The 56696-nt window shown below is 62.4% G+C and carries 56 protein-coding genes and 1 pseudogene (2 of these 57 only partly in view); 25 read left to right on the top strand and 32 right to left on the bottom strand.

Annotation, left to right across the window (positions count from 1 at the left end; all coding sequences use genetic code 11):
* The 7 genes from GVL52_RS19275 to GVL52_RS19245 form a co-directional block, all read right to left on the bottom strand.
* Window positions 1-61, bottom strand: the 5' portion of a protein-coding gene (locus GVL52_RS19275; protein WP_160010086.1) for an AtpZ/AtpI family protein. It extends 284 nt beyond the left edge of the window; only the first 61 of its 345 coding nucleotides appear in the window; its start codon is at window positions 59-61; its stop codon lies off the left edge, out of view.
* A 281-nt stretch (window positions 62-342) separates the two neighbouring features.
* Window positions 343-1539, bottom strand: a complete 1197-nt coding sequence (locus GVL52_RS19270) for a cell wall hydrolase (RefSeq protein WP_200847858.1) — start codon at window positions 1537-1539, stop codon at window positions 343-345.
* A 165-nt stretch (window positions 1540-1704) separates the two neighbouring features.
* Complete coding sequence (locus GVL52_RS19265) at window positions 1705-3603, bottom strand: potassium transporter Kup (protein WP_160010084.1); 1899 nt, start codon at window positions 3601-3603, stop codon at window positions 1705-1707.
* A gap of 18 nt (window positions 3604-3621) precedes the next feature.
* Window positions 3622-4599 carry a magnesium/cobalt transporter CorA gene (corA, locus tag GVL52_RS19260; protein WP_160010082.1) on the bottom strand — a complete coding sequence of 326 codons (978 nt, stop codon included), beginning with the start codon at window positions 4597-4599 and terminating at the stop codon, window positions 3622-3624.
* 405 nt (window positions 4600-5004) lie between these two features.
* Window positions 5005-6159, bottom strand: a complete 1155-nt coding sequence (gene apbC, locus GVL52_RS19255; protein ID WP_160010080.1) for an iron-sulfur cluster carrier protein ApbC — start codon at window positions 6157-6159, stop codon at window positions 5005-5007.
* Between the two features lie 540 nt (window positions 6160-6699).
* The gene (locus GVL52_RS19250) at window positions 6700-7431 is read right to left on the bottom strand and encodes a LuxR family transcriptional regulator (protein WP_160010078.1); all 732 of its coding nucleotides are present in this window, start codon (window positions 7429-7431) and stop codon (window positions 6700-6702) included.
* Window positions 7432-7639: 208 nt separating this feature from the next.
* A complete protein-coding gene (locus GVL52_RS19245) occupies window positions 7640-8428 on the bottom strand; it encodes an IclR family transcriptional regulator (protein WP_160010076.1) in 789 nt (262 codons plus the stop codon).
* 122 nt (window positions 8429-8550) lie between these two features.
* Between GVL52_RS19245 and GVL52_RS19240 the strand changes: the two genes are divergently transcribed.
* The 5 genes from GVL52_RS19240 (at window position 8551) to GVL52_RS19220 (ending at window position 12939) form a co-directional block, all read left to right on the top strand.
* Window positions 8551-9321 carry an SDR family NAD(P)-dependent oxidoreductase gene (locus GVL52_RS19240; protein WP_160010074.1) on the top strand — a complete coding sequence of 257 codons (771 nt, stop codon included), beginning with the start codon at window positions 8551-8553 and terminating at the stop codon, window positions 9319-9321.
* Window positions 9321-10238 (top strand): 2-dehydro-3-deoxygalactonokinase, encoded by a 918-nt coding sequence (locus tag GVL52_RS19235; protein ID WP_160010072.1) that lies wholly within the window; start codon window positions 9321-9323, stop codon window positions 10236-10238. The genes GVL52_RS19240 and GVL52_RS19235 overlap by 1 nt, the downstream gene beginning before the upstream one ends.
* 13 nt (window positions 10239-10251) lie before the next feature.
* Entirely contained in the window at window positions 10252-10884 is a 633-nt protein-coding gene (locus GVL52_RS19230; protein WP_160010070.1) for a 2-dehydro-3-deoxy-6-phosphogalactonate aldolase, read from the top strand.
* Window positions 10885-10889: 5 nt separating this feature from the next.
* Window positions 10890-11777 carry an SMP-30/gluconolactonase/LRE family protein gene (locus tag GVL52_RS19225; protein ID WP_160010068.1) on the top strand — a complete coding sequence of 296 codons (888 nt, stop codon included), beginning with the start codon at window positions 10890-10892 and terminating at the stop codon, window positions 11775-11777.
* 559 nt (window positions 11778-12336) lie between these two features.
* A complete protein-coding gene (locus GVL52_RS19220) occupies window positions 12337-12939 on the top strand; it encodes a PRC-barrel domain-containing protein (protein ID WP_160010066.1) in 603 nt (200 codons plus the stop codon).
* An 89-nt stretch (window positions 12940-13028) separates the two neighbouring features.
* Here the strand turns inward: GVL52_RS19220 and GVL52_RS19215 are convergent, their stop codons facing one another.
* Window positions 13029-14387, bottom strand: a complete 1359-nt coding sequence (locus GVL52_RS19215) for a bifunctional diguanylate cyclase/phosphodiesterase (protein WP_160010064.1) — start codon at window positions 14385-14387, stop codon at window positions 13029-13031.
* 145 nt (window positions 14388-14532) lie between these two features.
* Window positions 14533-16251, bottom strand: a complete 1719-nt coding sequence (locus GVL52_RS19210) for a response regulator (protein ID WP_160010062.1) — start codon at window positions 16249-16251, stop codon at window positions 14533-14535.
* A gap of 179 nt (window positions 16252-16430) precedes the next feature.
* Between GVL52_RS19210 and mutL the strand changes: the two genes are divergently transcribed.
* The 3 genes from mutL to GVL52_RS19195 all read left to right on the top strand — a co-directional run bounded on the left by mutL (window position 16431) and on the right by GVL52_RS19195 (window position 18878).
* Window positions 16431-18275, top strand: a complete 1845-nt coding sequence (gene mutL / locus GVL52_RS19205) for a DNA mismatch repair endonuclease MutL (RefSeq protein ID WP_160010060.1) — start codon at window positions 16431-16433, stop codon at window positions 18273-18275.
* Between the two features lie 68 nt (window positions 18276-18343).
* Entirely contained in the window at window positions 18344-18574 is a 231-nt protein-coding gene (locus tag GVL52_RS19200) for a DUF2093 domain-containing protein (protein WP_160010058.1), read from the top strand.
* Window positions 18575-18677: 103 nt separating this feature from the next.
* On the top strand, window positions 18678-18878 hold the full coding sequence (locus GVL52_RS19195; RefSeq protein WP_160010056.1) for a hypothetical protein: 201 nt from the start codon (window positions 18678-18680) through the stop codon (window positions 18876-18878).
* A 97-nt stretch (window positions 18879-18975) separates the two neighbouring features.
* On the opposite strand, the gene GVL52_RS19190 is transcribed toward GVL52_RS19195, so the two are convergent.
* Window positions 18976-19623, bottom strand: a complete 648-nt coding sequence (locus GVL52_RS19190; protein WP_160010054.1) for an HXXEE domain-containing protein — start codon at window positions 19621-19623, stop codon at window positions 18976-18978.
* Between the two features lie 392 nt (window positions 19624-20015).
* On the opposite strand from GVL52_RS19190, the gene GVL52_RS19185 reads away from it, so the two are divergent.
* Window positions 20016-20813 (top strand): phosphodiester glycosidase family protein, encoded by a 798-nt coding sequence (locus GVL52_RS19185; RefSeq protein WP_160010052.1) that lies wholly within the window; start codon window positions 20016-20018, stop codon window positions 20811-20813.
* 36 nt (window positions 20814-20849) lie between these two features.
* Here the strand turns inward: GVL52_RS19185 and GVL52_RS19180 are convergent, their stop codons facing one another.
* From GVL52_RS19180 to GVL52_RS19150, 7 genes are all read right to left on the bottom strand, one after another.
* Window positions 20850-21191 (bottom strand): YciI family protein, encoded by a 342-nt coding sequence (locus GVL52_RS19180; RefSeq protein ID WP_160010050.1) that lies wholly within the window; start codon window positions 21189-21191, stop codon window positions 20850-20852.
* 270 nt (window positions 21192-21461) lie between these two features.
* The gene (gene lpxK, locus GVL52_RS19175) at window positions 21462-22502 is read right to left on the bottom strand and encodes a tetraacyldisaccharide 4'-kinase (RefSeq protein WP_160010048.1); all 1041 of its coding nucleotides are present in this window, start codon (window positions 22500-22502) and stop codon (window positions 21462-21464) included.
* A gap of 106 nt (window positions 22503-22608) precedes the next feature.
* Window positions 22609-23322: an HAD family hydrolase gene (locus tag GVL52_RS19170; protein WP_160010046.1), complete on the bottom strand. Its 714-nt coding sequence runs from the start codon at window positions 23320-23322 to the stop codon at window positions 22609-22611.
* A 13-nt stretch (window positions 23323-23335) separates the two neighbouring features.
* On the bottom strand, window positions 23336-24655 hold the full coding sequence (waaA, locus tag GVL52_RS19165; RefSeq protein WP_160010044.1) for a lipid IV(A) 3-deoxy-D-manno-octulosonic acid transferase: 1320 nt from the start codon (window positions 24653-24655) through the stop codon (window positions 23336-23338).
* Between the two features lie 158 nt (window positions 24656-24813).
* Window positions 24814-25059, bottom strand: a complete 246-nt coding sequence (locus tag GVL52_RS19160; protein WP_160010042.1) for a DUF4170 domain-containing protein — start codon at window positions 25057-25059, stop codon at window positions 24814-24816.
* Between the two features lie 68 nt (window positions 25060-25127).
* Window positions 25128-25928, bottom strand: coding sequence for a 3'(2'),5'-bisphosphate nucleotidase CysQ (locus GVL52_RS19155; protein WP_160010040.1), 801 nt, complete (start codon window positions 25926-25928; stop codon window positions 25128-25130).
* Window positions 25929-25962: 34 nt separating this feature from the next.
* On the bottom strand, window positions 25963-27309 hold the full coding sequence (locus GVL52_RS19150; protein WP_160010038.1) for a TldD/PmbA family protein: 1347 nt from the start codon (window positions 27307-27309) through the stop codon (window positions 25963-25965).
* Window positions 27310-27427: 118 nt separating this feature from the next.
* Between GVL52_RS19150 and GVL52_RS19145 the strand changes: the two genes are divergently transcribed.
* Window positions 27428-29236 (top strand): monovalent cation:proton antiporter-2 (CPA2) family protein, encoded by a 1809-nt coding sequence (locus tag GVL52_RS19145; RefSeq protein ID WP_160010036.1) that lies wholly within the window; start codon window positions 27428-27430, stop codon window positions 29234-29236.
* Between the two features lie 18 nt (window positions 29237-29254).
* On the opposite strand, the gene GVL52_RS19140 is transcribed toward GVL52_RS19145, so the two are convergent.
* From GVL52_RS19140 to GVL52_RS19125, 4 genes are all read right to left on the bottom strand, one after another.
* The gene (locus GVL52_RS19140; RefSeq protein ID WP_160010034.1) at window positions 29255-29530 is read right to left on the bottom strand and encodes a DUF1778 domain-containing protein; all 276 of its coding nucleotides are present in this window, start codon (window positions 29528-29530) and stop codon (window positions 29255-29257) included.
* Between the two features lie 220 nt (window positions 29531-29750).
* Window positions 29751-30650 carry a patatin-like phospholipase family protein gene (locus tag GVL52_RS19135; RefSeq protein WP_160010032.1) on the bottom strand — a complete coding sequence of 300 codons (900 nt, stop codon included), beginning with the start codon at window positions 30648-30650 and terminating at the stop codon, window positions 29751-29753.
* 22 nt (window positions 30651-30672) lie between these two features.
* Window positions 30673-31233: a 16S rRNA (guanine(966)-N(2))-methyltransferase RsmD gene (rsmD, locus tag GVL52_RS19130; protein WP_160010030.1), complete on the bottom strand. Its 561-nt coding sequence runs from the start codon at window positions 31231-31233 to the stop codon at window positions 30673-30675.
* Window positions 31214-33430, bottom strand: a complete 2217-nt coding sequence (locus tag GVL52_RS19125) for a pseudouridine synthase (protein WP_160010028.1) — start codon at window positions 33428-33430, stop codon at window positions 31214-31216. The genes rsmD and GVL52_RS19125 overlap by 20 nt, the downstream gene beginning before the upstream one ends.
* 89 nt (window positions 33431-33519) lie before the next feature.
* Between GVL52_RS19125 and GVL52_RS19120 the strand changes: the two genes are divergently transcribed.
* Window positions 33520-33951 carry a nucleoside deaminase gene (locus GVL52_RS19120; protein ID WP_160010144.1) on the top strand — a complete coding sequence of 144 codons (432 nt, stop codon included), beginning with the start codon at window positions 33520-33522 and terminating at the stop codon, window positions 33949-33951.
* A gap of 195 nt (window positions 33952-34146) precedes the next feature.
* On the opposite strand, the gene GVL52_RS19115 is transcribed toward GVL52_RS19120, so the two are convergent.
* Window positions 34147-34779: a hypothetical protein gene (locus GVL52_RS19115; protein WP_160010026.1), complete on the bottom strand. Its 633-nt coding sequence runs from the start codon at window positions 34777-34779 to the stop codon at window positions 34147-34149.
* Between the two features lie 143 nt (window positions 34780-34922).
* On the bottom strand, window positions 34923-37865 hold the full coding sequence (gene ileS, locus GVL52_RS19110) for an isoleucine--tRNA ligase (protein ID WP_160010024.1): 2943 nt from the start codon (window positions 37863-37865) through the stop codon (window positions 34923-34925).
* 300 nt (window positions 37866-38165) lie between these two features.
* Between ileS and GVL52_RS19105 the strand changes: the two genes are divergently transcribed.
* Window positions 38166-38420 carry a DUF1902 domain-containing protein gene (locus tag GVL52_RS19105; RefSeq protein WP_160010022.1) on the top strand — a complete coding sequence of 85 codons (255 nt, stop codon included), beginning with the start codon at window positions 38166-38168 and terminating at the stop codon, window positions 38418-38420.
* Window positions 38421-38618 carry a type II toxin-antitoxin system HicA family toxin gene (locus GVL52_RS19100; RefSeq protein ID WP_160010020.1) on the top strand — a complete coding sequence of 66 codons (198 nt, stop codon included), beginning with the start codon at window positions 38421-38423 and terminating at the stop codon, window positions 38616-38618.
* Window positions 38619-38634: 16 nt separating this feature from the next.
* Here the strand turns inward: GVL52_RS19100 and GVL52_RS19095 are convergent, their stop codons facing one another.
* The 3 genes from GVL52_RS19095 to chrA all read right to left on the bottom strand — a co-directional run bounded on the left by GVL52_RS19095 (window position 38635) and on the right by chrA (window position 42085).
* Window positions 38635-39621, bottom strand: coding sequence for a bifunctional riboflavin kinase/FAD synthetase (locus GVL52_RS19095; protein ID WP_160010018.1), 987 nt, complete (start codon window positions 39619-39621; stop codon window positions 38635-38637).
* Between the two features lie 82 nt (window positions 39622-39703).
* Window positions 39704-40552 (bottom strand): TIGR01459 family HAD-type hydrolase, encoded by an 849-nt coding sequence (locus GVL52_RS19090; RefSeq protein ID WP_160010016.1) that lies wholly within the window; start codon window positions 40550-40552, stop codon window positions 39704-39706.
* 117 nt (window positions 40553-40669) lie between these two features.
* Window positions 40670-42085 carry a chromate efflux transporter gene (chrA, locus tag GVL52_RS19085; RefSeq protein WP_160010014.1) on the bottom strand — a complete coding sequence of 472 codons (1416 nt, stop codon included), beginning with the start codon at window positions 42083-42085 and terminating at the stop codon, window positions 40670-40672.
* A 489-nt stretch (window positions 42086-42574) separates the two neighbouring features.
* Between chrA and groES the strand changes: the two genes are divergently transcribed.
* The 3 genes from groES (at window position 42575) to GVL52_RS19070 (ending at window position 45929) form a co-directional block, all read left to right on the top strand.
* Window positions 42575-42871, top strand: coding sequence for a co-chaperone GroES (groES, locus tag GVL52_RS19080; protein ID WP_160010012.1), 297 nt, complete (start codon window positions 42575-42577; stop codon window positions 42869-42871).
* A 71-nt stretch (window positions 42872-42942) separates the two neighbouring features.
* The gene (groL, locus tag GVL52_RS19075; RefSeq protein ID WP_160010010.1) at window positions 42943-44583 is read left to right on the top strand and encodes a chaperonin GroEL; all 1641 of its coding nucleotides are present in this window, start codon (window positions 42943-42945) and stop codon (window positions 44581-44583) included.
* An 899-nt stretch (window positions 44584-45482) separates the two neighbouring features.
* Entirely contained in the window at window positions 45483-45929 is a 447-nt protein-coding gene (locus tag GVL52_RS19070) for a hypothetical protein (protein ID WP_200847856.1), read from the top strand.
* 75 nt (window positions 45930-46004) lie between these two features.
* Here the strand turns inward: GVL52_RS19070 and GVL52_RS19065 are convergent.
* A pseudogene (locus tag GVL52_RS19065) lies at window positions 46005-46085 on the bottom strand (glutathione S-transferase); the annotation flags it as partial.
* Window positions 46086-46298: 213 nt separating this feature from the next.
* Here GVL52_RS19065 and GVL52_RS19060 point away from each other — a divergent pair.
* Together GVL52_RS19060 and GVL52_RS19055 are read left to right on the top strand one after the other, a co-directional pair.
* A complete protein-coding gene (locus GVL52_RS19060) occupies window positions 46299-46745 on the top strand; it encodes a DoxX family protein (RefSeq protein ID WP_160010006.1) in 447 nt (148 codons plus the stop codon).
* A 211-nt stretch (window positions 46746-46956) separates the two neighbouring features.
* Window positions 46957-47769 carry a class I SAM-dependent methyltransferase gene (locus GVL52_RS19055; RefSeq protein WP_160010004.1) on the top strand — a complete coding sequence of 271 codons (813 nt, stop codon included), beginning with the start codon at window positions 46957-46959 and terminating at the stop codon, window positions 47767-47769.
* Between the two features lie 42 nt (window positions 47770-47811).
* On the opposite strand, the gene GVL52_RS19050 is transcribed toward GVL52_RS19055, so the two are convergent.
* From GVL52_RS19050 to hisS, 4 genes are all read right to left on the bottom strand, one after another.
* The gene (locus GVL52_RS19050) at window positions 47812-48417 is read right to left on the bottom strand and encodes a class I SAM-dependent methyltransferase (RefSeq protein WP_160010002.1); all 606 of its coding nucleotides are present in this window, start codon (window positions 48415-48417) and stop codon (window positions 47812-47814) included.
* Between the two features lies 1 nt (window position 48418).
* Window positions 48419-49114 carry an ATP phosphoribosyltransferase gene (gene hisG, locus GVL52_RS19045; RefSeq protein ID WP_160010000.1) on the bottom strand — a complete coding sequence of 232 codons (696 nt, stop codon included), beginning with the start codon at window positions 49112-49114 and terminating at the stop codon, window positions 48419-48421.
* A complete protein-coding gene (locus GVL52_RS19040) occupies window positions 49114-50232 on the bottom strand; it encodes an ATP phosphoribosyltransferase regulatory subunit (RefSeq protein WP_160009998.1) in 1119 nt (372 codons plus the stop codon). The genes hisG and GVL52_RS19040 overlap by 1 nt, the downstream gene beginning before the upstream one ends.
* 180 nt (window positions 50233-50412) lie before the next feature.
* Window positions 50413-51981: a histidine--tRNA ligase gene (gene hisS, locus GVL52_RS19035; RefSeq protein WP_160009996.1), complete on the bottom strand. Its 1569-nt coding sequence runs from the start codon at window positions 51979-51981 to the stop codon at window positions 50413-50415.
* 127 nt (window positions 51982-52108) lie between these two features.
* On the opposite strand from hisS, the gene GVL52_RS19030 reads away from it, so the two are divergent.
* From GVL52_RS19030 to GVL52_RS19005, 6 genes are all read left to right on the top strand, one after another.
* Window positions 52109-52312: a hypothetical protein gene (locus GVL52_RS19030; RefSeq protein WP_160009994.1), complete on the top strand. Its 204-nt coding sequence runs from the start codon at window positions 52109-52111 to the stop codon at window positions 52310-52312.
* A 19-nt stretch (window positions 52313-52331) separates the two neighbouring features.
* Window positions 52332-53087, top strand: coding sequence for a hypothetical protein (locus GVL52_RS19025; protein WP_160009992.1), 756 nt, complete (start codon window positions 52332-52334; stop codon window positions 53085-53087).
* 65 nt (window positions 53088-53152) lie between these two features.
* Window positions 53153-53416 (top strand): BrnT family toxin, encoded by a 264-nt coding sequence (locus GVL52_RS19020; protein WP_160009990.1) that lies wholly within the window; start codon window positions 53153-53155, stop codon window positions 53414-53416.
* Entirely contained in the window at window positions 53397-53711 is a 315-nt protein-coding gene (locus GVL52_RS19015) for a BrnA antitoxin family protein (RefSeq protein ID WP_160009988.1), read from the top strand. The genes GVL52_RS19020 and GVL52_RS19015 overlap by 20 nt, the downstream gene beginning before the upstream one ends.
* A 138-nt stretch (window positions 53712-53849) precedes the next feature.
* Window positions 53850-54128 (top strand): hypothetical protein, encoded by a 279-nt coding sequence (locus tag GVL52_RS19010; RefSeq protein ID WP_306440365.1) that lies wholly within the window; start codon window positions 53850-53852, stop codon window positions 54126-54128.
* A gap of 70 nt (window positions 54129-54198) precedes the next feature.
* Window positions 54199-54582 (top strand): DUF305 domain-containing protein, encoded by a 384-nt coding sequence (locus GVL52_RS19005; RefSeq protein ID WP_160009984.1) that lies wholly within the window; start codon window positions 54199-54201, stop codon window positions 54580-54582.
* A gap of 78 nt (window positions 54583-54660) precedes the next feature.
* Here GVL52_RS19005 and GVL52_RS19000 read toward each other — a convergent pair whose 3' ends face one another.
* On the bottom strand, window positions 54661-55710 hold the full coding sequence (locus GVL52_RS19000) for an aldo/keto reductase (RefSeq protein ID WP_160009982.1): 1050 nt from the start codon (window positions 55708-55710) through the stop codon (window positions 54661-54663).
* A 343-nt stretch (window positions 55711-56053) separates the two neighbouring features.
* Here GVL52_RS19000 and GVL52_RS18995 point away from each other — a divergent pair, with 343 nt between their 5' ends.
* On the top strand, window positions 56054-56696 hold the 5' portion of the coding sequence (locus GVL52_RS18995) for an HAD family hydrolase (protein ID WP_160009980.1). Its footprint extends 62 nt past the window's final position; the window shows 643 of its 705 coding nt (coding positions 1-643); the start codon lies at window positions 56054-56056; its stop codon lies beyond the right edge, outside the window.

Genomic DNA, 56696 nt, shown 5'->3' with positions numbered 1-56696 from the left:
CTAATTCCGCTCCCAGTTGCGCACGGCGCTTTTCTAGACTCTCCTCGCGGTCATCCGCCATCATGCTCTCCTCCGCCTGCCGCCGTCCGTATGCCGCTACCCCGGTTTTCCGGACAACGACCCCAAGGCAAGAGAACCTTCCGGCCCGCTTTGAAGTCGCGCGCAACATAGTTTTAGCAAAAAGCATAGTCAAGGCGTAGCGGGCCGATGTCCAGCCTTAAAATAAGCGATCAAAAACATATGGTTAGATCGATATGGGCTGCCTGCGTCAAAATCGACCGGCAGAATCCGCCCTGAGGAGCCCCAATAGAGGCCAAAAACGGCGGAATATCGGCGTTTTCGTCAGCTCCAGCCGCCGCCATAGGTGCGGTAGAAGACATGCAGACCGATGCGGCCGACCTTTTCCATGGTTTTCGCCCATTTCGGACGGACATAGACGGCGTGGTAATGGGTCGCAGAGCCGACCTGGGGCAGCCAGATCTTGCCAGCCGTCACCGCCATCGCCACTTCGCGGGCGATTCTCCAGTGTTCCTGGGAATTGACCCGGTCCTTGATGTTGTCGCAGGCAAAGGAGAACTGGCAGCGATTGCGCCAGTCTTCGTTCTGGTAGACGACGCCGCAGATGGTCTTCGGATAGCTGGGGTTGCGGACGCGGTTGAGGATCACCTGGGCGACCGCCGCCTGGCCCTTGACGGTTTCGCCGCGGGCTTCGAAATAGATGCCGGAGGCGAGGCACTGCTGCTCGTCGGCGGAAAACACTGCGGGCGGCAGAACGCTGGCGGCCCAGGCATGATCCTTCGGGCCGATCTGCGGCACGAAGCGGCCGTCATCGGCCTTGTCGGTCAGGATCGTGTCGAACGGAGACTGGCGGGCATAATCCGGGGCTGCGGGTGCAAAGGCGGTGGCCAGCACGTCGGCCTTGTTGCTGGTGACGATGTCGGCCAGCATCGGCGAGACGTCCTCGACCGGTTTCGGCGGTTGCTTCCTATAGAAATTGGTGGCGATCTGGATTTCCTTGCCGCGGATCTTCGGCTTCACGAAGGCGGACTTGTCCTTCAGGTTGAAGGTCGGCTGGAACAGCAATTGGGTGCGTTGGAGAATCGAGCCGGCGGAGAAATCCTTCGGCGGCTGCATCTGCTCGACGGCCACCACCCTGCCCTTCTTGGCGCTGCGGTTGACGCGGTCTTCGTCGGGTGTGTCCTCGTGGCCCTTTTCCTTTGATGTGAAGGCGACCTTGCGGCCATCGGGCAGCACCATGCCAGCGCCGGATGCGATGGTGCCGGTAACGACCGGATCGGAGAAGGCGAGTTCGGCCTGATGGATCGAGCCGGCCGGGGAATTGGTCAGCACCATGCGCCAGTTGTCGCGGCCCTGATCGAGACCGGCCAGAAGTGCGGCGAGATCGGCATGCGATGCGATGGTCGGAAACATCAGCCAGCCGCAGAGACCGAAAACGACGGGTGAGCTCCAGCTTTGAAGCAACGGGCGTAGCTTGCCGAAAGGGCGCGGCTTGCCAGGGAAACGGCTATTTGAACGCAACACCAGACTCCGGCATGGAACGCATGAACATGCCGATAAAAATGTCTCATTAACCTTGATGCTTGGTTAATGCGCCGCTCCTAATTCATCCAGCTTTCGCCGAGCGCGCCGGAAACGCGAAAGCCCGGCACGATGACCGGGCTTTCGACACATGTTGCGATGCCGTCAGATGATGACGTGCGAGCCGAGTTCGACGACGCGGTTGGCCGGCAGGCGGAAGTAGTCCGACGGATTGGCGGCGGCGTTGGCCAGCGCGATGTAAAGACGGTCCTGCCAGTAGGGCATGCCGGATTTTGCATCCGGCACCAGCTTGCGGCGGCCGAGATAGAAGGAGGTCGACATGATGTCGAACTTCAGCCCGGTCTTGCGCAAGGTCGCCAGCGCCTGCGACACATTCTGCGATTCCATGAAGCCGAAGGCCAGTTCGACACGCGAGAAGCGCTCGGAGATCGGCTCGATCTTGTAGCGATCGGCGCTGGCGACGCGCGGCTTGTTGACGGTGCGGATCGTCAGGATCACGTTCTTGTCGTGCAGCACGTGATTGTGCTTCAGATTGTGCAGCAGGGCGGCCGGTGCGGATTCCGGATCGCTGGTGAGGAAGATCGCGGTGCCCGGAACATGGGCCGGCGAATGATCGCTCTTGCGCTCGATGGAACTGATGAACGAGGCCAGCGGAATATCGGTGTGGCGGGTCTTTTCCATCAGCAGCGCCGAGCCGCGACGCCATGTCCACATGACGATGGTGAAGGCGGCGGCGATCAGCACCGGAATGTAGCCGCCATCGTGGATCTTCAAGAGGTTTGCACCGAGGAAGATCAGTTCGAGCACCAGCAGCGGTGCCAGCACGATCGTCGCCACCGGGATCGACCAGTTCCAGCGGACGCGGACGAACTCGAAGGCCATGATCGAGGTCACCACCATCGCGCCGGTGACGGATATACCGTAGGCGGTTGCCAGCGAATCCGAGGTGCCGAAGCTGATCACCAGGAAGATAACGCCGAAGAACAGCAGCATGTTGACCGACGGCACGAAGATCTGCCCGGTGTTGGTTTCCGAGGTGAAGAGAATCTCCATGCGCGGCAGGAAGCCGAGGTTGACGCCCTGTCGCACCAGCGAGAAGGCGCCGGTGATGACCGCCTGGCTGGCGATGATGGTGGCAGCCGTTGCCAGGATAACCACCGGCAGCAGCGCCCATTTCGGGAACATCAGATAGAATGGATCCGACATCGTCTCCGGATTGCCGAGCACCAGGGCGCCCTGGCCGAGATAGTTCAGCGTCAGCGACGGGAAGACCAGCGCAAACCATGCCCACTGGATGGGGCGGCGGCCGAAGTGGCCAAGGTCGGCGTAAAGCGCTTCTGCGCCGGTGACGGTCAGGAACACGGCGCCAAGCACGACGACGCCGTAAAAGCCTTCATGCAGCAGGAAGCTGATCGCATAATAAGGATTGAAGGCGGCGAGGATGCCGTAGTCGTCGGAAATGTGCGAAATGCCGGCAACCGCCATGACGATGAACCACAGTGCCGTGATCGGCCCGAAGAACCGCGCCATGGCGCCGGTGCCGCGTGATTGCACGGCAAACAGCACGGCGAGAATACAGACCGATATCGGCACGATGTAGCGACTGAGCGACGGTGCCACCAGCTTCAGGCCTTCGACGGCCGACAGCACCGAGAGCGCCGGCGTGATCATCGCATCGCCGAGGAAAAGGGCGGCGCCAACGAGGCCGAGCAGCATCAGAACGGCGGTGTGGCCGTTGGCGGTCTTCAACAGAAGCGCCAACAGGGACAATGTCCCGCCCTCCCCTTCGTTGTCGGCGCGCAGCAGAAACAGCACGTATTTGATGGTGACGATGATGGTCAGCGCCCAGATCATCAGCGAGATCAGACTGATGACCTCGAAGCGCGTGAGGCCGTCAGCGGCGACCGGCTTCAGCGCTTCGCGAAATGCGTAAAGCGGGCTGGTGCCGATATCGCCGTAAACGACGCCAACGGAACCCAGCGCAAGATAGAAGAGCTTGCGCGGGCTCATTGTCTGTTCCTGTGAATGGCTGTCTGCGGACATGAAACAAAAACAGGCTCTTCAGAGCCAGCCTTTCCAACGGAAAAAGAAGAAGGGGATGATGGCGGAAATGACCATGAGTCCGAGCGAATAGGGATAGCCCTGGACCCAATGCAGTTCCGGCATGGCTTCGAAATTCATACCATAGATGGATGCGACAAGCGTCGGTGGCAAGAAGACCACCGATGCAATCGAGAAAATCTTGATGATCGAGTTCTGTTCGATGTTGATCAGACCGAGCGAGGCATCAAGCAGGAAGGTGATGTTGCCAGCGATATAGGAGGAATGCTCGCTGAGCGACTGGATATCGCGCGAAACGGTGCGGCACAGGTCCTTGGTATCGTGATCCTGCTGAACGGCAGGCACGTTGTAGAAGAATGTCATCAGCCGCGACAACGAGGCCAGGCTATCGCGCACCTTGCTGACGAGACGCTGATGGGCGGCGATGTCGCGCAGCTTTTCCTCGAGATAATTCGACGGTTTGCGGACTTTCCTGGCGCGCTCGCCGAACACATGCATGGAGAGGATATCGATGCGGGCGACAGAGATTTCGAGGATCTCGGCGGTGCGATCGATGATGGTTTCGAACAGCTTGGCCAGCAGCGAGGCGCCGTTGCGCCATTGTGCGGGAACGCGATGCAGCGCCGCGATGAACAACCCGAACGACTTCGGCTTGGCATAGCGGATGGTGACGAGGCGCTTGCCGGCGAGGATGAAGGCAACATCCGTCAGCACCGGTGTATCGGTCTCTGCCTTCCAGACCAGCGATGCGGTCATGAAGACGGCGTCGTCTTCGGTGTAGAGGCGGGCCGACGGCTCGATGTCCTTGAGGTCGTCGCGGGTCGGGACCTCGATACCGAGTGCCTTCTCGACAAAGGCTTCCTCCTCATGCGTCGGCTCGATCATGTCGATCCACACGACATCGTCGCGCAAGGCGCTCGCCTGCGTGAGGTCGCCAAGGTCGATCGCCTGACAATTGGAGCAGTAGGCCGTGATCACCGGGTACCTCTCCGGCAGTCAGGGCATGCGAGAGCCTCAGTCATTCTCATCAAATACCCTTCCGCATAGCGCCAGCAAAGCCGGCGCACGGGCTGCAAGTGATCGAGACTAGCGAAAGCGGCTTAAGAATGTTCATCCATTTCCAGCCATATCCTGCCGAAATCAGGATACGCACTCTGCTCGACCGCATCGCAGTTACCAATCCTTGGACCGACAAGAGAACTCCGAACGTGCCGTTGGCGCGGGCCCGTTGCGGGCCGGCCAACATCGAGCATACGCAAAGACGCCCTCATGGCGACGGCGCGCATATGACGGAAACCAGCGCAATAATCAAGACATCTTACGTGAACTGCGCGGATTGATCACACTTCCCCCGCAATTCGGTGTCTAGCCGCGGCGACCCGATCATTCGAAAACGATGGCCGGTGCCGCGCGCTGTGGCTTGTCTTCAAGCTGCGCCCAGACCTTGGCGGCGATATCGCGGTAGATGCCGGCGATAATACCGTTCGGCTCGCTGGCAACCAGCGGGGTGCCGGCGTCGGAGGTCTCGCGGATGTTGATGGTCAGCGGCACTTCGCCGAGGAAAGGCACGCCGATACGCTCGGCCTCGAGGCGGGCGCCGCCATGACCGAAGATGTCGTAGCGGGCACCGGTATCGGGGGCGATGAAATAGCTCATGTTCTCGACGATGCCGAGAACCGGTACTTCCACCTTCTTGAACATGTTCAGGCCCTTGCGGGCATCGATCAGGGCGAGGTCCTGCGGCGTCGAGACGATGACGGCGCCGGCGAGCGGAACCTGCTGGGCCATGGTCAGCTGCGCATCGCCGGTGCCGGGCGGCATGTCGACAACGAGAACGTCGAGTTCGCCCCAGGCGACTTCGCGCAGCATCTGCATCAGCGCCGACTGCACCATCGGGCCACGCCAGATCATCGCGGTTTCCTCATCGACGAGGAAGCCCATCGACATGACCTTGAGGCCGTAGTTTTCCATCGGATTGATGATGCGGCCATCGATCTGGGTGGGGCGGCCGGAGATCTTCAGCAGGCGCGGCATCGACGGGCCGTAGATATCGGCATCGAGAATGCCGACGCGCAAACCATTGGCCTGCAGGCCGAGCGCCAGATTGACGGCGGTGGTCGATTTGCCGACACCACCCTTGCCCGAGGCAACCGCGATGATGGCGCCGATGCCGGGCACGCCGATCTTGCCGGCGCGCTGCTGCGGCTGCGGGGCATGGGAGTGGCCCTGATGGCCATGGCCGGCCTGTGGCTGCGGACGGGAGGCGGGAGCCGCGGCGGATGCGCCCTTCTTGTCGGCGGTCAGCGCCACCAGCGCGCCCTTGACGCCCGGCATTTCCTTGATGACACGCTCGGCCGCGAGCCGCAGCGGCTCCAGCTCCTTGGCACGATCGGCCGGCACGGTGATGGAGAAATAGACCTTGCCGTCGGATATGAAGACATCGGAGACCATGCCGAGCTCGACGATATTATGGTCGAGATCGGGGCCCAGCACTGTCGCCAGCGTTGCCAGCACCTGTTCCTTGGTGACTTCAGTCATTTTGTCCTCACACCCTGCTTTGGCTCTGTAGATAGAGGAGCAAGACGCGGTCGCCAAACAAAATCGGCGCGAAACAACATCGGCCGGGACCAATCCGTGTCGGGAAATGCGGAGCGGGGACATGAAACGGAGCCCGTTGCGCCACCAAGTCCGCCGGGCTTTCGCCCTGGTGGCGCAACGGTCATCCAGTCGGATCTGGGTTTTCTAGGGCGCCGATCTGAAAAGACCAGTCAAAATTAGGGGAAAAACGCCACTTCACCTATCGATGGCAACCGAAGCGTGTCCCAAAAACAACAAACCGCCGCCCGATGTCCAGAGCGCAACGCGACCGGCATCGAACGGCGGAATGTAGGTCGCGCCATTGATACGGCGTCGTTACCAGGTCCCCTCTGGACCGCTGACAAATAGGAAGCAGAAAGCGTGCCAGTTGACAAAATGCCGCAGTTTCGGGGGGATTCGGACTTATTCGGCGTTGCCGCACGCATCTGATGGCGAAATTTTAGGCTGGCAGTGCGCTGGCGCCCGTAATTTGAGCAGGAATTACTTAATCAAACCAATGCGCAGCGCCTTGGCGACAGCCTGGGTGCGGTTGACGGTGTCGAGCTTCTTGGTTGCGCGGTTTAGATAGTGATTGACGGTGTGCTCCGACAGGCCAAGGATCTCGGCGATCTCGACGCTGGTCTTGCCGGCTGCCGTCCAGTTCAGGCAATCGATCTCGCGGTCGGTCAGGGCATCCACCACCCTGTTGTCAAGCGCCCGGATCTCGGCCAGCCTGTCGTAGATGTGGGTGGAGATATAGTGAAGTTCGAGCATCTCCTCGGCGGCGAACGGTTCCCTGTCGCCACAGAACAGGACGGCTCCACGCATTCCCGATGCATCATGGGTGGGGAAATAGGCGCATCGCATCATTCTGAACCGCTCGAAAAGCGCCGAAACGATGCCCGACTTGCCGTCAGACCGTTCAAATTTTCCTATGGACAGATCGTTGAAGAACGGGATCGTCGATGCGCGCAGCCGGCGAACGACCGGGCTGTTGGTCAACAGCGCCTCATGGTCGTAGGCCGACAGCAATTCTGCCGGCCAGTTGGTGATCACGGTATTGCTCTGCAGATCCCGCGCCGTGGCAGACGGAAGATTGAGCACCATGAACGCACGGGATCGATAGGCTTCCGTCAGCCTTTTCATGAAGCGGAAAATATCGAACTGGGTGTTCAGCCCAGCGACCTCATTGACGTAGACGTCCACGGAAGCTGTTTGCGGCAAAGGGGTCATTGATATCATCTGCTCAAAATTCAGGAATTTTCTAAGATGGCCTGCTCGTTCCGCACGCCGACGGTTTCATCACCGTCAATATGGCTTACGGCAGTACACCCCAGGAAGGGGGATTGACAACTGGCAATTGTGACGATTCTTCACAAAACCGCAATATCAACACTGCATTAGAATAATCATATTTTTGAGGAAAAGATGGCAGGGCGGCTTATCGGCGTGGACCGAGGCCGATGCGCATGCCGCTCATGATGTTTTCGGCCGCCTGCCGGACCGGGATGGCCCATTCTTCCAGCCGCTCGAGTGTCAGCCGGTAGGCGGGCCCGGTGACGGAAACGCCGCCGACGAAGGACAGATCCTCGGAATGGACGGGCGCGGCGACGCAGCGGATGCCGACTTCGTGCTCCTCCCGGTCGAAGGCATTGCCCGATTGTCGGATTTCGGCGATCTCGGAGAGCAGGGTCTGCAGCGTGTGGGTATTTTCGGTGAACCGCTGGAACGAGACGCCTGAAATCAGCGCCGCGACGCGCTCATCCGCCAGCACCGACAGCGCCGCCTTGCCGACGCCGGTGCAATAGACCGGCGACGCGTTGCCGATCTGCGAGTACATCCTCACCGGCTGGCGCCCCTCGACCTTGTCGAGATAGATGACGGCTGCGCCGCGCAGCACGCCGAGATGGACGGTTTCGCCGGTCAATTGCTGCAAGGCGACCAGATGCGGCTCGGCGATCAGGCGGAATTCATTGCGCGCCCAGCTGCGCGCGGCAAAATCGAGCAGACGCAGACCGGGCGCATAGCGACCATCGCCATCGAGTTCAAGCAGCCCCTCTTCCGTGAGGTGGCCAAGCTGGCGGTGCAGCGTGCCGCGCGGCTGGTTGGCAACGGCCAGAATATCGGTGAAGCGCATCGGAGCATCGGCATGGGTGACGATATCGAGAAGTACCATCAGCTTGCCCAGCGTGCCGGTCTCTTTCTTGTCCGCGATGTCCGATTTATCCATGATGTCGCCATCCCAAACTGTTCATGCTGGGCTTGATCCCTTGACAGAGACCCCACGCTAATCCGATAATTCCACATAGTCAAATTGAGTTCTGAATAATGGAACTATCGGGGAGGATAGTGGTGGCGGAGCTTGGAGCGCAATATCCCGAATTCAGGGATCGCAGCGTGCTGGTGACCGGCGGCGGCTCGGGCATCGGTGCTGCGATCGTCGAAGGGTTTGCCCGGCAGGGTGCGAAGGTGTCGTTCATCGACATCGCCGAGGCGGAGAGCCATGCGCTGGTCGACAGGATCTCGCGCGACAGCCTGCATCCGGTGCGTTTCCATCATGCCGATCTGCGCGACGTCGCGGCAATCCGCCGGACTGTGGAGGCGATCGTCGCCCATTCCGGCCCGATCGGCGTGCTCGTCAACAATGCGGCGCGCGACGACCGGCATGATCTCGACGACGTGACGCCGGATTACTGGGACAACAACCAGGCGACCAACCTGCGCCATGTGTTCTTCACCTCGCAGGCGGTGGCGCCGTCGATGCGGGCGGCGGGTGGCGGGGCGATCATCAACATGTCGTCGATCGCCTTCATGCTCAACATGCCTGATTTTCCCGCCTATTCGACGGCGAAGGCCGGGGTGATCGGGCTGACCAAGAGCCTGGCGGGCAAGCTCGGCGCCGACAACATCCGCGTCAACTGCATCCTGCCGGGGATGATCGCCACCGACCGGCAGATGAAACTGTGGCTGACCGAAGAGGGCATTGCCAGCACGGTCGCGCGGCAGTGCATCAAAAAGCTGTTGCATGCCGACGTCATTGTCGGCCCCTGCCTGTTTCTAGCATCCGACGGCGCGTCCGCAGTGACGGCGCAGTCGCTTATTGTCGATGGAGGCATTTTCTGATGACGACACCCCGTTATATCGCGGTCGACTGGGGCACCAGCAGCTTCCGGCTGTGGATGATCGGCAGCGATGGCAGCGTGCTCGGCGAAAGCCGCAGCGACGAAGGCATGACGACGGCAGCAAAGATCGGCTTTGCCGAGGTGCTGGCCAAGCACTTGGCAGAGGTCGGCGCGCCTGAGGCGACGCCGGTCATCGTCTGCGGTATGGCGGGCGCCAAGCAGGGCTGGGTGGAGGCGGGCTATATCGACGTGCCCACCTCGCTGTCGGCGATCCTCACCGGCGCCGTCTCGGTGCCCGGGCAGAGCCGCGACGTGCGCATCCTGCCGGGCCTTGCGCAGCGCAGCCAGGCAATGCCGGACGTGATGCGCGGCGAGGAAACCCAGCTGCTCGGCGCGCTCGGGGCCGGCAGTGCCGGATCGCAGGCGGTGTGCATGCCGGGAACGCATTCGAAGTGGGTGCATGTGACCGACGGCAATGTCACCGGCTTTTCCAGCTTCATGACCGGCGAGTTGTTCGATGCGGTCAGCAAGCACACGATCCTTGCCCATGCTGTCGCCGGTGCAGACCAGCAGCCGGCCGATACGGCTGCATTTCAGGCGGCGGTCAAGGCGGCCTTCGAGCGCCCCGAGATGGCGACCAACCTGTTCTTCACCGCCCGCTCCGGCCAGCTATTACACGGGCTGACGGCGGCGGGTGCGCAGGCGAAGATCTCCGGCACGCTGATCGGCATGGAGATCGCAGGCGGGCTTTCGGAAGCCGGTCGCGAGGTCAATATCAGCCTTGTTGCCTCCGGCCGCCTGCAGGGTCTTTATGGAACAGCCTTCCAGACACTATCTTTATCCTACACCACCATTGATGCCGACATTGCCGTGCGCCGCGGCCTTGCCGCCGCCGCCCAGGCCATCTGGCCGAACTGAGAGAGCAAAGACCATGAACCGTATCCCCTTCCCTGCCATGAAGCGTCCGCTGATCGCCATCCTGCGCGGTATCCGCCCTGAGGAAACCGAAGGCGTCGTCGCCGCGCTGATCGAAAACGGCCTGACGGCGATCGAGATCCCGCTGAACTCGCCGGATGCCTTCAAGTCGATCGAGATGGCCGCCAAGATGGCGCCCGCCGATTGCCTGATCGGCGCCGGCACGGTGCTGACCCCGGAAGCCGTCGACAGCCTGCACGATGCCGGCGGCAAGCTGCTGGTGACGCCGAACGTCGATCCCGAGGTGATCATCCGCGCCCGCGACTACGGCATGGTGACGATGCCCGGCGTGTTTACCCCGACCGAAGCGCTGGCTGCGGCGCGCGCCGGATCGACCGGCCTGAAGTTCTTCCCGGCCAGCGTGCTCGGCCCGTCCGGCATCAACGCCATCCGCGCCATCCTGCCGCCGGAGCTGACGATTGCAGCCGTCGGCGGCGTGTCGGACAAGAATTTTGCCGAATACACCGATGCCGGCATTCTGGCCTTTGGCCTAGGCACCAGCATCTACAAGCCGGGAATGACGGTTGCAGAGGTTGCCGAGCGCGCCAAGACGACCATTTACGCATACGACACAGCCGTAGGAGCTTGAGGCGTATGACTGAGATCCATGAGTTCGAAGGCCGGACCCTTTCCAGCACCAACTCGGTGCTGGGCGAAGGCCCGACCTACGATCCCGATACCAACACCATCTGGTGGTTCAACATTCTCGGCAAGGAATTGCACGAGCTGAACCTTTCCACCGATGAGAAAAAGCTTCACGCGCTGCCGATGATGGCAAGCGTGCTGGCCCGCATCGATGCGGAGCGACAGCTGCTGGCGACCGAGCAGGGTCTGTTCGTGCGCGACATCAAGAGCGGCGGCCTGACATTCTATGCGGCACTGGAAAACGACAGGCCGGAGAACCGCTCGAACGACGGGCGCATGCATCCGTCGGGCAGCCTGTGGATCAGCACGATGAGCAAGCGGGCAGAAACCCATGCCGGATCGATCTATCATGTCGCCCGCGGCAAGGTGACGAAGATCTTCAGCGGCCTGACCATTCCGAATTCGATCTGCTTTTCGCCGGACGGATCGACCGGCTATTTCACCGATACGCGGCTGAGCCGGCTGATGCGGGTGATGGTCGATCCGGCCACCGGCCTGCCATCCGGCGAACCGATCGTGCTGGTCGACAGCATGGAGGAAGAAGGCGGCATCGACGGCTCGGTGGTGGACGCCGACGGCTATATCTGGAACTCGCGCTGGGGTGCCGGCTCGGTCGATCGCTACAGCCCCGACGGCCTGCGCATCGCCCGCTACAAGGTTCCCGCCGCCCAGCCGTCCTGCCCCGCCTTCATCGGCCCCGACGCCGATCGGCTGGCGGTGACCACCGCCTGGGAAGGTCTCGACGACGCAGCCCGCGCCACGCAACCGGATGCCGGCGCGCTGCTGGAACTCGGCGTCAGCGTCCGCGGTGTGTTCGACGCGGCTTATATCATGTGAGGCTTCGGCTTTCGGTGTGTTGAAGGGGCGTTCCGGTGGGGCGCCCTTTTTGCGTCGTGCGGAGCGGCTTTTCTCCTCTGTATTCTATGGCGCTGCCTATTTCATCTGGCGCAAACTCCACCCCCGACCCTCATCCCGGCCTTGTGCCGGGATTCAGCCGACGCGCGTCGGCGCGGCGCGAAGGGTCTCTTGCGGTCACGAACGTGACCGCGCTGGATCCCCACCACAAGGGTGAGGATGAGGGGCGTTTGGGGTGGCCGATGTCTGATTTATCGACGCTCGAGTTCCCGGCAACATCATCATCGCATTTGCAAAACACTTCTAGAATGGCGGCGACCGCGTCCGCTTTCTGCTGCGCCGCCAGCACCCCAACCCGCGCTTTCCCGCAACCTCACCACGCAAAAAGTTCCATAAATTTGTGCAGTTTTTCCGGGTGTTTTTCTCGGAACCAATCGCCAAGCTGTTCATTAACCTACCGAACCAGCCGGACAGAGACGCCTCTCGAAGAAGGGAAATGTCGGGCTAGAGATCATCCAAGGATACTGAAAGTAGGTACGATATGACACGCAAACTCCTCACCACCGTTGCCGCTGGCGCCCTGTTTGCCACGGCCTTCGCACCAGCCGCTTTCTCGCAGACCGCCACCCAGCCGGCCTCGCCAAGTGCACCGGCAATGTCGGCACCGGCCGATCCGGCAGCACCGAAGCCCGATGCCATGGCGCCCGCAGGTGATGCCGCACAGGCACCTGCGGCTGCCGTGACCACCGACACGGCACAGGCTGGCGGCACCTATCTGACCGAGCAGGCAGCCGACCAGGTCAGCGCCAACACCTATCTCGGCCAGCCTGTCTATAACGGCCAGAACGAAAGCATCGGTGACGTCAACGACCTGATCATGAAGAAGGATGGCGGCCTTGTCGCAGCCGTGATCGGCGTCGGCGGCTTCCTCGGGATCGGCGAAAAGAACGTCGCCGTGCCGATGGACAAGGTGACCGTTTCCCAGAACACCCAGGACGGCACCGTCAAGCTGACCACGTCCGAGACAGCCGAAACGCTGAAGGCAGCGCCTGAATTCAAGACGCTGAAGATGCAGTCGGCCGAAAAGGCCCCGGCACCAGCCGCGCCCGACGCGACCTCGACCGGGTCGACAACAGCCAAGTAACACTGCATCGTTAGTCGCAGTGCATGCGTAACCGATGGCGTCCGAAAGGGCGCCATCGGCGTTTGTGCTGTGTGAGGGAATAGGCGCCGTTAGGCTGGAATGCGCTCGCTGGTGTCGAACTCGTTTTCGTGGAGGAACCTGAGCGTGGCGATGCTGTCGGCCGGTTTGCCGAAGTAGTAGCCCTGGCCCATGCCGCAGCCGAGCATGCGCAGCTTGGCGGCTTCCGAATAATCCTCGATGCCTTCGGCGACGACTTCGAGGTCGAGGCCTTCGCACATGGTCAGGATCGCCTTGATGATGTGTTCGGAGGCGCGGTCGGAGTTGATCCGGGAGACGAAGGCGCGGTCGATCTTGATCTTGTCGAACATGAAATCGCGCAGCCGCCCGAGGCTGGACTGGCCGGTGCCGAAATCGTCGAGCGAGATGCGAACACCTGCCTGGCGCAGATCGGCGATGATGCGGTTGGCGGTATCGGCCGAGCCCATCACGGCGGTTTCGGTGATTTCGAGCTCGAGCCGATGCGGATCGAAGCCGACGCGGCCGAGGATCGACAGCACGTTGGCGCTGGTGCCGGGGTCCATCAGCTGGGCCGACGAAAGATTGAACGACAGGAACAGTTCGCGCGGCCAGGAAAGGGCCGCTTCGGCCGCCTTGCGCAACAGTGCTTCCGACAGCGCATCGATGAAGCCGCGCTCTTCGGCAAGCGGCACGAAGACGCCGGGCGAAACGAAGCCGAGATCCGGATCGTTCCAGCGGGCGAGCGCCTCGAAGCCGAGCACCTGGCTGGTGGCCAGCGAGACGATCGGCTGGAAATGCACGTCGATGGCATCGGAGATGATGGCGTTTCGGAGCGCCTGTTCGAGCTGCGTGGCGCGCTTCATCTCCTGGGCGATTTCGCGGGAATAGACGGTGATCTGGCTGCGGCCGCGGCGCTTGGAGCGGTAGAGCGCGGTTTCGGCACTCTTCAGCAGCTCGTCATATTCCTCGCCGGCGAAGGGATAGATGGCAAAGCCGAAGGAGGCCGAAAGGCGGACGTTGCGGTCCCCGAGATCATAAGGGGCCGACAGCACCTCGCGGATCATCTGCCCGAACTTTTCCGCACTGGCGCGCTCGAACACCAGCGGCAGCACGAAGGCAAACTCGTCGCCATCGTGGCGGGTGACGACGGCGCCATCCGGAATGCAAGCCTTCAGGCGGTGAGCCACCTGGCAGAGGATTTCGTCGCCGGCGGCCGAGCCAAACAGGTCGTTGATCGGCTTGAAAGAGTCCAGATTGGCGATGCCGATGGTGAAGGGGGCCGGGTCATCGGCACGTTCTGCCGCGATCTGGGCAATGCGGTCGCGCATCCGATAGCGGTTTCCGAGCCCGGTCAGCGGGTCGGTATAGGCCATCGTTTGAAGCTCGTTCTGGCTTACCGGCGCCAAAGGCATATCCGCGAACATCATCATTCAATCCAGAGCTTCCCCAATGGCCTGAACAATGGCTGGCAAGTCTTAAAAAATCGATATCCCGCAACCCCTAGATGATATCGGGTTGGCTCCCAAGAATTGGGGAGTTGACCAAGCTCTGCGCTCTCGGCTTTCGGTTGTGGGCTTAGCGCCGGGCCTGCAGGGCGTCCGGCTGGATGTATTTCTGGAAGACCGTTTCCAGAATATCCGGGCTGACCGGCTTCATGATGACGTCGTCCATGCCGGCCTTGGCGCATTCGGCGCGGTCGCGCTCGAAGGCCTGGGTGAGCACGCCGATGATCGGCGTCCTCGGGCCATCGCCTTCCACCTGGCGGATCAGGCGGGCGGCCTCGAAGCCGTTGAAACCCGGCAATGAGATATCCATCAGCACGATCTTCGGCCGGTATTCCGTCCACATGCGCACCGCCTCGTCGCCGGTGGCGGCGATCCGGTAGCGATAGCCGAGGCCTTCGAGGATCTGGGAGAAAACGATCTGGTTGATGTCGTTGTCCTCGGCGACCAGCACGTCGAGCTCGACATTGTCTTCCGCGGTGGTGATCTCCCAATCGCCTTCGATCCGGTCTGCCATGTTGCCACGGTTGTTGCGGTTGAAATGGCGGGCGATCTGGAAGGTCAGCTCGGTGGATATCTGGAAGCCATCCATGACCAGCGAGGAGATGCCATACTGCTCCGACAGTTCCAGGCAGCGCATGCCCATCTGGTTGTCGATGATGACGAGATCGAGCGAGATGCCAGCGGAGGTGGCAATTTCCAGGAACTGCTCCTGCTCGTCCTCGTTGCGGACCGAGCAGGCCTCGAAGCCGTATTTGGCAAGGGTGCGCAGGGCGGCCGTTTCGGCGGCAATGTCGCCGGTGACGACGAGAATGCGGCGGCCGGAGAAATTCTCGGGCACGATTGCTTCCATGGCGGCCGGCTCGCGCCGCTCGTTGTTGCCGTTCATCGGCACATAGGCGCGGCGATAGGTGCTCTTGCTCGAGGTGGTGACGCTCGATGCCTTTTCGAACTCGTCGATATCCCCGCCTTCGCGCGGCAGGTCCTGCATGGTCGAGACGAGGAAGTAACGCCCCGGCTTGCCGATCCGGTGCTTGCGGGACATGATCTCGCGCTCGGAGCCGTCGCGGGCAATCTGGCGCTGGCGGACCACCGACATCTCGCCGGTTTCCAGAACGTGACGATCGCTCTCTTCGAAGCGGGCGGCGACCTCGGGCGAAAACAGCTCGGCGCTCTTGCGGCCCAGCACCTCGTCCGCCGTGGTCTGGTACTGCTCGCAGAAGGCGATGTTGACGGCGACGTAGGTGAGATTGCGGTCCTTGACGAACAGCGGAAAGGGAAGATTATCGAGAATGTCCTCGGTCAGCTGGACGCGCTCGAGATCCAGCCGCCACTGATCCTCGCGCTTCTTGACCTCGGAGATATCGGAGATGACGCAGACGCCATAGCCGCTGGCCAGGCGCCGCTTCTGGAAGTTGACCCAGCAATCATTGCCATAGCGCTCGACAGCCTCGTAGCGCTCGCGCCAATGGGTGGCGATCTTCTGCGACAGCCAGTCTTCGCGGCTGAGCGCGCCCTGCTTGCCCGCCGAGCGGCTGCGGATGCCGGTTTCGTAGACGGCGCCGAGGAAATCGCGAAGCCTTGTGCCAGGCTTCAGCAGATCCACACCGACCGGGAAAAAATTGAGCACCTGCCGGCTGCAGAAGACGATGTGATCGGTCTTGTCGTAGACGATGAAGGCGGAGGAGAGGCTATCGCAAACCGCGTCGAACAGCGCCGTCTCGAGACCGGCTGCAGTCGATCCTGTGCCATCCTCCGGGGCTGTGTCCGCTTGATCGCAACCGGCACTCATTCTTACGCGTCCTACTATCTGTCCGATTATTGCATTCTTGGCGGGTATTCTCCGCAAAATGCCAGTTTTGTCTTAAGGCGTGCTTAAGATTAAGCAGCGGAATTCTCCGGGCTGGACAAGCGCTGCCGCCGACGCTTTCGCCCTTCCCTAGCGGCTGCGAATCCGCGAAAATGGTGGACATGTCCATCAAGCAGCTTTCAGAAACGCTCATCAACCAGATCGCCGCCGGCGAGGTCATCGAACGACCGGCCAGCGCTGCCAAGGAACTGATCGAAAACGCCCTCGACGCCGGTGCAACGCGGATCGAGATCGCCACATCGGGCGGCGGCAAGAGCCTGCTCAGGGTCTCCGACAACGGCTCGGGGATGGACGAGCGGGATCTGGAACTGGCGGTGCGCCGGCACTGCACCTCGAAGATCTCGACGACGCTCGACGATATCCAGACGCTCGGCTTTCGCGGCGAGGCGCTGCCATCGATCGGCTCGGTGGCCCGCTTGAGCATTTCCAGCCGCCGAAGGGACAGCGATGGCGGCGCCGAAATTGCGGTGGCGGGCGGCAAGCTGCAGCATCTGAGGCCGGCGGCGCTCAATCCGGGCACCATTGTCGAGGTGCGCGACCTGTTCTTCGCGACGCCGGCGCGTCTGAAATTCCTGAAGACCGAGAAGGCGGAAGCGGCGGCGATCACCGAGATTGTCAAGCGGATGGCCATCGCCTTTCCGCAGGTGCGCTTCGTGCTGTCGGGCACCGACCGGACGACGCTGGAGTTTCCGGCGACCGGCGAGGATCATCTGGCGCGGATGGCGCAGATCCTCGGCAAGGATTTCCGCGACAACGCGATCGAGATCGATGCGGCGCGCGAGGATGTGTCGCTGACCGGCTTTGCCGGCGTGCCGACCTTCAACCGCGGCAACGCGCAGCATCAATATGCCTTCGTCAACGGACGGCCGGTGCAGGACAAGCTGGTGCTGTCGGCGATCCGCGGCGCCTATGCCGAGACCATTCCATCCGGGCGCTATGCGGTGGCGGTGCTCTCCATCCGGCTCGATCCGGCGCTCGTCGATGTCAACGTGCACCCGGCGAAATCCGACGTGCGCTTTCGCGATCCGCAACTGGTGCGCGGGCTGATCGTCGGCGCCATTCGCGAGGCGCTGGCGCGCGACGGCAGCCGGGCTGCGACCACGGGAGCGGACGGCATGCTGCGCTCGTTCCGGCCGGGGTTCCAGCCGAACGGCTATGCCTATCGGCCGCAGCAGCCACAACAGCAGCCGTGGACGGCCGAGACATCGCCGTCCCGACCTTACGTTGCTCCCGGCAATGGCGGCTTTGGCGAGCGGCCGCAGGCGTCGTTCGACGGGCTGGCGATGCCGACGGCGCGTGCCGAGACGCCGCAACCGTCTGCATGGACGGCCCCTTCGCCCGCTACCGAGGCCGAAGCGCCGGCGCGGTTTCCGCTGGGGGCGGCGCGCGCGCAGATCCACCAGAACTACATCGTGGCGCAGACCGAGGACGGGCTTGTGATCGTCGACCAGCATGCGGCGCATGAGCGGCTGGTGTTCGAGGCGATGCGCAAGGCGCTGCATTCGAAACGGTTGGCCTCGCAGGTGCTGCTGATCCCCGAGATCATCGACCTGCCGGAAGAAGATTGCGACCGGCTGATGCAGTTTTCGTCGGAGCTTGGCGAACTGGGGCTGGCGATCGAGCGGTTCGGCCCGGGCGCAATTGCGGTGCGCGAAACGCCGGCGATGCTCGGCGAGGTCGATGCATCGGGGCTGATCCGGCAGCTGGCCGACGAGATCGCCGAATGGGATACGGCGTCCGGCCTCTCGGCCAAGCTCGAATATGTCGCCGCCACCATGGCGTGTCACGGATCGGTGCGCTCCGGCCGGCGGCTGCGGCCGGAGGAGATGAACGCGCTGCTCCGGCAGATGGAGGTGACGCCGGGCTCCGGCCAGTGCAATCACGGCCGGCCGACCTATATCGAACTCAAGCTTTCCGATATCGAGCGGCTGTTCGGCCGCAGCTGAAAATGCTGGCAATGGCGGCGGCGGCAGGTTATGGCAGGGACATGACAGCCGGTTGAGGAATGGAGCGTATGAACTTGTTTGAAGGAAACGGAAACCGCGAAGCGCAGATACGCTATCTCGATGCGGATTTTCAGATCCTGTCGCCGGGTTCCTATGTCACCTGCGTCATCACAGGCAAGCAGATCCCGCTCGACGAGCTGCGCTACTGGAGCGTTGCCCGCCAGGAGCCCTATGCCGACGCCATCTCCTCATTCGAAGCCGACAAGCGTGCCGGCGTATTGCCCAACCAGAAGCGGTAGTTTCGGCTGAGATTGCCGATCGGGACGGCGAGACCCGCCGATCGGTGAAACGGCGCAAAACGGCTGGACGCATCAGCCATGGAGAAACACGATTATCAAGATCATGGTATTGCTGCACAGCGCCGTCGGCGCCGATTGGCAGTCTCCCCCGAAGGGCACGAGCCTGAGGACATTGAACGAAGCCGAAGAGCAGGGCTTCATCCTGATCCGCGGGGAATTCCAGAAACGACAATTCTGCTTGACGGAGCGCGGCGCCGAACATGTCGCCCGCGACAGGCGAAGGCTGGCCGCGCGCAAGCTTTGATGCCGGTGCGCTGAGCGCGATTGCGTGTTTCAGTGGGTGACGCTGGGGAGTGGTTCGTGCAGGCTCGCTCCAGCAGCGATGGCGCCAAGCGCGGACTTCAGCGACCTTTCATTCGGTCGATAACATCAAAGCGGCGCATCTCTTCTTCCGCAAAAGGATATGGAGAATTTCGGTCTGCCATCCACGAATATGTCGCCTTCGCTACACCAAAAAACATGAACGCGATCATATACACGATTGCGATGGCCCAATCCCAACGCGAGACCAGGTCATTGGCATGGACGTAATAGATATAGAAGCCGCCGATGGGAAAATGCAGAAGAAGTACCGCCGCCAGACCGGGATTATAGAAACTTCCCAGTTTGCGAGGCGTCTGAATGCCATGGACGATGAACTGTCCAAAGCCGGACAACACCGGCGCGAGACCGAGCCAGATCACGTTCGGCAAGAAGACGGGAAGTAGATAGAAGCCATAGGCCGCAAGGAGGTTGGTGACCATCGCTGCATTCTGGTTCAAGGGATACCGTGTCGGTTCATCGCTCCGTTGGAGGACGATATTCATGATCGCAGGTTCTCCACCGGGCCAACCATATTCTTCGAACTGATGGAGCAGCAGGGCTACGAAGTTCATCGCCAGAAGTTTTTGCGTCCATGGAATGTGGTGCCAACTCAATGCCAGCCAAACAATCGTCAAGGCTGCGGGAATAAGGCCTAAACTATACCAGTGCCTACGCAAAAACCTCATTGCGACCCCTTTTGAAAATCGTCCGGGTGAAGAGCGATATCTTATAGGGGTTGTGTTCGCCGACAAGCCTTGCGGCAGAGCATTTGGCCGCTTTGTGCGGGGGCTCGCTGGGCGAATGCCCTGCCAACCGCTGCCCTCATAAGGTCGATCGCTGACCATAATGTGACAATGGTTTCCACCCGGTTTCGCGCTGAATTCGCAACGCTTGCAACGCCGCCCATGGGTGATTTCGGCTCCTACCGGAGCCATGCCCTCGCTGGTGCGCAGTTGATGCGTTGCGCGGCCGGAATGCACCGGCAGCGTCCCCCGGTATCTGACGTCTCTTGCGATCGTCCTGTCGAATGGTCCATGCTGAGCGGCAATGCGACCGGGAACACAGGGGATTCGAACCATTGAGCTTTCTTCGATATGGCGTATTGGCGGCGGCCGCCATCGCGCTTTCGGCCGCCATTCTGCTTCCCGTAACGGAGGGCGCCGCGCAGCCGGCTGCTGGCGAAGCGTGCGCGCAGGAAAGTTTCGAAAACGCGGACTACGTGGTCTGCACCCTGGAGCCCGGAAAGGCCGATCTCAGGCTGTTCTGGAAAGGGGCCGACGGGGCGCCGTATCGGTATTTCTCAAGCATTGCGGCGGCCGTTCAGGGCGAGGGAAAAACACTTTCCTTCGCCGTCAATGCCGGCATGTATCTCACCGACTTTTCACCGATCGGCCTCTATGTCGAGAATGGCCGGGAGATGCGGCCTGCCAGTTTGGCAAAGCCGCCGGCTGCCAGCGGTCCGGTGCCGAATTTCTACAAGACGCCGAACGGGGTGTTCTTTCTCGATGAGACAGGCGCCGGAATATTGCCGACGGATGTGTATTTGCAGCGGCGACCGCAGGTGCGGCTGGCGACGCAGTCGGGCCCGATGCTTGTCATCAAGAACAAGATCAACCCGATCTTCATCGTCGGCTCGACAGACCGGACCCGCCGCAGCGGCGTCGGTGTCTGCGGCGATGGCGTGGTGCGCTTCGCGATCAGCGAGGGCGTGGTGAATTTCAACGATTTCGCGCGGCTGTTTCGCGATCACCTGAGATGCGCCGATGCGCTGTTTCTCGATGGCGGCCGCGGGGTGGGAATCTACGATCCGGCGATGGGCCGCAACGATCTCTCGTGGCACGGCGGCTTCGGGCCGGTATTCGGCTTGGTCGAGTAACACCTGACCGCGTCGACAGTCGCGTCACCGGCCGCGTCAGTGGAACGGGCGGACCTCGACCGGTGCGCGGCAGGCAATCGCTGCCTTGCGGCCCCAGGCCAGCGCCGCGTCGAGATCGGCGGCTTCCAGCACCCAGAAGCCACCCACATGCTCATTGGTCTTCAGGTACGGCCCGTCGGTGACGACCACCGCACCATCGGGCTGCGCCCGCAGCGACCTGGCATCTCGTGCCGGGCGCAGACCGCCAACGAAAATCCTGATCCCGGCCGCGACCATCTCGTCGTCGAGCACATCGATATCGCGGTGCATCGCCTCGTCTTCCAACGCGGCCGGGTCGTAGTCGTCGGGGTGGTGAATGGCGACGAGGTACTGGGTCATGACGTCTCCTCCAGGAATGTTCGGCCGGCCGTTTTGCCTGCCTTCATCATCTAGACGAACGGCGGGAGCGAAATCCGACATGTCGCACGGGTGGTGGTTTGCGGGCTGTCGGAAGAGGCCATCCTATCCCGTGCTGGAAGGGCCGCAAACGGTGCGATGTTTCGATCGGCAAAATGCGGAGTAAGCCCGCTCATCATCCCCGGCGCCACGCGTTGCGTCTGACCTGCCGGCATCTTCTCCTCGTAGGGAAAAGGAACTTGTGGCAGCCAGCTAAGCCGTCGTCTTCTCCCGCAATCGGCGCTCGCGGCAGACGGCGAGTGCGCGGTCGATGATCAGGCCGGGGGCGAGGTGGTCGGCGAAGGTCATTTCCACTTCGATGACCCGGCACTTTGCGGCCAGCGCCTCGGCCTTGCCCTGGTGGCCGGCGAGGCGGACGAAGTCCTTGGAGGTGGTGACGATCTGCAGGTCGTCGCGGGCGGCAGTTTCGAGGATGTCGTCGATCTCGTCGTCGGTCAGGTGCTCGTGATCGCCGAACGAACGACGCGCGACGATCTCGGCGCCGATGCCATCGACGGTGCGGAAGAATTTCGACGGGTCAGCAATGCCGGCGAAGGCCAGCACCCTGCAGCCCTTGAGATCGGCGCCGTCAGCGACGGTCACGGATGAGGTGAAATAGGGTTTTGCGGCGCGGGCGGCGATGCGGACGATCTGGTCGGCGGCGGTGCCGGCACCGACCTTGAGCAAGGCGGTGGCATAGCGGAGCTGAAGGCGGATGGGGGCGCGGACCGGGCCGCCGGGGACGATGTGTCCGTTGCCGAGGCCGCGGGTGGCGTCGATCACCAGGAGCGCATAATCGATGGCGAGACGGGCGCTCTGGAAGCCGTCATCCATGATGATCAGGTCGGCGCCTTCCTGGACGAGGCGCCTGGCACCTTCGACGCGGCGGCGGGAGATGACGGTCAGCGCCTCGCGGGCGAGCAACAGTGGCTCGTCTCCAACGGCGACTGCCCGGTGGTGGGCGAGATCGACGACGGTGGTCACATCGAGCGAGCCGCCATAGCCGCGGCTGAGGAAGCCGGGCGTCAGGCCTTTGGCCTTGGCGGCGCGGGCGATGGTGATGGCGGTGGGTGTCTTGCCGGCACCGCCGACGGTGAAATTGCCGACGCAGATGACCGGAACCGGCACGGAGGCGCGCTTGGCGTGGGCCATGCGGTAGCCGGATATCCGTCCGTAGAGAAACGAGATGGGGGAGAGCGTCCAGGCGCGCCAATCGGCTTTCGTCCACCAGAAAGGTGGCGCTTCGGATACCATGTTGACTGCCCTGCCCTTTTGACCGCCTGTGCTGCGCCTGCGACTGTCATCCCCGTCAGGGCGAAAAGAGAAGGCAATTTTCAAGAAAAAGCAAGCCTTTGGTCGATCAGGCGAACTGCAGATCGGGCAGCAGCCCTTCCAGCTCGGTGATATCGTTGAGGCAATGGTCGGAGGCGGCGGCAAGACTTTCGCGCGAGCCGGTGCCGGTCAGCACGGCGATGGTGACGCCTGCATTGGCGTTGCGGCCCATGTGCAGGTCGTGATTGTTGTCTCCGACGACGGCGACTTCCGACGGGTCGAGGCCGGTGGCGGCGCAGAAGCCGAGCACCATGCCGGCCTCCGGCTTGACGCCGAAGCCGCTGTCGTAGCCGGCGACGTAATCGACATACTCGGCAAAGCCGAAGCGCTTGGCGGTAAAGCGGATCGAGCGCTCGTTATCGCTGGAGGCAACGCCGAGCTTGAAGCCACGGGCATGCAGGCGCGCGAAGAAGCCGGCGAGATCGGTGACCGGCACGGAGAATTCGGCGGCGTTGGCGAAGAGCTCGTCGAGCCTGTGGGTGAGCTCATCGGCAGACAGAGGCGAGCCGGCGGCGACGAGGCCATCTGATATCTGGCGGGTGTTGCCGGCGGCGAGCAGGCTGTCGGGGACGATATGGCCGGTGAGCGGGTCCATGCCGCAGGCCAGCAGCAGGCGGCCGGCCAATGCTGCGTCGCCTTCAGCGGCGATGCGTGCCAACTCGCGGTTCACCGGCAGCCAGCTCTCGTCGTAATCGAGGAGCGTGCCGTCCTTGTCGAACAGGATGCCTTTGATGGTCTGCATTGAAGCCCTGCCCTCAGCGTTGCGCCGCCGTCTTCGGCAGCAGTCTGGCCTTGACCGTCAGCGGGTTGATGTAGGGTTCCAGCCCCTTCACCGTCGCTGTCAGCGCACCACGCATTTCTTGCACGGCGGTGGCGCCGGCCTCGATCATATTGCGGCGTGCCGGGTCGTTGGTCAGCAAATAATGCACGCCCTTGGCCAGCATCTCGGTATCGCGCACCATGCGGGCGCTGCCGCGGCGGGCGAGCTTCTGATAGGCCTCGCGGAAATTCTGGACATTGCTGCCGGACAGCACCGCGCAGCCGAGCATGGCCGGTTCCAGCGGGTTCTGTCCGCCTTCGCCAAACAGCGAGCGGCCAACGAAGGCCACTTCGGTCATGCGGAGATAAAGGCCCATTTCGCCGATCGTATCGCCGAGGAAGACATCGACATCGGGCGTCAGCACATCGTCGCGGGTGCGGCGCGCGACCTTGAGGCCCTGCTTGACGAGCTCGGCCTCGATGGCATCGGCGCGCTCTGGATGGCGGGGCACGATGATGGTCAGCTGGCCGTTACGCTCCTTCAAGGTGCGATGGACGATGCCGGCTGCCTTCTCCTCGCCCTCGAAGGTGGAGATCGCCGCCCAGGTCTTGCGGTCGCCGAGCTGCTGCTTGTAGCGGGCGAAGATGGCCGGGTCGTAGGCCGGCGCGTCGGTATCGACCTTGAGATTGCCGGACATCAGCACCTGGCGGGCGCCGAGATCGCGGAAGCGCTCGGCATCGACATCCGACTGGGCAATCACAAGCGCCAGGTTCTCGAACAGTGCTTCGGCCAGAGACTGCCGGCGCGTCCAGCGTTCGAAGGAGCGGTCGGACATGCGGGCATTGACGAGGATTTGCGGAATGCGGCGGCGGCCGAGTTCCAGCACGGTTGCCGGCCAGATCTCGGATTCGGCGATCAGCGCGCAATCGGGCTGCCAGTAGTCGAGGAAACGGCTGACGGCGGGCTTCAGGTCGAGCGGCACGTATTGGTGGATGACTTCGGTGCCGACACGGTCTGCGGCGAGCTTGGCCGAGGTGACGGTGCCCGTTGTCAGGATCACATGAATATCGCGGCGACGGATTTCGCGGATCAGCGGGATGACGGCGTTCATTTCGCCGACGCTTGCGGCATGGAACCAGACAAGAGGACCAGCCGGACGATCGGCACTCGCATAGCCGGAGCGCTCCAGCCGGCGGGTCCTGTCTTCCTTGCCCTTGGCGGCACGATAGGTCAGATAGCCGCCGACGAAGGGGGTGATCAACGTCCCTGCCGCCTGATAGACGCCCAGCGCAAGACGCGCCATGCGACCACTCATCTAACACTTCTCCGATCGACGATGATCGACATCAACCCATTCCCAAATATCGTTGCGGCCGAAATGACCGATCAGTTTGTTCAGAATGCGTCAACAACCGCCCCTGTGCCTGCAAAAGACAGGCGGCTGGCTAATACAGGCCGTGACCGGCAAAAATATTATTTTCCGGACTTGTCTTCCGGATCAAGCAAACGGTGCATATGGACAATGAAATAACGCATATGGGCATTGTCGACAGTCGACTGCGCCTTGGACTTCCAGGCCGTCAGGGCAGTGGCGTAATCGGGGAAGATGCCGACCACATCCAGATCCTTGAGATCGCGGAACTGAACGTCTGCAAGACTTTCCAGTTCGCCGCCGAACACGAGGTGCAACAGTTGTTTCTTATCACCGGAATTCGTCATCTCAGTCTCTTCCTTTGTCTGCCCCTCCGCCGCTTCATCTGAGGGATTTTGACGGAAACGTCAACTGCTCAGCGCGTCGCGATAGGGGATAGCAATTCATTCAACAATGGTTGCGAACCGGCGCAAAGCTCACCGTGGCGGACATCCGCCCGGTTATAGGTCAACGCCGTGCCGTCGAGGTTGACCAGGCGCCCGCCGGCTCGCTCCAGAATGAGGTCGGCGGCAGCCAGATCCCAGTCGTGCGAGTTGCGCTTGACGAAGGTGCCGTCGATGCTGCCATCGGCCACCATGGCAATGCGATAGGCGAGCGAGGGCACGTGCCTGATGCGCTCGATCCGGTTTTTCACGGCGGGCGGAAAGGCGTGCAGCACGTCTTCGGCGATGGCAAAGCGCATCGGCGTTTGCGGGTCTGGTTCTGAGACGCGGATCGGCACGCCGTTCTTCAACGCGATGCCGGTCTCGGTCGCTTGGTAGAATTCATCGAGCGCCGGGGCGAATAGTACGCCGGCCACCGGCCGCCCCTTGTGGACCACCGCGACGCTGACGCACCAGAGCTTCTGGCCGCCGAGGAAGCCGCGGGTGCCGTCGATCGGGTCAATGATGAACTGGGTTTCGCGCGACAGGCGATCGGCGCTGTCTTCGGTTTCTTCGGACAGCCAGCCGTAATCCGGCCGGGCCCTGCGCAGCAGTGTCTCAAGGATCTCGTTGGCGGCAAAATCGGCGGCGCTGACGGGGGATTTGCCCTCGTTCTTCCACCAGACCTCGGGCGACTGGTTGAAAAAGGAGAGAGCGACGGCGCCTGCCTGCCTTGCGGCGTCGGCGATCAACTCCAGATCGCTCTGCCAGCGGGCATCCTCGACGTCGCTCATACCATGTTCCAATCTGTCAGCGGCTTCCGATCCATCAGAGGCCGGCGAGCGTCATTCCCTCGATCGCGATGGTCGGCGCGGCGACGCCGTATTTGCGGTCGATGTCGTTGGCCGGCGTCACCCGCATGAACATCTCCTTGAGGTTCGATGCAATGGTCACTTCCGAGACGGCGAAGGTGAGTTCGCCGTTCTCGATCCAGAAACCGGTGGCGCCGCGGCTGTATTCGCCGGTGATCATGTTGACGCCCTGGCCGATCAGCTCGGTCACGTAGAAACCGTTGCCGACGCCGCGGATCAGATCCTGCGGCGAGATATCGCCGGGCTCCAGCGCCAGGTTGGTCGAACCCGGCGTCACCGAATTGCCACCGCGCACGCCGCGGCCGTTGGTGTCCATGCCGAGCTCGCGCGCTGTCGAGGTCGAGAGGAACCAGTGCTTCAGCACGCCGTCCTCGATCATCACCATCCGCTCGCCCGACACACCTTCGCCATCGAAGGGGCGCGAGGCCGGGCCGCGGACGATCATCGGATCGTCGGTGATCGACAGGCCTGATTTCAGCACCTGCTGGCCCATCTTGTCGCGCAGGAAGCTGCTCTTGCGGGCAACAGAGGCACCGTTGATGGCGCCGGCAATATGGCCGACGAAGCCGCGGGAGACGCGCGGATCAAAGACGACGGTGACGTTCTTGCCGGTTTCGACCTGGCGTGGCTTCAGGCGCCTGACGGCGCGCTCGCCGGCACGGCGGCCGATCTCTGCGGCGTCGTCGAGATCGGCGAAATAGATGCGGCTGTCGAAATCATAGTCGCGCTCCATGCCGGTGCCTTCGCCGGCGATGACGCTGACGGAGCGGCCGAAGCGGGAGCCCATGTAGCTGCCCTCGAAGCCGTTCGAGGTGACCAGCACCATGCCACCCATGCCAGCCGACGCACCGGCGCCGGATGAGTTGGCGACGCCCGGAACGGCAAGGCCGGCGGCTTCGGCAGCCAAGGCTGCATCGCGCAGCTGCTCGGAGGAGACTTCGGTGGTGTCGAGAAGCTGCAGGTCGGGATAGGATTTCGCCAGCTTGTCGGCATCCGCCAGGCACACGAATGGATCTTCCGGCGAGACCTTGGCCATGGCGACGGCGCGCTCGGCAAGGGTCGACAGGTCGAAGCCCGGATTGGCGGAGACGCTGGCGACACGTTTGCCGACAAAGACGCGCAGCGAGAAATCATCGCTCTCGGAGGATTCGGTTTCCTCCACCTTGCCGAGCCGGACGCTGACGGACTGCGAGCGGGAGCGAACCACCACCGCATCTGCGGCATCGGCTCCAGCTTTCCTGGCAAGGTCGATCAACTGGCTGGCACGGGAGAGAAGCGTCGAGGAATCAAATTCAGAGGACATGGTTTGGCCTTTCCTTCGCGTTCCATTTATTGTGCGCTACGGAAAGCATCAAGGCCGAAGATGCCGATTCTTTTCTGCGCTGCTTGCGCGACCGTCTCCATTGAAAGAAGCTTAGCGCATGTCCGAGCCGAATGCCCTCTTCACCGAAACGATCCTGCTGCTCGGCGGCACCGTCGTCTCGGCCCCGATTTTCAAGCGACTGGGCCTCGGCACCGTGCTCGGCTACCTCGCCGCCGGTGTGGTGATCGGCCCGATCTTCCACGGGCTGACGGATGGCGAGCAGATCCTCAACGTCGCCGAACTCGGCGTCGTCTTCCTGCTTTTCATCATCGGGCTGGAGCTGAAGCCGAGCCGCCTGTGGCAGATGCGGCGGGATATTTTCGGGCTCGGCACGGCGCAGGTATTGCTGACCGGGGTGGTGCTGACCCTCCTCACCCAGCTTTCAGGCGTTCTCGACTGGCGCGGCAGCGTCATTGCCGGCTTCGGGCTGGCGCTATCGTCCACCGCATTCGCGATGCAGATCCTCGACGATGACGGCGACGTCAACACCCGCTACGGCCAACGCTCGTTCTCGATGCTTTTGTTCCAGGACCTGGCGATCGTGCCGCTGCTGGCGCTGATCAATGTGCTCGACACCGGCAAGGGCCACGGCACGCCGATGCTCGATTTCGGCATTGCGATCGGCGCTGTCGGCGCGATGATCGTCATGGGGCGCTACCTGCTGACGCCGCTGTTCCAGATCATCGCCCGCACCGGCGCCCGCGAGGCGATGATTGCGGCGGCGCTGTTCGTCGTCATGGGATCGGCGACGCTGATGCAGATGGCGGGGCTGTCGATGGCGATGGGGGCGTTTTTATCCGGCGTGATGCTGGCCGAATCCTCCTACCGCCATGAGCTGGAGGCCGATATCGAGCCGTTCCGCGGGGTGCTGCTCGCCATCTTCTTCATCGCCGTCGGCCTGTCGCTGCAGTTGAACGTGGTGTGGGACAATGTGCTGTTCGTCATCGTTGCCGTGCCTGTCGTCATGGCGGCGAAGGCAATGATCATCTACGGGCTGTGCCGGATCACCGGTTCCGAGCACAATGACGCGATCCGCATCGCCTTCCTGCTGCCGCAAGGTGGGGAATTCGGCTTCGTGCTGTTTTCGGCGGCGGGGGCCGCGGGGCTGATGCCCTCGAGCACCGCCTCACTGCTGATCGCCATCGTGACGCTCTCGATGGCGCTGACACCGATCGGCGCCAAGCTGTCGAAGAGGCTGCTGAAAGGCGAGACGCAGGAAACGCTGGATGAGGATTTCGAAGGGGCCGGCGCCGATGTGCTGATGGTCGGCTTTTCGCGTTTCGGACAGATCGCAGCGCAGATCCTGCTCGCCGGTGGCCGCGCCGTGACCGTCATCGACGTCTCCGCCGACCGTATCCGCCAGGCGTCGTCCTTCGGCTTCCGGATCTATTTCGGCGACGGCACCCGCAAGGATGTGCTGAGGGCCGCCGGCATCGACCACGCGAAGATCGTCGTCGTCTGCACGCAGAAGCGCGAGGTGACCGACAAGATCGTCGAGCTGGTGCAGGCCGATTATCCCGAAGCCAAGATTTTCGTGCGCTCCTACGACCGCATCCACTCGATCGCGCTGCGCAACCTGAACGTCGATTACGAGCTGCGCGAAACGCTGGAATCCGGCCTGCTGTTCGGCCGCCGGACGCTTGAGGCACTCGGCGTCAGCGAAGCCAGCGCCTACGAGATCGGCGAGGACATCAGGCGCCGCGACGAGCAACGGCTGGTGCTGCAGGTCTCCGAAGGCCTGCAGGCCGGCCGCGACATGCTGTTCTCGCAACCGGTCAAGCCGGAGCCGCTGGTGAAGCCGAAGCGGACGATGGATTTTGAAACCGACCCGCTGGCGGGAACGGCGGATGCGGTGGTGGACGGCTAGCGGGGTTGGGCGTCACGCTTAGGCCTGCCACGGCTTGGTGACGTTCATCAAACGCTGGAAGCCCTCGTTGCCGAGTGAGTTGTCAAGAATATCGGTGAGGCAGTTGCAACTCTCGGCTTCGACCGAGACGAGCGCCTGATCGGGAAGCGCGTCTTCAGCGGCTCGGCGCGCCGCATCGATCATGAAATCGGACCGCGTCTTTCGCTGCACTTTGGCAGCGCGGTCGATCAGCGACCACACATCATCGCGCACTTTCAAATGGATGATCCGTGTCTGTGTATCGGTGTCGATCATGACAGCTCCGCGCTCACGCCGGAGATTACCACAGACAGACAAATGCCGTCTCCTGAGACTGCTGATGAAGCCCCGGAACGGCTTTCACGTCATGCTTTTACTTGTCCGAAACACCTGCAACCGATTGATTTTATTGATGTCAGTAGATCTTCGGCACAAGGCCGAGCATGACGGCGCGTGAGAATCGAGCCTTGTGATCAATAGCGAGCGTATCTACTTGTTACGCCCGCGCGTGCGCCTCGATGGCGTGATCCAGCGCGTACTTCAGCTCGTCCTTGACGCCGATCGACATGGCCAGCACTTCGCGGGCCTTGAGGAAATCCATGACGCCGGTGCGGCCGACGGCGGGGCGCAGGAAGATGTGGGGGGGCTGGATGCGCAGCTTCAGCGTGATCGCCGTCTGCATCATCAGCTGGCCGGAGCCGAAGATGCTTTCCATGCGGTTGGGAATATGGGTGCCGTCGCCCTCGGGCGCGCCGACGACATCGATGCCGATGACGATGTCGGCGCGGTCCATCAGGCATTCGTAGGGCACGGGATTGCTGATGCCGCCGTCGATCATCACCCTTCCGTAGAGCCTGACCGGCATGAACACGGCGGGGATGGCGGAGGAGGCTGCGAGTGCCGGAAACAGCTGGCCTTCGCTGACCAGCACTTCGCTCTGGCCGTAATAATCGGTGGCGGTCACCGTCATCGGGATCGGCAGGTCCTCGAAGCGGTCCGGCAGGTCGGCGGGGAGGAAGGCCTTGAGGATGCGCTCCAGGTTGAACTGGCCGATGCGCACGCCGTTGGCCACCGCATCGCGCACCGTCTGCGGGCGCAGGCCCCAGAGGCGGCTGACGACGGCGGTCTTGTTGCCGACGGTCATCAGCGCATGTTCGCGGATCGCTTCGCCGGTCATGCCGGCCGCCATGCCGGCGCCCATGATGGCGCCGATCGAGGAGCCCGATATCGCCACCGGGCGGATGCCGAGTTCATCAAGCGTTTCGATGACGTGAATGTGCGAGAGGCCGCGGGCGCCGCCACCGCCGAAGGCGATGGCAATGCGCGGGGACGAACCTTGCGGGACGTCTTGGAGGGCAGGTAACGCGCTACTGGTCTTTTCGGCCTGCTGTGTCACCTACGCCCCCGTAATACGCTGCCTATAAAGGCTGATAGCGGAAGAAATGAACCCTGGTATCGCCAAAAATCCTGTTCTCCAGGAACAGATAGGACGGATCGACCGAAACGACAACGTCGGCGCGCTCTTCGAGCACCGCAATTGCGCCGGTCTGCAGCCAGCCACCCTTGGCGGCCGCCGCCATCGCCTTTTCGCCGAGACCCTTGCCATAGGGCGGATCGGCGAACAGGAACTGGAACGGCTCGAGATTGCCGACGCTGCCGAGATCGGTGGCGTCGCGCCTCAGGATACGCGTCTTGCCGTGCAGGCCGAGCGCATCGATGTTTTCCCAGAGCAGGCCCCTGCCCTCGACGCTGTTTTCGACAAACAGCGCATGACGGCAGCCGCGCGACACGGCTTCAAGGCCGACGGCGCCGGTGCCGGCGAACAGGTCGAGTATCCGGGTGCCATCGACGCATTCCGGATAGGCATGGCTCAGAATATTGAACAGGCTCTCACGCGTCCGGTCCGCAGTCGGCCGGATGTCGTTGGATTTGGGTACGGCGAGCGACCGTCCGCGAAACTCACCGCCGACGATCCGCACCGCGCGCTATTCCCTTCCCTTTAGGTCCACCACGCGACGGCCCGCCCGCAGGCTTGCCACCGCCACCCGGCCGATCGCCCGAAGGCTTGCCGGAAAAACTCTTTGCGCCCGATGGCTTGGAACCACCCGGCTTTGCACCCGCAGGCTTGCCGAAGCTCTTGCCGCGCGGCTTGTCGCCGAACGGACGATCTCCTGAAGGCCTGGCTCCCGAAGGCCTGGCGCCTGAAGGTCTGTCGCCAGCGGGACGCTCGGAGCGTGCCTCGCCGGAGAAGCTCTTCGAACGCGGACGCTCGTCGCCCTCTGGACGCGGACGGCGCGGCTTGTCGCCATAGGGGCGATCTCCCGAAGGCCGGGCACCGGCTGGACGTTCGCCGCGGGCCGGACGGTCACCGAAGGAACGCGGGCGCTCTGCACCCTCTTCGCGTGGCTTGCGGTCACCGCGTGGCTTGTCGCCGAACGGGCGATCACCACGGGCCGGACGGTCACCTGCCGGACGCTCGCTGCGGGCTGGACGATCGCCATAAGGACGGTCGCTGCGGGCCGGGCGGTCACTGAAGGAGCGCGGACGCTCGCCGTCTTCGCGAGGCTTGCGATCACCGCGCGGCTTGTCACCGAACGGGCGGTCGCCACGAGGAGGACGATCACCGGATGGGCGGTCGCCGCGAGGCGGGCGGTCGCCATGAGGTCTGTCACCACGGGCGGTACGATCACCACCGGGTCTATCACCACGGGGCGGACGGTCGCCAAAGGGCTTGTCGCCACGCGGGGCGCGATCACCGAACGACTTTTCGCCGCGGCCACCACGATCGCCGCGGTCACCGCCTGGACGATCGCCGGAGCGCTTGCGGCCGCCGTCATCGTTGCTGACTTCGCTGGAGCGGATCCATTCGCCCTCTTCGTCGCGGGCGCGGTTGATCTGGACGCGCGGGCCGTCGTCGTAGCTGGTCGGCTGCGGCTTGGAGCGGCCAGGCTTTTCGCCGCGGCGAAGCGCCGTCTGGGCGTTTCTTTCGGCCTTGGCGGTTGCCTTTTCGCCGAGCGGACGGGCGCCGGGCGCCATCCAGACATTGGCGCTGCGACGGGTGCCGAGCGCCGGGCGCTTCGGACGGTCGTCGTCCTTGCGCGGGCCGGCATCGCGGCCACCGCTGTCACGGCCACCATCACGACCACCACCGTCACGTCCACCGTCGCGACGATCGTCGCGCTTGGTGTCGAGGCGGCTCAGCGCGCGTTCGCGCTTGTCTTCCGGCTTCCACGAGCGCTCGCGGCGCTCGGGCTTGGCTTCGACCTCTTCTTCGGCGGCGAGTGCCGGGGCGTTGTAGATCGGGGCGTCGAAATTGGCCTTGGCGTCTTCGATCAGGCGCGGGCCGAGCTGGTCGCGCAGCGTGCGGCCGCGGACTTCGACGACGTCACGCTCGGGCAGATCGCCGAGCTGGAAGGGGCCGTAGGAAATGCGGATCAGGCGGTTGACCTCGAGGCCGAGGGCGCCGAGCACGTTCTTGATTTCGCGGTTCTTGCCTTCGCGCAGGCCCATGGTGAGCCAGACGTTGGAGCCCTGGGTGCGGTCGAGCGTCGCTTCGATGGCGCCATAGAGCACGCCATCGACGGCAATACCTTCCTTCAGCTTGTCAAGCGCATCCTGGTCGATATCGCCGTGGGCGCGCACGCGGTAGCGGCGCAGCCAGCCTGTCGTTGGCAGTTCCAGCGCGCGGGCAAGGCCGCCGTCGTTGGTGAGCAGCAGCAGGCCTTCGGTGTTGATATCGAGGCGGCCGATCGACATGACGCGCGGCAGATCATCCGGCAGATTGTCGAATACGGTGTGGCGGCCTTCCGGATCGGCGTTGGTGGTCACCAGGCCGGCCGGCTTGTGGTAGAGCCAGAGACGGGTGCGCTCGATACCGCGGATCGGCACGCCATCGACTTCGATCTTGTCGGTCAGCGTGACGTTGACCACCGGCGTTTCCAGCGGCTTGCCGTTCAGCGTGACGCGGCCGTCCATGATCATGCGTTCGATATCGCGACGCGAAGCAACGCCGGCGCGCGCCATCACCTTCGAGATGCGCTCTGCCTTGCCGTCACCCGGTGCAGCGCTCGCCTCTTGTCTGGCGAACGGCTTTGCTGGCTTATCGCCGAATTTCGCATCGGTATCGCGCGGGGATGGCTTGCCACCCGGCCGTTTTGGCTTGTCTTTGAATGTCATTTGTTGTTTGCCTGCCTTTTGGGGCCTTCTATCAGTTCGCGCCCCTGCGGTTAAGTGGAAATTGTCGGATCGTGAAGACAAATGAATTTATGGAGCTGGCGCTCGAGGAAGCGCGTGCCGCGGGTGCGCGTGGCGAGGTGCCGATCGGCGCTGTCGTCGTTCTCGACGGCACCGTGATCGGCCGTTCCGGCAACCGCACCCGCGAGCTCCACGACATCACCGCACACGCCGAAGTGGCCGCCATCCGCATGGCCTGCGATGCGCTCGGGCAGGAGCGGCTGACGGGTGCCGATCTCTATGTGACGCTGGAGCCCTGCACCATGTGCGCGGCGGCGATCTCGTTTTCCCGTATCCGGCGGCTCTATTACGGGGCCGAAGATCCGAAGGGCGGCGGGGTCGACAATGGCGTGCGGTTCTACGCGCAGCCGACCTGCCATCATGCGCCGGATGTCTATTCGGGGATCAACGAGGTGCAGGCAGCGGAGATTTTGCGCGGGTTCTTTCAGGGCAAGCGGGATTGAGGTGCTTTGCCGTGAGGTAGCCCCTCTTCCCTGCCGGGCATCTCCCCCACAGGTGGGGAGATTGGCTGGGCGGACGCGCTTGCTCCACTCTCAGCGTCTGGCGCAAAGCGAGTCGATCTCCCCCTTATGGGGGAGATGTCCGGCAGGACAAAGGGGGTGCTACCTGCCGAAGCGTCTAAGGTCTGAAATGCAGCCTTACTGCAGCAGGTTCCACCACTGCTTGCCGGAGCCGGCGACGGCGGCTTCCTTCTTTTTCTTCTTCATCTTCTTCAGCTCGGGCTCGCCGAGATCATCGAGCTTCGACGGATCGTCGACCTGGCGGAATTCTGCCGGCGGATCGGAAATCGAGCGGCGCTGATCGATGTTGGCACCCTTCTGGATGGCGCGGGCTTCACGGTAAGCCTTGGTCTGCTCTTCCGTGGTGCGGCGGCCGCCTTCGATCTGGTTGTTTGCCAGCGGCGACTGGTAGTTCGACTTGTCGCTGTTGTCGTCGGCTTCCTTGACCAGGCGCTGACGGGTTTCCTCAGGGGATTCGATCCACTGCGGATTGTCCTTGCTGGCGATCGACTGCTGCGGCTCGACCAGCGTTTCCTTGGCCTGCGCCGTGGCGGGGACGACCAGGCTTCCACGCGGGTTGTACTTGACGCCCTTGTTCTTCGGCTCTGCGCCGGTCAGCGAGGTCGATTGACCGAGGTCATCGGTCAGCTGCTGAAAGGCCGTCTTGTCCGTGCCATAGCGAGGGCCGCTGCTGCAGCTCGTGATCATCGCGCTGCCTGCCATTGCGACAGTCAGGCAGGCGCCCAAACGGAACCAACGCTTCGATAACATGAAAACCCTTCCAGCCATGCCGGTGCATTCAAACGCTTAAAAACCGGACACTCGTCCCCCTGACGGAAAAATCCGGCCATTTTCAGGCAGCTTTTACCGGATGAACCGCCAATGCGCAATTCACCCAGTAATTTTCTTCGATTTTACACCGCAAGTTCGCGAAGCGCTGCCGCGTCGCGGGCAGAGACGTCGGGATAGTCGGCATCGGAGCCGACATCGGTGGTGATCCGCCACGAGCGGGCGCATTTCGTCCCCTCGGCAAGCTTCGGCTCGACCGAGACCAGCGGCACCTCGGACAGGCGGAAGGCGTCTGCCGGGCCTTCGGAACCATCGATGACGATGCCGGAGGTGATGCAGATCTCTTCGAAGTCCTGACCATCGAGCGCCTTCATCAGCTCCGGATCGGCGACATGGACGACAGGGGCTGCTTCGAGCGAGGAGCCGATGCGCTTGTCCTTGCGCTCGATCTCCAGTGCGCCGGTGACGACGGTGCGCACTGCGCGGATCTTCTTCCACTTCTCGGCCAGCGCCTCGTTCTTCCAGTCCGCCGGAATGGTCGGGAACTGTTGGAGGTGGACGGAGACGGCGTCAGGGTTGCGCGACAGCCATGCCTCTTCTGTCGTGAAGGGCAGCATCGGCGCCAGCCACGTCACCATGCAATCGAAGATCGTGCGGATGACATGCAGCGAGGCACGGCGGCGCGGGCTCGACGGCGCGTCGCAATAGAGCGCATCCTTGCGGACGTCGAAGTAGAAGGCCGAGAGCTCGACATTGGCGAAATCGATCAGCGCGCGGGCGATCTTCTTGAAGTCGAAGGCGTCGTAGCTTTCGCGCACCAGCTGGTCGAGCTCGGCCAGGCGGTGGAGCATCAGTTGCTCCAGCTCCGGCATGGCCTTGAGTTCGAAGGTCTCGCCCTTGTCGTGGGCCAGCGTGCCGAGCATCCAGCGGATGGTGTTGCGCAGCTTGCGGTAGGCATCGACATTGGTCTGGATGATGGTCTTGCCGACGCGCAGGTCGTCTGCATAGTCAGACGTCATGACCCAGAGGCGCAGGATGTCGGCGCCGGCATCCTTCATGATTTCCTGCGGAGAGGTGACGTTGCCCTTCGACTTCGACATCTTCTCGCCCTTCTCGTCCATGGTGAAGCCATGGGTGAGGACGGCGTTGTAAGGCGCGCGGCCGCGGGTGGCAGCTGATTCCAGCAGCGACGAGTGGAACCAGCCGCGATGCTGGTCGGAGCCTTCGAGATAGAGATCGGCCGGCCATTTCAGGTCGGGGCGGTCTTCGAGCGTGAAGGTGTGGGTGGAGCCACTGTCGAACCAGACGTCGAGGATGTCCATCACCTGCTTCCACGGCTCGTTCGACTTCTTGCCGAGGAAACGCTCGCGGGCCCCTTCGGCAAACCAGGCGTCGGCGCCTTCCTTCTCGAAGGATGCGAGGATGCGGGCGTTGACCTCCTCGTCCTGCAGGATCTCGCCGGCTTCATCGACGAAGACGCAGATCGGCACGCCCCAGGCGCGCTGACGGGAAAGCACCCAGTCCGGGCGGCCTTCGATCATGGCGCGCAGGCGGTTCTGGCCGGCTGCCGGCACGAAGCGGGTGTCGTCGATAGCGTTCAGCGCGCGCGAACGCAGCGTCGTGCCGTCGGCGAGGTTCTTGTCCATGTAGACGAACCACTGCGGCGTGTTGCGGAAGATCACCGGCTTCTTCGAGCGCCAGGAATGCGGATAGGAATGTTTTAGCCGGCCGCGGGCGAACAGCGCGTTGCGGGCGATGAGTTCCTTGATGACGCGATCGTTGGCATCGCCCTTCTTGCCGTTGTCGTCGATGACGCGACCGCCCTCGAGGCCGGGTGCATCCGCCGTGTAGAAGCCGGCATCGTCAACAGTGAACGGGATTTTCGTCGAGATGCCGCGGGCCTCGAGCTGGCGGGCACTGGCCGTCCAGGCATCAAAGTCTTCGCGGCCGTGGCTGGGCGCGGTGTGCACGAAGCCGGTGCCGGCGTCATCGGTGACGTGGTCGCCATCGAGCAGCGGGACGTCGAATTCGTAGCCGCCGCCGAAGCCCTTGAAGGGGTGGGCGCAGGTGATGGCAGCCAGACCCTCAGGAGTCAGGCTAGCCAAGCGCTTGAATGTCAGCTTCGCCTTCGCGGCGCAGTCTTCAGCCAACTTATCAGCAAAGATCAGTTTTTCGCCGGGACGTGGCCCAAAGTCGTTTACAGCTTCGGTCACTTCGTAGAGGCCGTAGGCGACGCGCGAAGAATAAGCGATGGCCCGGTTTCCCGGGATGGTCCAAGGCGTCGTGGTCCAGATAACGACCGACGCTTCCATAAGCGGAGAATCCTTCGCGGCAGTATGTTGTTCCGCGGTACCAATCTCGTTTTGCCACTGGTATTTGGGATCGATGTGACGAACCGGGAACTTCACCCAGATCATGTCGCTCTCGATGTCGTGGTATTCGACTTCGGCTTCGGCGAGCGCCGTGCGCTCGACCACCGACCACATGATCGGCTTGGAGCCGCGGTACAGCTGGCCTGTCTTGGCGATCTTCAGCAGTTCGCCGGCGATGCGGCTTTCGGCGTGGAAGGCCATCGTCGTGTAGGGATTGTCGAAGTCACCCTCGATGCCGAGACGCTTGAACTCCTCGGCCTGGATCTTGATCCAGCCGGCGGCGAAATCACGGCATTCCTGGCGGAATTCGTTGACCGGAACCTCGTCCTTGTTCTTGCCCTTCTCGCGGTATTTTTCCTCGATCTTCCACTCGATCGGAAGGCCGTGGCAATCCCAGCCGGGGACGTAGTTGGCATCGAAGCCACGCATCTGGAACGAGCGGTTGATGACGTCTTTCAGGATCTTGTTCAGCGCGTGGCCGATGTGGATGTTGCCGTTGGCATAGGGAGGGCCATCGTGCAGCACGAACTTTTCGCGGCCGGCGGCCGACGCGCGGAGTTTCTTGTAGAGGCCCATCTGCTGCCAGCGGGCAACGGTTTCCGGCTCCTTCTGCGGCAGGCCCGCGCGCATCGGGAAATCGGTTTCCGGCAGATAGAGGGTCTTGGAATAGTCGATCTTTTCGGCTGTGTCGGTCATGTCTAGCAATCGTTTCTGGCGCCGCGGAATGGGCGCAACGGGCTTGAAAAATGCGTGGTGACGGAGGCGCTCTGGGTCAAGCGCCAAAAACCCGGACCTTCCGGCCGCTTAGCGCGCGCGGAAGGCCGGGCCGATAATTCGTATCGTGATCGCCAGCCGGACTATGTTCATCGCGCCGGTTCATAGGCGTTTTTCCGGCGGAAAGAAAGAGGAGAGTTGACATTGCCATGCCCTCCACCGACGTTGTCTGTCACCGCGGAAGCTCTATATTGGGGTCATCATAAAACAGAGGCTCATTCGATGGTGAAACGCACCTTTTTCATCAAGGCAATCTGGGACAAGGAGGCCGAAGTCTTCTACTCCGAGAGCGATATCGAAGGGCTGCATATCGAGACGGCCGATATCGACGAGTTCGAAGACATCATCTTCGACAGCGCCATCGAGCTGATCATCGCCAATCACATCGCCCCGTCCGATCTCGCTCGCACCCCCCTGAAAGACCTAATTCCGGCGATACTCTGGCAGCGTCCCGCTCCTCAGGTCGCAGTGGCATAAATGGCCGAGGGCTATTACAAGATTGTGTGCGAGATCATTTCAGCGCTTGGCTACGTCTATCTGAAGAACGCCAAGGGATCGCATGAGAAATGGCAGTCTCCGGCAACCAAGAAGATGCTTCTCGTCCCGCGCAATCTTCAAAGCCGTCATACGGCAAACGCGATCCTGAAGGACGCTGGATACACGGGCAAACTTTGAGAGCGCTGATCGGCCGCTATTCGAAGCCGCAGAGCTTGCGATCCAGCGGGCTGATCGGCTGGACGCCGGAAAGAAGCGCCCTCGCCTCGTCCTTGTCGCGGTTCATCTGCTCGACCAGCGGTTCGAGGCCGTCGAACTTCAGTTCCGGGCGCAGATAGGCGAAGAAGGAGACGGCGCAGATCCGGCCGTAGAGATCGCCGCTGAAATCGAAGACGAAGGTTTCGAGCAGCGGGGCGCCGTTGTCGGTCACCGTCGGGCGGCGGCCATAGCTCGCCACCGCATCGTGCAGCGTGCCGTCGTCGAAGCGGAAGCGGACGGCGTAAATGCCGGGCTTGAGTTCGACTTCGGCGGGAAGCCGCATGTTGGCGGTGGGGAAGCCCAGTTCGCGGCCGAGCTTTTCGCCACCGATCACTTCGGATTCAACCGTGTAGTGGTAGCCGAGCAGGCCGGCAGCCTCGATCACCTCGCCCTCCTTCAACAGGCCGCGGATGCGGCTGGAGGAGACGACATCGGAATTCTCGTCACGGAAGGCATCGATCAGGGTGACGCCGAAGCCGTATTTCTGGCCGGCGTCCATCAGGAAGGCTGGTCCGCCTTCGCGTCCACGGCCGAAGTGGAAATCAAAGCCGGTGACGACTTCAGAGGCACCGAGCCAATCCTTGAGGATCGAATGGATGAAATCGTCGGCCGAGCGCTGCGAGAATTCGCGATCGAACGGATATTCGATGACCGCGCCAAAGCCCATGGCTTCGAGGATGCGCGCCCGCAGCGGTGCCGGTGTCAGGCGGAAGACCGGGTTCTGCGGGCCGAAGACGGTGCGGGGATGCGGCTCGAAGGTCAGCACCAGGGCCGGGACGCCGCGTTCCGCGGCAATCTCCAGCGCCCGCTCCAGCACCGACTGATGACCACGGTGCACGCCGTCGAAATTGCCGATGGCAATCACGCCGCCACGGAGGTGGTCGGGCAAGGGCTCGCGGGTTTCGTTGCGGTGAAAAACGGTCATCGGGCAGACTTTACTGATGGTGCAGGCTTACGCAAGGATGCTTGAAACGGCGTCTCGGGGCAGATGTCTCAGGCCAGAGATCTTAAGCAAGACGGGGCATCCACCACTTCGGCGTGGCCTTCTCGCGCTCGAGATAGGCGGTGAGGATCGCCTCGTCGGTTTCGCCGTTGATGGTGTATTCGGCCGCATGGATACCGCCGCTGATATAGAGCAGATCGAGGCCGTAATCGAGCGCGCCGCGCACGTCGGTCGGCATCCCGTCGCCGATCGCCAGGATGCGGCTGTTCGGGAACTCGCCGCGGACTTCGCGGGCAACGGAGACAACCGCATCGTAGATCGGCTTGTGCGGCTTGCCGGCAATGCGGGTCTGGCCGCCGAGCTGCTGGTAATAGGCGGCCATGGCGCCGGCACAGGGGATCATCCGGTGGCCGCGCTCGACGATCAGGTCCGGGTTGGCGCAGATCAGCGGCACGGCGCGGGCCTGGAAGGCCTTCAGCATGTCGGTGTAGTCTTCGGGCGTGTCCTTCTCGTCATCGAAGAAGCCGGTGCAGACGACACAATCGGCATCATCGGCTTCGACGCGCTCGACGCCGATGCCTTCGATGATCGCCACGTCGCGATCCGGGCCGAGCAGGAAGACCTTCTTCGGGCCTTCGGCGATCAGGCCGCGGGTGACATCGCCAGAGGTGACGATGCGGTCATAGGCCTCGTCCTGGATGCCGATCTGGCGGAGCTGGTCGACCACCAGCGGGGCGATGCGCGGCGAATTGGTGATGAGGACGACGGTAAGGCCGGCGTTGCGGGCGGCTTCCAGTGCCGCAGCTGCCTTCGGAAAGGGCGAGACGCCATTGTGGAGCACGCCCCACACATCGCAGAACACCGCGTCGTACTGGCTGGTGATCTCTGCAAAACTGTCGATGCGCTGCGCCATTCCGATATCCTAATTCATGTCCGGTGACGGCTGACATCGCAAAGCCATGCAGCGATGGCAAGGAATTTTGCGATGCTGGGGCGTGAAATTCTTGTGACTCCGGGGTCCGGGACGGCGTCAGACGAGCAGTTCGATGCCCTTGATGGCAAGTCCGGCGGCGGCTGAGATGGCCAGCACCCTGACCATGCCGAGCTTCAGCTTGAAGAGAAGAATGGCGGCGACCACGAAGATGGCGAGGGCTGCGATATCGATCGTTGCCCATTGCGGCCATGCGAGGCTGACGATCGGCAGGCCCGAGCGGCGCGACAGCAGGGCGATGCGGCCGACTTCGGCGAAGAGCACATGCAGGCCGAACCAGAGCGACAGGTTGAGGATGACGCCGACGACGGCGGCGGTGATGGCGGAGAGTGCTGCCGATAGCGCTGCATTGTCGCGCAGCCTCTCCACGAAGGGGGCGCCGGCAAAGATCCAGATGAAGCTCGGGACGAAGGTGGCCCATGCGACGAGGACGGCGCCGAGGACGCCGCCCGTCAGCGGCGCCATGGCGATCGGGTTGCGGAAGCCGGCGAGGAAACCGACGAAACAGAGGACGAGAACCAGCGGGCCGGGCGTGGTTTCGGCCAGCGCCAGGCCATCGAGCATTTCGCCTGGCTGCAGCCAGGCATAATGGCCGACGGCCACCTGGGCGACATAGGACAGAACCGCATAGGCACCGCCGAAGGTGATGACCGCCATCTTCGAGAAGAAGATGAAGACGGCGCCGAAGACGTTGGTCTCGCCGCTGAGCGTCTCGGCAATCAGGTCGGCGGGGGCGTGCAGGTTGCGGATGAACAGCAGCGGCGCCTGCCAGACGAGAACCCAGAAGACCAGCACGAGGAGCGGCCGGGCGATGGAATGGGTGGTGAGTTTGGGAAACCGGCCGGGCGATGGTGTCGCGGGCGCTTCGTGCGTGGTGTTGCGGCTGGCGTATCTGTGGGCGGCAAAGCCGGTGAGGCCGGCGAGGATGACGACGATGGGAAACGGCACGTTGAGCAGGCAAAGCGCCAGGAAGGATGCGGCGGCGATGTAATAATGCAGCCGCGTCTTCAGGGCGCGGCGCGACAGGCGCAGCAGCGCTTCGATGACGACGGCGAGAACGGCAGCTTTCAGGCCGAAGAACAGTGCCGGCAGCCAGGCGGTTTCCTGGAAGAAGGCGTAGAGGCCCGATAGCACCAGCATGATCAGGAAGCCGGGGAGCACGAAGAGCAGACCGGCAAGGATGCCGCCGCGCACGCCATGCATCAACCAGCCGATATAGGTGGCGAGCTGCTGTGCTTCCGGGCCGGGAAGCAGCATGCAGTAGTTCAGCGCGTGCAGGAAACGATCCTCGGAGACCCAGCGTTTCTCGTCGACGATGGTCTTGTGCATCAGGGCGATCTGACCAGCGGGACCGCCGAAGCTCAGACAACCGATCCTTGCCCAGACGCGGACGGCGTCGGCGAGCGGCACGGCGGCTATGCTGTCATCTGCCGAAACTGTTGTGTTCACGCTCATATCCCCTCAGTCGCCCCCGCCCACTCTTCACGAGCCACCTTGATCTGCTCGATATCACCGGCATCGGAGCGGAACAATCCCGGCCGGATGAAGAGCTATCCACCGGCCTGGCCGCGCCCCTGCCCTCCGCTCGTTTCGCAGGTTTATGACACGGGGCGATGACAGGATGCGGTGAGGCGGCGGCGGTCGCTGCCGATGAAAGAGCAAGCCCATGGATCGCGGTGCGAGACGGCCCTGACCTCAGAACCGCTGGCGGCCATGGCATTAACCATCACAGGCATTTCAGCGGCCCGGCGGCAGCGCCTTGGGTTCACAACTTTGCCATCAAGCGGATATAGAAATGCGCAAAGAAAATTCCGACGTTTTCCTTGACTCCCCGATGGGCCGCTCCTAAATGCAGGCCGCTAGCACTCATCACAGACGAGTGCTAACATCCATCCGTGCGGGCCTCCCTGGCTCGCAAGTGTCATTCGATCGAGGGATTAGACAATGGCAAGCACCAACTTCCGCCCCCTTCACGACCGCGTCGTTGTTCGCCGCGTTGAATCCGAAGCCAAGACCAAGGGCGGCATCATCATTCCCGATACCGCCAAGGAAAAGCCGCAGGAAGGCGAAATCGTCGCCGTCGGCTCCGGCGCTCGCGATGATTCCGGCAAGATCGTCGCTCTCGACGTCAAGGCTGGCGACCGCGTTCTGTTCGGCAAGTGGTCCGGCACCGAAGTCAAGATCGACGGCGAAGACCTTCTGATCATGAAGGAAGCCGACATCATGGGTATCATCGGCTAATCAGCCGGGTTCCCTTTCCGACATAGCCGACCGGGCTCAACCCCGGACACCCGAATTTAGGAGCTACAATCATGGCAGCTAAAGAAATCAAGTTTGGCCGCACCGCGCGCGAAAAGATGCTGCGCGGCGTCGACATTCTCGCTGATGCAGTGAAGGTAACGCTCGGTCCCAAGGGCCGTAACGTCATCATCGACAAGTCCTTCGGCGCTCCGCGCATCACCAAGGACGGTGTTTCGGTCGCCAAGGAAATCGAACTTGAAGACAAGTTCGAAAACATGGGCGCCCAGATGGTCCGCGAAGTTGCTTCGAAGACCAACGACATCGCCGGCGACGGCACCACGACTGCTACCGTTCTTGCCCAGGCGATCGTTCGCGAAGGCAACAAGGCCGTAGCCGCCGGCATGAACCCGATGGACCTGAAGCGCGGTATCGACCTCGCAGTTGCAGACGTCGTCAAGGATCTCCAGGCCAAGGCCAAGAAGATCTCGACTTCGGAAGAAGTTGCACAGGTCGGCACGATCTCTGCAAACGGCGACAAGCAGGTCGGTCTCGACATTGCTGAAGCCATGCAGAAGGTCGGCAACGAAGGTGTTATCACCGTCGAAGAAGCCAAGACCGCTGAAACCGAACTCGAAGTCGTCGAAGGCATGCAGTTCGACCGCGGCTACCTCAGCCCATACTTCGTGACCAACCCTGAAAAGATGGTTGCAGACCTCGAAGACGCTTACATTCTCCTTCACGAGAAGAAGCTCTCGAACCTGCAGGCCATGCTGCCAGTTCTGGAAGCCGTCGTTCAGACCGGCAAGCCGCTCCTCATCATCGCTGAAGACGTCGAAGGCGAAGCCCTTGCTACGCTCGTCGTCAACAAGCTGCGCGGTGGCCTGAAGATTGCTGCCGTCAAGGCTCCTGGCTTCGGCGATCGCCGCAAGGCAATGCTCGAAGACATCGCCATCCTCACGGGCGGTACTGTCATCTCCGAAGACCTCGGCATCAAGCTCGAATCCGTAACTCTCGAAATGCTCGGCCGTTCGAAGAAGGTTTCGATCTCCAAGGAAAACACCACGATCGTCGACGGCGCTGGCGCCAAGTCCGACATCGAAGGCCGCGTTGCACAGATCAAGGCTCAGATCGAAGAAACCTCTTCCGATTATGACCGCGAAAAGCTGCAGGAACGCCTTGCCAAGCTCGCTGGCGGCGTTGCCGTCATCCGCGTTGGCGGCTCCACGGAAATCGAAGTCAAGGAAAAGAAGGACCGCATCGACGACGCCCTCAACGCGACGCGCGCTGCTGTTCAGGAAGGTATCGTCCCAGGCGGCGGTATCGCTCTGCTCCGCTCTTCGACGAAGATCACCGCAAAGGGTGTGAACGACGACCAGGAAGCTGGCATCAACATCGTTCGCCGCGCCCTGCAGGCTCTGGTTCGCCAGATCGCCGAGAACGCTGGTGACGAAGCTTCGATCGTTGTCGGCAAGGTTCTCGACAAGGATCAGGACAACTACGGCTACAACGCCCAGACGTCCGAATATGGCGACATGATCGCCATGGGTATCGTCGACCCGGTCAAGGTTGTCCGTACGGCTCTGCAGAACGCAGCTTCGGTTGCTTCGCTGCTGATCACCACGGAAGCCATGATTGCCGAACTGCCGAAGAAGGATGCTCCTGGTGGCATGCCTGGCGGCATGGGCGGCATGGGCGGAATGGACATGATGTGATCAGACCATAAGGTCTGATTGCAGCAGGGCCGTGAAATCCGCCCATACACTTAAAGTGCTTCAGCGCGGCAAGCGCGCTGAAGAGGCGGAATGGACATGATGTGATCAGACCATAAGGTCTGATTGCAGCAGGGCCGTAAAACCCGCCCATACACTTAAAGTGCTTCAGCGCGGCAAGCGCGCTGAAGAGGCGGAATGGACATGATGTGATCAGACCATAAGGTCTGATTGCAGCACTGTCCGGACCAACCGGTTCAGTTACGGAAAGGGCGGCCCTCGGGTCGCCCTTTTTCGTTTGTGATTCGCACTCACATTGCGCAGGCCACACTTCAACACGTTGATGAAACGTATAATCACACCACCGGCGGGAAAAAGCGCGCCGCGAGGCTTTCGCGAGGCTTGTCGGCTTGCCGATTTTATCACGGGCGAGAATTCATATTGGACTCGCCGTCCGGGACGCATCAGCGACAATTAATGGCCTGAAACCGCCGAACCTCCATCAATTTTGGATTATTTAGGAAATTTTTATCAACCTAGCCGTTTATTTTAGAATGTATTCACAAAGCATTCCACGGCGCCTGCGTGTAAAAACCGATTGCCGTTCCCGCAAAAGAAATTATAAATCCGCCCTGTGTTCGGCGCTTCGTTTGGCAGCTATTCCTCTTCCTGCAGCCGGCACCGTTCAAATTTGACAATTACCGACAACGCCGGGCCAAATGCCCAAAGATAAATTACAAGTTGCAATAGTTCCGGAAAAAGCCGAGCGCGGTTCCCACGAATGGACCTACCGCTCGGAGGCCTGTTTTCCGGCGACCGTGCATGATGCTCGGCGTTGAATAAGCCTGTGATGTTTGCCGGGTGTGCAGCATGGGAACGCTGCGCCCAAACTGGGGAACAATGTGTTCAAGATCGCAAAAACCAACGCGGCCGCACCGCTCATGCGGGGATCGCTGGAACTCAATGATAATCATCCAGAAATGCTCGCACAGTTTTCCGTGTCGGAGAGCTGGGTCGGCGACTTTTCCAGCGGCGTGATCCGCCTCAAGGAACGAAGCGCAAAGCTTCACGGTCTCACCCTGCCGGAATGCGGCCTGCTCAGCCTGATGCGCTGCTATGATCCGAATGACCGCAACCGTATCGTCCAGATTTTCGAACAGGCCGCGACGCTGTCGTCTTCCTTCTGTTTTTCGACGACCATCATCATGCAGAACGGCTACCGCCAGCCATTGTTCTGCATGGGTGAATCAAACGGCTACGAACATGACGGCGCCGGCAGCATGCTGGGCATGTTCATCTTCCCGCGGGTGGAAACCAATGCCGGCAAGGAAGTGTTCCGCCGCCAGTAACGACAGCGGCAGCTCCATTGAAAAGCCGGCCTTGACGGGCCGGCTTTTGCGTTGCTGAGCTGATATTCAGGGCATCGTCGGCAGCGAATAGAGCTGGACGACATCGGGGTCTGCTGTCGGCCAACGGGTGGTGATCGGGGCGGAAAGATCTGCCATCTGGGCATCCTTGTATGTGCGCGGCAATAGAAGAGAGCTCAGGGAACTGGCAAGCGGCCGAAGCTCGCAACCCGTTGTTCAATATTACTGAACGAACTGTCCGTTTCCGTCTATCTTTCCATGACGACTGAAATGAAGGACAAGTGCGTCATACGAGATCGACAACGTGCCGGGGGCACAGCGATCTCGACACATTCAACCGGAGACAGTTCCATGTCGTCTACCCAGAATACCGTCATTCTCGTTGCCCGCATCCTTCTCTCCTTCATCTTCATCTATTCCGGCTTCGGCAAGCTGACCGACCCGGCAAGCACTGCCGGCATGATCACCGGTGCCGGCCTGCCTGCCGCAACAGCGCTTGCCTATCTCGCCGGCCTGTTCGAGTTCGTCACCGGCGTTGCCGTCCTCGTCGGCTTCCAGACGAAGATCGTCGGCTGGGCACTCGCCCTGTTCTGCGCCTTCACCGGTCTCGTCTTCCATTCCGGCACCGTTGCCGTCCCAGGCTGGCCTGATGCAGCGCTCGGCTGGATCAACGCTCTCAACGGCATCATGCTGATGAAGAACTTCACACTGGCCGGCGCCTACATCCTGCTCGCCACCTTCGGCCCGGGCCTCTACTCGGTCGACGCCCGCCGCGGTGCGGTCACCGTCGCCGCTTAACCCCTAAAGCATCCTTCCAGGCATGCGCGACCCGCCGTCACCAGACGGCGGGTTTTTTCGTTTGCTCAATCCCGCTTGGGTGCGAACCGAACCGGTATCGCAGGCAGAAGAACCGTGCCGCCCGGGGTGTGCGGTATCAGGCGATGGCGCCGAACGCTCCAAAGATGTATGATTGCCCATTGGAGCCTGAGGCGCGACAGGATCATCACCCATGCCTGCTGTGGACAAGCTTTTCGTCGGATCGATCCCGGAAATTTACGACACCTACATGGTGCCGCTCATCTTTGAGGCCTATGCATCCGACATCGCCCGACGGGTCGCAGATGCGGCCCCTACCCGCGTGCTTGAAACAGCAGCGGGAACAGGCGTCGTGGCCCGTGCGCTGGCGCCGCTGCTCGCTCCGAACGCCAGCTACATCGTTAGCGACCTCAACCAGCCGATGCTCGACCGGGCAGCGGCCCGGCAAGGCGCGGACAAGCGTATTGTGTGGCAGCAGGCAGACGCGCTGCGGCTGCCGTTCGATCCCGAAAGCTTTGATGCCGTTGCCTGTCAGTTTGGCGCGATGTTCTTCCCTGACCGGATCGCCGGCTATCGCGAGGCGCTTCGCGTTCTGAAGCGTCACGGTCGTTTTATCTTCAATGTATGGGATCGCATCGAGGAAAATGATTTCGCCCGCATCGTGACGGATGCGGCACGTGCCATTTTTCCGGACGATCCGCCGCGGTTCCTCTCCCGAACGCCGCATGGCTATCACGATGTCGCGTTGATCGAAGCGGATTTGCGGGCATCGGGCTTCACCACCGTCGATATCATCACGCTTCAACATCAAAGCAGCGCTGCGGATGCGCACACCGCCGCGCTGGCCTACTGCCACGGAACGCCGTTGCGCAGCGAGATCGAAGCCCGCGACCCGAAAGCGCTGAACACCGTTACCGACCGCGCCACCGATGCGATCCTGGAGGCTTATGGCGAAGGCCCGGTCTCCGGAAACATTCAGGCGCATATCATCGTGGCGCGCGCCTAACGGCGTTGGTCGCCGCTCCGGTTCGTCGGAAGCTCCAGGGTGTTACGAGATCCGCTTTGCCAGCCAGATGGTGGCGCCGCCGCATTGGCGATCCTGCATCACATGGGCGACGACGGCAAAGCCGTTTTCCTCGAGCAGTGCGGTGTATTCCTCGGTCGACAGGCTGGCGTGATAGAGCGGCTCGCCGGCGAACTCGCCCATCGCCTCGCCTTCGAAATGGCCTGCCGTGAACATCAGCGCCGCACCGGGTGCGGCAAGGGCTGCAAAGCGCGGGAACATGGCCCGCTGATCGTTCTGGTTCAGGTGGAAGAAGCTGTGCCAGGCGAGGATGCCGTCGTATTTCATCGGCAGCGAGAATGTCCGCATGTCGGAGACGAACCAGGAGCGATCGGGAAAACGCTGGCGGCAGAGGCCGATCAGGGTTTCCGAGGCATCGACGCCGGTGACGCGGAAGCCGTCGCGGATCAGGCTTGAGGCCATCGGCTCGGCGCCGCCACAGCCAAGGTCGAGAACATCGCCGCGACGGGCGACCAGCGCCGTGAAGCGATCGAGCCACGGCTGTTCGAACAGGGTGCGGCCGCGCGCTTCGTCGAAGGCCAGCGCGTGGCGCTCATAGAGGGTGATGATGTCGTCGTCTTCGCCCGCCATATCAGAGCGACGCGCGGACGGCTTCGATCAGCCTTGCGACGGAGGGTTCGGCGGCGTGGCTATCCTTGCGGGCGCGCACCAGGCAGGCCTGCGACTTCAGGATGACGCCATCCGTCAGGATCTTCAAATGGTTGGCGCGCAGCGTCGAGCCGGTCGAGGTGATATCGACGATGACATCGGCTGACCCCGATGCCGGCGCGCCTTCGGTGGCCCCAAGGCTCTCGACGATGCGATAGAGCTGGATGCCGTGCTGGCTCGAGAAGAACTGCTGCGTCAGCCGCCAGTATTTGGTGGCGATCGTCAGGCGGCGGCCGTGGCGGGTGCGGAAATCGGCGGCGACATCGCCGAGATCGGCCATGGTATCGACATCGAGCCAGATCTCCGGCACGGCGACGATGACATCGGCATGGCCGAAGCCAAGGCGGGCGCAGAATTCGACGCGCTTGTCGGCTTCCGCCAGACCTTCGCGGATCAGGTCTTCGCCGGTGACGCCGAAATCGACGGTGCCGTTGCCGAGCTCCTTGGAAATCTCCGACGCCGACAGGAAGGCGACCTCGACATCATCCCAACCCTCGACGCGGCCACGATAGGAGCGGTCGTTGCCGACGGCAGTGATGGTCATGCCGGCGCGTTCGAAGATCGCCGAAGCGTCGTCCTTCATCCGGCCCTTGGAGGGCAGCGCGATGGTGATGGTCATCAGGCGGACCTCTCGGTTTCGATGCGATCCAGCCACAGCGCGAAGCCGACCGCCGGGATGCGCTCTTTGGCGCCAAGGAAGGCCATCAGCTTGTCGAAGCGACCGCCACCGGCGAGCACCGCATCGGAGCCCGCGACGCCGACTTCGAAGACGAGGCCGGTGTAATAATCCAGCGGACGACCGAAGGCGGCACGATAGCTGATCGTTGCCAGATCGACGCCGGCATTGGCGAGCGCCGCGACGCGGCCGTCGAAACGCGACAGCGCATTGCCGAGCCTGAGGCCGGCGGCATCGGCAAAGCCTGAAAGCGCGGCCGAGGCGTTGATCAGCGGCACGTTGAGCGACAGGAACTCCTGCAGCACCCGGAAGGCCGCGTCATCGAGGCGGGTTTCCGACAGGATCAGCTTTTCCCTGAGGCGGCGGGCGATTTCCTGTGGCGAGCGGCTGGCATTGGTGGAATAGCCGGTGGCCTGCATGGTGTTGTCGATATGGGCGATCAGGGCCGCGTCATCATCGGCGCTGACGAGGCGGGCAACATCGTCTTCCAGCCCGGTGACGAATTGCGGGCTGACGAGGCTGGCGAGCAGCGCTTCGAGATGGGCCATGTTGCCGAAGGCATGGATCAGCCGCTTCTGCCAGCCGAGCGGCAAGCCGAGCGCCTGGACGACGGCTTCGAACACCGCCTGATCACCAAGCGTGACGGACAGGCGCTTGCCGGGCAGCAGGCGCTTCAGGATGCCGGTGGCGTCGCTGACGGCGCGGGCATCGGCGCTGGAGATGTTGATATCGCCGAGATCCTCGATGCCGGCCTGATAGAACTCATTGCCGCCCTCGCGGCGCTGGCGGAACACCTCGCCGAGATAGGAATAGCGCTTCGGCGTGCCCATGGCGCCTTCGATGTGGCGCAGGCAGACGGGAATGGTGAATTCCGGCCGCAGGCAGAGACTGGCGCCGGTCTCGCTCTCGGTCATGAAGATGCGGCGGCGCAAATCCTCGCCGGCGATATCGAGGAACGGCTCGGCCGGCTGGATGACGGGCGTGTCGACGCGCTCGGTGCGGCGGGCGGTAAACTCGGCCAGGAGATCGGGGGAGAAATCCGGGAGGTTGATCAGGGGCATGGGGTGCGGCTCCCTCTTCTCCCCAGCGGGGAGAAGATGCCCGACAGGGCAGATGAGGGGGATGAGGAGTTTAAACGACGAATGTCCTGAGCGGAGAGCGAAGGACAGCTTCTGCCCTGCCGCCCCCTCATCCGACCCTTCGGGCCACCTTCTCCCCGAGGGGAGAAGGGAAGATCTCCATCAATCGCGGTCATCAGTGTCACCGACTTGGTTAGGATCATAGGCGACAGAATAACCATCCGCCGCCCTCGCCCGATCCTCCGCCTGCGCGGCCAGAATTTCCTTCACCTTGGCGACCAGATCGGCCTCGGCAACGGTTTCCTGAGCGACGCGGGCTTCGCGCCAGCTGGCATTGTCGTCGATCTCGCCGGAGAGGCGCTTGCCCTCGATCAGGTCCTTGATCTGCACCACGCCCGTGGCGCGCTCGTCGCCGCCCTGGATGATGGCGACGGGGCAGCCTCGGCGGTCGGCGTATTTCAGCTGGTTGCCGAACTTCTTCCAGTTGCCCTGGTACATTTCGGCGCGGATGCCGGCCTTGCGCAGTTCCTGGGTGAGGCGCTGGTAGCGGCCCATGGCATCGACATCGCCATCCATGACGGTGACGAGAACCGGTTCGATGACCTTGCTCTGGCCGAGCTTGCCAAGGTTCTTCAGCGCCGTCATCAGGCGCGAGACACCGATCGAGAAGCCGGTGGCCGGCACCGGCTGACCCATGAAGCGGGACACCAGACCATCATAACGACCGCCGCCGCCGACCGAGCCGAAGACGACCTTTTCGCCCTTTTCGTTGGTGACGTCGAAGGTGAGTTCGGCTTCGTAGACCGGCCCGGTGTAGTATTCGAGGCCGCGGACGACGGAGGGGTCGATCTTGATGCGGTCTGGGCCGTAGCCGGCTGCTTCAAAGAGCTTATGCATCATATCAAGTTCGTCATAACCCGCCTTAGCAGTATCGTTATCAAGAACTTGTGCGCCGAAGGACAACAGGTCCGCATGTTCTGTACTCTTAACCCAATTTAGTACGATATCGATCTCATCTGACCCCAAGCCAACACCCTTGGTGAAGTCTCCAGAATCGTCCGTGCGGCCGGGGCCGAGCAGTAACCGCACGCCTTCCGATCCGAACTTGTCGAGCTTGTCGATGGCACGCAGCACGTTCAGACGCTGGCCGGCCTTGTCATCCCCACCAAGACCGATGGCCTCCAGAACACCGTCCAAAACCTTGCGGTTGTTGACGCGGATGACGTAATCGCCGCGCTTGATGCCGAGCGCTTCCAGCGTATCGGCCATCATCATGCACATTTCGGCATCGGCCTGCACGCCGGGCGCGCCAACGGTATCGGCGTCGAACTGCATGAACTGGCGGAAGCGGCCGGGGCCGGGCTTTTCGTTGCGGAAGACATAGCCGGCGCGATAGGTGCGGTAGGGCAGCTGGATCTCGTTGAAATTCTCGGCGACATGGCGGGCGAGCGGCGCCGTCAGGTCGTAGCGCAGCGACATCCACTGGTCGTCGTCATCCTGCAGCGAGAAGACGCCTTCGTTCGGACGATCGGCGTCGGGCAGGAACTTGCCGAGCGCATCGGTGTATTCGAACAGCGGCGTTTCCACAGGATCGAAACCATAATGCTCGTAGACTTCGCGGATCTTCGCGGTCATCTCGTTGACGGCGCGAATATCGCTGGCCGAACGATCGACGAAGCCGCGGGGAAGTCTGGCCTTGAGCTTTTGTGGTTTCTTCTGCTTGTCGTTCATTTCCAAGGTCTTCCGCTCAGTGTGACAGTGGCGGTTTCCTAGCGGATTGGCGGGAATGCGGCAAGGGTGGTGGCTGGCGAACGCGGCGGCGGACTGCTATTATCCGCTATCAACAGAGGATTTGATCATGGGTACGCGTATCACCATCGAATTGTCGGAAGAGTCGTATCGGGTGTTCAGCGCCCATGCCGCCGAGGCCGAGATGTCGGTCGAGACCTATGCGTTTGAAGTCATCGAGCAATATCTCGAGGACGTCGCGGAAATGGAAGCGGCAGAAGCGGAGCTCGACAGCCTCGACAAGAGCGACCCGGATTGGGCATTGAAGACGTAAACCGTCGCGTCGATTAGACATGATCGCAGAAGCCCTGCTTTACGCCGCAACCCTCCCCACAACCCTCAAGGAACATCGCAAATATATCCGCTATTCCGTCAATCTCTGGTCGCGCGCCGGGCGCTGCAGCCGGCAGTGGGCGGAGCACGAGGCCAACAGCCGGAGCGCCATTCTGAAGGCAATGGCCGGTCTTCGGCAGAAGCGGACGGCTGTCGTGCTCGGCTCCGGGCTGCTGCGCGACGTCCCGATCCGGGAACTGGCGGCGGCGTTCGATACGGTCGTGCTGATCGATCTCGTGCATGTCGCCTCGGTGCGGCTGCGGATGAAGGCGAAGGCCTATCGCAATGTCCGGCTGATCGAGCGGGATCTTTCGGGCTATGACGATCTGGCTGCGGGCAAGGTGGCCGAGCCGCTGAGCTTTCTTCGCAACGTGCCCTATCTCGACTTCGTGGTTTCCGCCAACCTGTTGTCGCAGATCGGCCGCGGCGTGCAGCGGCGTTTCGAGGCTGCACCGGCGGGGATGCCCGACGATACCGTCGAACAGCTGATCGCGGCGCATCTGTCGGGTCTTTCAGGCATGCCGTTCAAGACCTGCCTGCTGACGGATATCTCCTACGCGGTGATCGACCGCAATGGCGCAACGCAGGAGGAGGTCGATCTTCTGCACGGCGTCCCGTTACCGGATGCGCAAGCAGGCTGGTCGTGGCCGGTGGTACCGATCGGCGAGGAAAGTGCCGATTACCAGATCGTCCACCGAGTGATTGCGAGCCACTGAATTGCAAGATATCGTGATGCAATCAAAGATTTATTGTATCACTTTTAATTTGCGGTATTCTCGTGATGAAGATTGTCTGGGATGAACCGAAGCGGCTGGCGAACCTCGACAAGCACGGTCTCGACTTTGCCGATCTCGATGATGGGTTCTTTCTCGGTGCCGTGCTGCGTCCGGCAAAGCAGGGACGGATCATGGCGATCGGGCGTTTTGCCGATGGGTCTATCGCGGTGATTTTTGCAACACTCGGCTCGGAAGGGATCTCGATCATTTCCATGCGGCCGGCACGCAAGAGCGAACGGAGGTTGGTGGATGACAGTGAAGAAGACTGAATTGCAGGTCGAATTCAAGGAAGGGCGCGGATATTCCAAAGAGGATTGGGATGATGTTTCCGACAATCCCGAATGGACAGCCGAGGATTTCAGGAATGCCCGCCCGTTTGCCGAGGTGTTCCCCGAACTGGCCGAAGGCATCCGGCGCGCTCGCGGGCGGCCGGTGGTGGAAAAGCCGAAGCGGCAGATTTCGTTGCGGCTCGATCCTGACGTGATCGATGCCTTCAAGGCCACCGGCAAGGGCTGGCAGGGGCGGATCAATGATGCGTTACGCAAGGCTGCAAAGCTCGGATAATGCGGCCGCGTGGCTTGGCATCGGCGTTGCAATGCCTATGTTGAGCGGATGCGCCCCATTGCGATCGTCACGATGATGTTTGCCTGGCTCGTCTACGGGACCATGTCCGCGTGGGCGGGGTGTCCGATGTGCGCGTCGATGAACCAGATCGCAAGCGTCGATCATGGCGCAGATGCGCAGCATCACCACATTGCGGGCATGGAGATGGGTGCTGCACGCGCGGCGCCTGCAAAAGACCCGTGCGCCGCCGGCGGCATGGTGCATATGCCACTCTGTTCCGCCTGCCTTGTCGTGCCGCCTGTCATCGATATCCAGGCGGAAGGCCGGCAGGTGTTTTCCTATCCCGCGCCTGCCAATTCGCATGCCTTTCCGGGCGCCCGGCCGGCACCGCTGGCACCGCCTCCCCGGCTGAACTGACAACCGATCTTGCGCCAGCGCGGCATGTGCCGCGTTGAAGATTTCTTGTCAGACACAGGAAGGACATCCCATGTCTTTGAAAACATTAGCCTTTGCCGCAATCCTCTCCACCACTCTTGCCGCCAGCCTCACGCTGCCTGCCCTCCCCGCTCATGCAGAGGACAAGCCGATGGATATGAGCATGCCGATGGGGGACCACAGCCCGTCAAGCCGGGCTTTTACCGAGGCCAACAGCAAGATGCACCGGGACATGATGATCACCTATAGCGGAGATGCCGACACGGATTTCGTGCGCGGCATGATCCCGCATCATCAGGGCGCCATCGATATGGCAAAAATCGAGCTGCAATACGGAAAGGACCCGGAGCTGCGCAAGCTGGCCGAGGGCGTGATCAAGGCGCAGGAGGCCGAGATTGCCGATATGCAGGCCTGGCTGAAGGCGCACGGCAAGTAGTCACGCCGATCATGCAGGAGGCAGGACGCCGGAGATTGTCTCCGGCGTCCTGCCGTTCCGTGCGTGGTCGAACGAGCGTCAGCCCTTGGGCTCGAACGGTGCGGGCCGGCGTCCGGCACCCTGGCGGGAGAGCATCCAGCCGGGATACTCCGGCGCCAGTTCGCTGACCTCGTCCAGCTTCTTCATGTCGCCGGCATCGAGCTTCAGCGACACGGCGGCGAGGTTCTGATCGAGCTGCTCGACGCGCTTGGCACCAATAATCACCGTCGTCACGAAGGGCTTGGCAAGGATGTAGGCGAGCGCCACGGTGGCGACGCTGACGCCGTGCTTTTCGGCGATCTCACGCATCACGGCGACGCAGGCCCAAGCCTTGTCCTTGTCGACGGGCGGGAAATCGAAGCTGGCGCGGCGGCCTTCGCCGTTGCCGGGGGCGCCGGGACCATACTTGCCGGAGAGCAGACCGCCTGCCAGCGGCGACCAGACCATCAGGCCGAGCTTTTCCTCGTTCATCATCGGCACGATGTCGCGCTCGAGATCGCGGCCGGCGATCGAGTAGTAGGCCTGCACGGTCTCGAAGCGGGCGAAACCGCGGCGTTCCGAGATGCCGAGCGCCTTGGCGATGCGCCAGGCCTGCCAGTTGGAGACGCCGACATAGCGGACGAGACCGCGGGTGACGAGATCGTCAAGCGCTCGCAGCGTCTCGTCGATCGGAGTGACGGTATCGGTGGCGTGGATCTGGTAGAGGTCGATGTGATCGGTCTGCAGCCGCTTCAGGCTGGCCTCGACGGAATCCATGATGTGGCCGCGGGAAGCACCGCGGTCGTTCGGCTTGTCGCCCATGACGCCGTAGACCTTGGTGGCAATGACGACGTCCTTGCGGGGAACACCGAGGTTTTTCAGCGACTGGCCGAGCAGCTTTTCGGACTCTCCGAACGAATAGACGTCGGCGGTGTCGATGAAATTGACGCCTGCCGCCAGCGACCGCTCGACGATCGCATCGGCGGACTTTTGATCGACATCGGCGATTGCACCCCAGGTGCTACCCTCGCCCGCAGCCCCGAAGGTCATGGTGCCCAGGCAGATCTCGGAGACGAACAGGCCGGTATTTCCAAGTTGATTGTAACGCATGATCGAAATTTCCCTGGTTGAGGCCGCGGGCATCTGCCGACGGATGTGTGAACCCCGGTTCTATGATTTTTGAGCCGCAGGCGGACAGGCCGCGATTGCAGCGGAAAGGAAACCCTGCAGACATAAGCCGCGGCGATCCGGTTTCAACGCCATCACCGATCTTTCCCGGTTGCAGGTGCCGCAAAACATCACCGTCTTTGAGATGTTCGGACCTATCAGAACGTCGTGCAACGGCGTTTTCGCGGCCGCGCTGCATCGGCGCCATCGTCTCTCGATAACGCTATCCCTTGCCGCAATGGCGCCGGACGCCTAATTGTTTCCCGGCAAACAAGAGAGTGCGCCGATGACGACCCGCACGCTGACGACGATCGGCTTCGATGCCGACGACACGCTCTGGCAGAACGAACAGTTCTACCGGCTGACGGAAACGCACTTCACCGAACTGCTCGCCGATTTCGCCGAGGGAACGGTGATTTCGGAGCGGCTGCTCGATGCCGAGAAACGCAATCTCCAGCATTACGGCTTCGGTATCAAAGGCTTCACGCTGTCGATGATCGAAACGGCGATCGAGATTACCGAGGGCAAGGTGCCGGCTTCGGTGATTGCCCAGATCCTCGATACCGGCCGGGATCTGCTCTCGCATCCTGTCGAGACGCTGCCGCACGTGCGTGAGACGCTGGCGGCACTGGCAGAGACTTATCTGCTGGTGATGATCACCAAGGGCGACCTGTTCGACCAGGAGCGCAAGCTGGCGCAATCGGGCCTTGGCGATTTCTTCCATGCGGTGGAGATCGTTTCCGGCAAGACGGCCGTCACCTATCGCCGGATCTTTTCCAAGATCGGCGGCGGGCCGGAGCGGGCGATGATGGTGGGGAACTCGCTGAAATCGGACATCGTGCCGGCGATTGCCGCCGGTAGCTACGGTGTGTTCGTGCCGCACGAACTGACCTGGGTGCTCGAGCATGTCGAGGAGCCCAAAGAGGCGC

Source organism: Rhizobium sp. 18055 (assembly GCF_902706285.1).
Taxonomy (GTDB): Bacteria; Pseudomonadota; Alphaproteobacteria; order Rhizobiales; family Rhizobiaceae; genus Rhizobium.
This window is presented reverse-complemented; position numbering and strand designations above follow the sequence as displayed.

Coding starts and splice junctions, on each gene's coding strand:
- GVL52_RS19195 (WP_160010056.1), top strand. CDS start 18,678: ATGGTATTGCTGCACAGCGCCGTCGGCGCCGATTGGCAGTCTCCCCCG.
- GVL52_RS19100 (WP_160010020.1), top strand. CDS start 38,421: ATGGCCGAGGGCTATTACAAGATTGTGTGCGAGATCATTTCAGCGCTT.
- GVL52_RS19160 (WP_160010042.1), bottom strand. CDS start 25,059: ATGACGAATTCCGGTGATAAGAAACAACTGTTGCACCTCGTGTTCGGC.
- hisS (WP_160009996.1), bottom strand. CDS start 51,981: ATGAACGACAAGCAGAAGAAACCACAAAAGCTCAAGGCCAGACTTCCC.
- GVL52_RS19170 (WP_160010046.1), bottom strand. CDS start 23,322: ATGCAGACCATCAAAGGCATCCTGTTCGACAAGGACGGCACGCTCCTC.
- GVL52_RS19050 (WP_160010002.1), bottom strand. CDS start 48,417: ATGGCGGGCGAAGACGACGACATCATCACCCTCTATGAGCGCCACGCG.
- GVL52_RS19120 (WP_160010144.1), top strand. CDS start 33,520: ATGGAGCTGGCGCTCGAGGAAGCGCGTGCCGCGGGTGCGCGTGGCGAG.
- GVL52_RS19125 (WP_160010028.1), bottom strand. CDS start 33,430: ATGACATTCAAAGACAAGCCAAAACGGCCGGGTGGCAAGCCATCCCCG.
- GVL52_RS19215 (WP_160010064.1), bottom strand. CDS start 14,387: ATGATGATGTTCGCGGATATGCCTTTGGCGCCGGTAAGCCAGAACGAG.
- GVL52_RS19020 (WP_160009990.1), top strand. CDS start 53,153: ATGAAGATTGTCTGGGATGAACCGAAGCGGCTGGCGAACCTCGACAAG.
- GVL52_RS19150 (WP_160010038.1), bottom strand. CDS start 27,309: ATGTCCTCTGAATTTGATTCCTCGACGCTTCTCTCCCGTGCCAGCCAG.
- apbC (WP_160010080.1), bottom strand. CDS start 6,159: ATGACTGAAGTCACCAAGGAACAGGTGCTGGCAACGCTGGCGACAGTG.
- GVL52_RS19025 (WP_160009992.1), top strand. CDS start 52,332: ATGATCGCAGAAGCCCTGCTTTACGCCGCAACCCTCCCCACAACCCTC.
- mutL (WP_160010060.1), top strand. CDS start 16,431: ATGTCCATCAAGCAGCTTTCAGAAACGCTCATCAACCAGATCGCCGCC.
- GVL52_RS19055 (WP_160010004.1), top strand. CDS start 46,957: ATGCCTGCTGTGGACAAGCTTTTCGTCGGATCGATCCCGGAAATTTAC.
- GVL52_RS19265 (WP_160010084.1), bottom strand. CDS start 3,603: ATGTCCGCAGACAGCCATTCACAGGAACAGACAATGAGCCCGCGCAAG.
- GVL52_RS19155 (WP_160010040.1), bottom strand. CDS start 25,928: ATGAGCGACGTCGAGGATGCCCGCTGGCAGAGCGATCTGGAGTTGATC.
- GVL52_RS19005 (WP_160009984.1), top strand. CDS start 54,199: ATGTCTTTGAAAACATTAGCCTTTGCCGCAATCCTCTCCACCACTCTT.
- GVL52_RS19200 (WP_160010058.1), top strand. CDS start 18,344: ATGAACTTGTTTGAAGGAAACGGAAACCGCGAAGCGCAGATACGCTAT.
- GVL52_RS19090 (WP_160010016.1), bottom strand. CDS start 40,552: ATGGCGCAGCGCATCGACAGTTTTGCAGAGATCACCAGCCAGTACGAC.
- GVL52_RS19015 (WP_160009988.1), top strand. CDS start 53,397: ATGACAGTGAAGAAGACTGAATTGCAGGTCGAATTCAAGGAAGGGCGC.
- GVL52_RS19010 (WP_306440365.1), top strand. CDS start 53,850: ATGAACCAGATCGCAAGCGTCGATCATGGCGCAGATGCGCAGCATCAC.
- GVL52_RS19250 (WP_160010078.1), bottom strand. CDS start 7,431: ATGACCCCTTTGCCGCAAACAGCTTCCGTGGACGTCTACGTCAATGAG.
- GVL52_RS19040 (WP_160009998.1), bottom strand. CDS start 50,232: ATGCCCCTGATCAACCTCCCGGATTTCTCCCCCGATCTCCTGGCCGAG.
- ileS (WP_160010024.1), bottom strand. CDS start 37,865: ATGACCGACACAGCCGAAAAGATCGACTATTCCAAGACCCTCTATCTG.
- GVL52_RS19060 (WP_160010006.1), top strand. CDS start 46,299: ATGTCGTCTACCCAGAATACCGTCATTCTCGTTGCCCGCATCCTTCTC.
- GVL52_RS19140 (WP_160010034.1), bottom strand. CDS start 29,530: ATGATCGACACCGATACACAGACACGGATCATCCATTTGAAAGTGCGC.
- GVL52_RS19105 (WP_160010022.1), top strand. CDS start 38,166: ATGGTGAAACGCACCTTTTTCATCAAGGCAATCTGGGACAAGGAGGCC.
- GVL52_RS19210 (WP_160010062.1), bottom strand. CDS start 16,251: ATGAGTGCCGGTTGCGATCAAGCGGACACAGCCCCGGAGGATGGCACA.
- GVL52_RS19095 (WP_160010018.1), bottom strand. CDS start 39,621: ATGACCGTTTTTCACCGCAACGAAACCCGCGAGCCCTTGCCCGACCAC.
- GVL52_RS19230 (WP_160010070.1), top strand. CDS start 10,252: ATGAACCGTATCCCCTTCCCTGCCATGAAGCGTCCGCTGATCGCCATC.
- GVL52_RS19235 (WP_160010072.1), top strand. CDS start 9,321: ATGACGACACCCCGTTATATCGCGGTCGACTGGGGCACCAGCAGCTTC.
- GVL52_RS19000 (WP_160009982.1), bottom strand. CDS start 55,710: ATGCGTTACAATCAACTTGGAAATACCGGCCTGTTCGTCTCCGAGATC.
- GVL52_RS19030 (WP_160009994.1), top strand. CDS start 52,109: ATGGGTACGCGTATCACCATCGAATTGTCGGAAGAGTCGTATCGGGTG.
- GVL52_RS19180 (WP_160010050.1), bottom strand. CDS start 21,191: ATGACCCAGTACCTCGTCGCCATTCACCACCCCGACGACTACGACCCG.
- lpxK (WP_160010048.1), bottom strand. CDS start 22,502: ATGGTATCCGAAGCGCCACCTTTCTGGTGGACGAAAGCCGATTGGCGC.
- groES (WP_160010012.1), top strand. CDS start 42,575: ATGGCAAGCACCAACTTCCGCCCCCTTCACGACCGCGTCGTTGTTCGC.
- GVL52_RS19115 (WP_160010026.1), bottom strand. CDS start 34,779: ATGTTATCGAAGCGTTGGTTCCGTTTGGGCGCCTGCCTGACTGTCGCA.
- GVL52_RS19245 (WP_160010076.1), bottom strand. CDS start 8,428: ATGGATAAATCGGACATCGCGGACAAGAAAGAGACCGGCACGCTGGGC.
- chrA (WP_160010014.1), bottom strand. CDS start 42,085: ATGAGCGTGAACACAACAGTTTCGGCAGATGACAGCATAGCCGCCGTG.
- waaA (WP_160010044.1), bottom strand. CDS start 24,655: ATGAGTGGTCGCATGGCGCGTCTTGCGCTGGGCGTCTATCAGGCGGCA.
- GVL52_RS19225 (WP_160010068.1), top strand. CDS start 10,890: ATGACTGAGATCCATGAGTTCGAAGGCCGGACCCTTTCCAGCACCAAC.
- GVL52_RS19220 (WP_160010066.1), top strand. CDS start 12,337: ATGACACGCAAACTCCTCACCACCGTTGCCGCTGGCGCCCTGTTTGCC.
- hisG (WP_160010000.1), bottom strand. CDS start 49,114: ATGACCATCACCATCGCGCTGCCCTCCAAGGGCCGGATGAAGGACGAC.
- GVL52_RS19190 (WP_160010054.1), bottom strand. CDS start 19,623: ATGAGGTTTTTGCGTAGGCACTGGTATAGTTTAGGCCTTATTCCCGCA.
- GVL52_RS19145 (WP_160010036.1), top strand. CDS start 27,428: ATGTCCGAGCCGAATGCCCTCTTCACCGAAACGATCCTGCTGCTCGGC.
- groL (WP_160010010.1), top strand. CDS start 42,943: ATGGCAGCTAAAGAAATCAAGTTTGGCCGCACCGCGCGCGAAAAGATG.